Annotated in this window: 48 protein-coding genes, 1 tRNA gene, 1 other RNA gene and 1 riboswitch (2 of these 51 only partly in view); of the genes, 40 read left to right on the top strand and 10 right to left on the bottom strand. The window is 73.4% G+C overall.

The window, feature by feature from the left end; genetic code table 11:
• From ACIBCA_RS28770 to ACIBCA_RS28755, 4 genes are all read left to right on the top strand, one after another.
• On the top strand, positions 1-1,743 hold the end of the coding sequence (locus tag ACIBCA_RS28770) for an NAD-glutamate dehydrogenase (protein ID WP_396285915.1). 3,204 nt of this gene lie to the left of the window's left edge; only the last 1,743 of its 4,947 coding nucleotides appear in the window; the start codon falls outside the window, past its left edge; its stop codon occupies positions 1,741-1,743.
• 102 nt (positions 1,744-1,845) lie between these two features.
• Complete coding sequence (locus tag ACIBCA_RS28765) at positions 1,846-2,670, top strand: hypothetical protein (RefSeq protein ID WP_396285914.1); 825 nt, start codon at positions 1,846-1,848, stop codon at positions 2,668-2,670.
• Positions 2,671-2,892: 222 nt separating this feature from the next.
• Positions 2,893-3,198: a hypothetical protein gene (locus ACIBCA_RS28760; protein ID WP_396285913.1), complete on the top strand. Its 306-nt coding sequence runs from the start codon at positions 2,893-2,895 to the stop codon at positions 3,196-3,198.
• Complete coding sequence (locus ACIBCA_RS28755; protein ID WP_396285912.1) at positions 3,195-3,497, top strand: hypothetical protein; 303 nt, start codon at positions 3,195-3,197, stop codon at positions 3,495-3,497. Before ACIBCA_RS28760 ends, ACIBCA_RS28755 begins: the two co-directional genes overlap by 4 nt.
• A gap of 376 nt (positions 3,498-3,873) precedes the next feature.
• Here the strand turns inward: ACIBCA_RS28755 and ACIBCA_RS28750 are convergent, their stop codons facing one another.
• Positions 3,874-6,720 (bottom strand): FtsK/SpoIIIE domain-containing protein, encoded by a 2,847-nt coding sequence (locus ACIBCA_RS28750; RefSeq protein ID WP_396285911.1) that lies wholly within the window; start codon positions 6,718-6,720, stop codon positions 3,874-3,876.
• 405 nt (positions 6,721-7,125) lie between these two features.
• On the opposite strand from ACIBCA_RS28750, the gene ACIBCA_RS28745 reads away from it, so the two are divergent.
• The 3 genes from ACIBCA_RS28745 to prfB all read left to right on the top strand — a co-directional run bounded on the left by ACIBCA_RS28745 (position 7,126) and on the right by prfB (position 11,651).
• Positions 7,126-9,018: a serine/threonine-protein kinase gene (locus ACIBCA_RS28745; protein ID WP_396285910.1), complete on the top strand. Its 1,893-nt coding sequence runs from the start codon at positions 7,126-7,128 to the stop codon at positions 9,016-9,018.
• A gap of 203 nt (positions 9,019-9,221) precedes the next feature.
• Positions 9,222-10,490 carry a serine/threonine-protein kinase gene (locus ACIBCA_RS28740; RefSeq protein ID WP_396285909.1) on the top strand — a complete coding sequence of 423 codons (1,269 nt, stop codon included), beginning with the start codon at positions 9,222-9,224 and terminating at the stop codon, positions 10,488-10,490.
• A 45-nt stretch (positions 10,491-10,535) separates the two neighbouring features.
• Positions 10,536-11,651: a peptide chain release factor 2 gene (gene prfB / locus ACIBCA_RS28735; RefSeq protein WP_396285908.1), complete on the top strand. Its 1,116-nt coding sequence runs from the start codon at positions 10,536-10,538 to the stop codon at positions 11,649-11,651.
• Between the two features lie 159 nt (positions 11,652-11,810).
• Here prfB and ACIBCA_RS28730 read toward each other — a convergent pair whose 3' ends face one another.
• Entirely contained in the window at positions 11,811-12,005 is a 195-nt protein-coding gene (locus tag ACIBCA_RS28730) for a hypothetical protein (RefSeq protein WP_031070214.1), read from the bottom strand.
• A gap of 350 nt (positions 12,006-12,355) precedes the next feature.
• Here ACIBCA_RS28730 and ftsE point away from each other — a divergent pair, with 350 nt between their 5' ends.
• The 8 genes from ftsE (at position 12,356) to ACIBCA_RS28690 (ending at position 21,433) form a co-directional block, all read left to right on the top strand.
• On the top strand, positions 12,356-13,045 hold the full coding sequence (gene ftsE, locus ACIBCA_RS28725; RefSeq protein WP_045695770.1) for a cell division ATP-binding protein FtsE: 690 nt from the start codon (positions 12,356-12,358) through the stop codon (positions 13,043-13,045).
• A gap of 78 nt (positions 13,046-13,123) precedes the next feature.
• On the top strand, positions 13,124-14,035 hold the full coding sequence (gene ftsX / locus ACIBCA_RS28720; protein ID WP_396285907.1) for a permease-like cell division protein FtsX: 912 nt from the start codon (positions 13,124-13,126) through the stop codon (positions 14,033-14,035).
• Between the two features lie 112 nt (positions 14,036-14,147).
• Positions 14,148-15,284: a S41 family peptidase gene (locus ACIBCA_RS28715; protein WP_396285906.1), complete on the top strand. Its 1,137-nt coding sequence runs from the start codon at positions 14,148-14,150 to the stop codon at positions 15,282-15,284.
• Positions 15,285-15,328: 44 nt separating this feature from the next.
• The gene (smpB, locus tag ACIBCA_RS28710) at positions 15,329-15,805 is read left to right on the top strand and encodes an SsrA-binding protein SmpB (protein ID WP_031070220.1); all 477 of its coding nucleotides are present in this window, start codon (positions 15,329-15,331) and stop codon (positions 15,803-15,805) included.
• A 116-nt stretch (positions 15,806-15,921) separates the two neighbouring features.
• Positions 15,922-16,303: a transfer-messenger RNA gene (gene ssrA / locus ACIBCA_RS28705) on the top strand.
• 153 nt (positions 16,304-16,456) lie between these two features.
• A complete protein-coding gene (locus tag ACIBCA_RS28700) occupies positions 16,457-18,760 on the top strand; it encodes a HelD family protein (RefSeq protein ID WP_396285905.1) in 2,304 nt (767 codons plus the stop codon).
• Positions 18,761-19,165: 405 nt separating this feature from the next.
• Positions 19,166-20,638, top strand: coding sequence for an NAD-dependent malic enzyme (locus tag ACIBCA_RS28695; protein ID WP_396285904.1), 1,473 nt, complete (start codon positions 19,166-19,168; stop codon positions 20,636-20,638).
• Between the two features lie 513 nt (positions 20,639-21,151).
• A complete protein-coding gene (locus ACIBCA_RS28690) occupies positions 21,152-21,433 on the top strand; it encodes an HU family DNA-binding protein (RefSeq protein WP_030308200.1) in 282 nt (93 codons plus the stop codon).
• 69 nt (positions 21,434-21,502) lie between these two features.
• Here the strand turns inward: ACIBCA_RS28690 and murA are convergent, their stop codons facing one another.
• On the bottom strand, positions 21,503-22,843 hold the full coding sequence (murA, locus tag ACIBCA_RS28685) for a UDP-N-acetylglucosamine 1-carboxyvinyltransferase (protein WP_396285903.1): 1,341 nt from the start codon (positions 22,841-22,843) through the stop codon (positions 21,503-21,505).
• 308 nt (positions 22,844-23,151) lie between these two features.
• Between murA and ACIBCA_RS28680 the strand changes: the two genes are divergently transcribed.
• The 6 genes from ACIBCA_RS28680 (at position 23,152) to ACIBCA_RS28655 (ending at position 30,441) form a co-directional block, all read left to right on the top strand.
• On the top strand, positions 23,152-23,736 hold the full coding sequence (locus ACIBCA_RS28680) for a YqgE/AlgH family protein (RefSeq protein WP_107057153.1): 585 nt from the start codon (positions 23,152-23,154) through the stop codon (positions 23,734-23,736).
• 85 nt (positions 23,737-23,821) lie between these two features.
• Positions 23,822-24,103 (top strand): DUF3039 domain-containing protein, encoded by a 282-nt coding sequence (locus tag ACIBCA_RS28675; protein ID WP_396285902.1) that lies wholly within the window; start codon positions 23,822-23,824, stop codon positions 24,101-24,103.
• A gap of 105 nt (positions 24,104-24,208) precedes the next feature.
• Positions 24,209-25,819, top strand: a complete 1,611-nt coding sequence (locus tag ACIBCA_RS28670; RefSeq protein ID WP_396285901.1) for a beta-N-acetylhexosaminidase — start codon at positions 24,209-24,211, stop codon at positions 25,817-25,819.
• A gap of 310 nt (positions 25,820-26,129) precedes the next feature.
• Complete coding sequence (locus ACIBCA_RS28665; RefSeq protein ID WP_396285945.1) at positions 26,130-26,996, top strand: FAD binding domain-containing protein; 867 nt, start codon at positions 26,130-26,132, stop codon at positions 26,994-26,996.
• A complete protein-coding gene (locus ACIBCA_RS28660) occupies positions 26,993-28,114 on the top strand; it encodes a (2Fe-2S)-binding protein (RefSeq protein ID WP_396285900.1) in 1,122 nt (373 codons plus the stop codon). Before ACIBCA_RS28665 ends, ACIBCA_RS28660 begins: the two co-directional genes overlap by 4 nt.
• Complete coding sequence (locus tag ACIBCA_RS28655; RefSeq protein WP_396285899.1) at positions 28,111-30,441, top strand: xanthine dehydrogenase family protein molybdopterin-binding subunit; 2,331 nt, start codon at positions 28,111-28,113, stop codon at positions 30,439-30,441. Before ACIBCA_RS28660 ends, ACIBCA_RS28655 begins: the two co-directional genes overlap by 4 nt.
• Positions 30,442-30,541: 100 nt before the next feature.
• On the opposite strand, the gene ACIBCA_RS28650 is transcribed toward ACIBCA_RS28655, so the two are convergent.
• Positions 30,542-30,613 (bottom strand) — tRNA-Cys (locus ACIBCA_RS28650).
• A gap of 96 nt (positions 30,614-30,709) precedes the next feature.
• Positions 30,710-30,775: riboswitch (guanidine-III (ykkC-III) riboswitch) on the top strand.
• Between the two features lie 42 nt (positions 30,776-30,817).
• Here ACIBCA_RS28650 and ACIBCA_RS28645 point away from each other — a divergent pair.
• The gene (locus ACIBCA_RS28645) at positions 30,818-31,132 is read left to right on the top strand and encodes a DMT family transporter (protein ID WP_396285898.1); all 315 of its coding nucleotides are present in this window, start codon (positions 30,818-30,820) and stop codon (positions 31,130-31,132) included.
• A 101-nt stretch (positions 31,133-31,233) separates the two neighbouring features.
• Positions 31,234-32,691, top strand: a complete 1,458-nt coding sequence (locus ACIBCA_RS28640; protein ID WP_396285897.1) for an MFS transporter — start codon at positions 31,234-31,236, stop codon at positions 32,689-32,691.
• Here ACIBCA_RS28640 and ACIBCA_RS28635 read toward each other — a convergent pair.
• The gene (locus tag ACIBCA_RS28635) at positions 32,688-33,983 is read right to left on the bottom strand and encodes a hypothetical protein (RefSeq protein ID WP_396285896.1); all 1,296 of its coding nucleotides are present in this window, start codon (positions 33,981-33,983) and stop codon (positions 32,688-32,690) included. The genes ACIBCA_RS28640 and ACIBCA_RS28635 overlap by 4 nt on opposite strands.
• Before the next feature lie 433 nt (positions 33,984-34,416).
• Here ACIBCA_RS28635 and ACIBCA_RS28630 point away from each other — a divergent pair, with 433 nt between their 5' ends.
• The 3 genes from ACIBCA_RS28630 to ACIBCA_RS28620 are packed head-to-tail and all read left to right on the top strand — an operon-like array spanning position 34,417 to position 38,926.
• The gene (locus tag ACIBCA_RS28630; protein WP_396285895.1) at positions 34,417-35,058 is read left to right on the top strand and encodes a class F sortase; all 642 of its coding nucleotides are present in this window, start codon (positions 34,417-34,419) and stop codon (positions 35,056-35,058) included.
• Positions 35,055-36,380 (top strand): alpha/beta hydrolase, encoded by a 1,326-nt coding sequence (locus ACIBCA_RS28625; RefSeq protein ID WP_396285894.1) that lies wholly within the window; start codon positions 35,055-35,057, stop codon positions 36,378-36,380. Before ACIBCA_RS28630 ends, ACIBCA_RS28625 begins: the two co-directional genes overlap by 4 nt.
• Entirely contained in the window at positions 36,377-38,926 is a 2,550-nt protein-coding gene (locus tag ACIBCA_RS28620; protein WP_396285893.1) for a rhomboid family intramembrane serine protease, read from the top strand. The genes ACIBCA_RS28625 and ACIBCA_RS28620 overlap by 4 nt, the downstream gene beginning before the upstream one ends.
• Positions 38,927-39,082: 156 nt before the next feature.
• Here the strand turns inward: ACIBCA_RS28620 and ACIBCA_RS28615 are convergent, their stop codons facing one another.
• Positions 39,083-39,514 carry an SsgA family sporulation/cell division regulator gene (locus ACIBCA_RS28615; RefSeq protein ID WP_396285892.1) on the bottom strand — a complete coding sequence of 144 codons (432 nt, stop codon included), beginning with the start codon at positions 39,512-39,514 and terminating at the stop codon, positions 39,083-39,085.
• Between the two features lie 306 nt (positions 39,515-39,820).
• Here ACIBCA_RS28615 and ACIBCA_RS28610 point away from each other — a divergent pair, with 306 nt between their 5' ends.
• From ACIBCA_RS28610 to ACIBCA_RS28590, 5 genes are all read left to right on the top strand, one after another.
• A complete protein-coding gene (locus ACIBCA_RS28610) occupies positions 39,821-41,656 on the top strand; it encodes a DEAD/DEAH box helicase (RefSeq protein ID WP_396285944.1) in 1,836 nt (611 codons plus the stop codon).
• Between the two features lie 232 nt (positions 41,657-41,888).
• Positions 41,889-42,164 (top strand): TM2 domain-containing protein, encoded by a 276-nt coding sequence (locus ACIBCA_RS28605; RefSeq protein WP_031070254.1) that lies wholly within the window; start codon positions 41,889-41,891, stop codon positions 42,162-42,164.
• Between the two features lie 2 nt (positions 42,165-42,166).
• Positions 42,167-42,607, top strand: coding sequence for a DUF2752 domain-containing protein (locus ACIBCA_RS28600; RefSeq protein ID WP_396285891.1), 441 nt, complete (start codon positions 42,167-42,169; stop codon positions 42,605-42,607).
• 339 nt (positions 42,608-42,946) lie between these two features.
• Entirely contained in the window at positions 42,947-43,597 is a 651-nt protein-coding gene (locus ACIBCA_RS28595; RefSeq protein ID WP_031070258.1) for an IclR family transcriptional regulator, read from the top strand.
• Between the two features lie 38 nt (positions 43,598-43,635).
• On the top strand, positions 43,636-44,442 hold the full coding sequence (locus ACIBCA_RS28590) for a S16 family serine protease (protein WP_396285890.1): 807 nt from the start codon (positions 43,636-43,638) through the stop codon (positions 44,440-44,442).
• A gap of 132 nt (positions 44,443-44,574) precedes the next feature.
• On the opposite strand, the gene ACIBCA_RS28585 is transcribed toward ACIBCA_RS28590, so the two are convergent.
• On the bottom strand, positions 44,575-45,132 hold the full coding sequence (locus tag ACIBCA_RS28585) for an Lrp/AsnC family transcriptional regulator (RefSeq protein WP_396285889.1): 558 nt from the start codon (positions 45,130-45,132) through the stop codon (positions 44,575-44,577).
• Between the two features lie 202 nt (positions 45,133-45,334).
• On the opposite strand from ACIBCA_RS28585, the gene ACIBCA_RS28580 reads away from it, so the two are divergent.
• Positions 45,335-45,934, top strand: a complete 600-nt coding sequence (locus ACIBCA_RS28580; RefSeq protein ID WP_396285888.1) for a VOC family protein — start codon at positions 45,335-45,337, stop codon at positions 45,932-45,934.
• A gap of 18 nt (positions 45,935-45,952) precedes the next feature.
• Here ACIBCA_RS28580 and ACIBCA_RS28575 read toward each other — a convergent pair whose 3' ends face one another.
• The gene (locus tag ACIBCA_RS28575; RefSeq protein WP_396285887.1) at positions 45,953-46,489 is read right to left on the bottom strand and encodes a hypothetical protein; all 537 of its coding nucleotides are present in this window, start codon (positions 46,487-46,489) and stop codon (positions 45,953-45,955) included.
• A 161-nt stretch (positions 46,490-46,650) separates the two neighbouring features.
• Between ACIBCA_RS28575 and ACIBCA_RS28570 the strand changes: the two genes are divergently transcribed.
• The 3 genes from ACIBCA_RS28570 (at position 46,651) to ACIBCA_RS28560 (ending at position 50,676) form a co-directional block, all read left to right on the top strand.
• Positions 46,651-47,355 carry a response regulator transcription factor gene (locus ACIBCA_RS28570; RefSeq protein ID WP_396285886.1) on the top strand — a complete coding sequence of 235 codons (705 nt, stop codon included), beginning with the start codon at positions 46,651-46,653 and terminating at the stop codon, positions 47,353-47,355.
• Complete coding sequence (locus tag ACIBCA_RS28565) at positions 47,352-48,947, top strand: sensor histidine kinase (protein ID WP_396285885.1); 1,596 nt, start codon at positions 47,352-47,354, stop codon at positions 48,945-48,947. Before ACIBCA_RS28570 ends, ACIBCA_RS28565 begins: the two co-directional genes overlap by 4 nt.
• A 325-nt stretch (positions 48,948-49,272) precedes the next feature.
• On the top strand, positions 49,273-50,676 hold the full coding sequence (locus tag ACIBCA_RS28560; RefSeq protein ID WP_396285884.1) for a glycosyltransferase 87 family protein: 1,404 nt from the start codon (positions 49,273-49,275) through the stop codon (positions 50,674-50,676).
• 171 nt (positions 50,677-50,847) lie between these two features.
• Here the strand turns inward: ACIBCA_RS28560 and ACIBCA_RS28555 are convergent, their stop codons facing one another.
• Positions 50,848-51,264, bottom strand: a complete 417-nt coding sequence (locus tag ACIBCA_RS28555) for an SsgA family sporulation/cell division regulator (RefSeq protein ID WP_396285883.1) — start codon at positions 51,262-51,264, stop codon at positions 50,848-50,850.
• Positions 51,265-51,681: 417 nt separating this feature from the next.
• Between ACIBCA_RS28555 and ACIBCA_RS28550 the strand changes: the two genes are divergently transcribed.
• Positions 51,682-53,040 carry an RDD family protein gene (locus ACIBCA_RS28550; protein WP_396285882.1) on the top strand — a complete coding sequence of 453 codons (1,359 nt, stop codon included), beginning with the start codon at positions 51,682-51,684 and terminating at the stop codon, positions 53,038-53,040.
• An 80-nt stretch (positions 53,041-53,120) separates the two neighbouring features.
• The gene (locus ACIBCA_RS28545; RefSeq protein WP_396285881.1) at positions 53,121-53,786 is read left to right on the top strand and encodes an RDD family protein; all 666 of its coding nucleotides are present in this window, start codon (positions 53,121-53,123) and stop codon (positions 53,784-53,786) included.
• 27 nt (positions 53,787-53,813) lie between these two features.
• Here ACIBCA_RS28545 and ACIBCA_RS28540 read toward each other — a convergent pair whose 3' ends face one another.
• On the bottom strand, positions 53,814-54,035 hold the full coding sequence (locus tag ACIBCA_RS28540; protein WP_396285880.1) for a hypothetical protein: 222 nt from the start codon (positions 54,033-54,035) through the stop codon (positions 53,814-53,816).
• Positions 54,036-54,235: 200 nt separating this feature from the next.
• On the opposite strand from ACIBCA_RS28540, the gene ACIBCA_RS28535 reads away from it, so the two are divergent.
• The 3 genes from ACIBCA_RS28535 to ACIBCA_RS28525 form a co-directional block, all read left to right on the top strand.
• Entirely contained in the window at positions 54,236-54,937 is a 702-nt protein-coding gene (locus ACIBCA_RS28535) for an endonuclease V (RefSeq protein WP_396285879.1), read from the top strand.
• Between the two features lie 76 nt (positions 54,938-55,013).
• Complete coding sequence (locus ACIBCA_RS28530; protein WP_396285878.1) at positions 55,014-55,457, top strand: hypothetical protein; 444 nt, start codon at positions 55,014-55,016, stop codon at positions 55,455-55,457.
• Positions 55,458-55,480: 23 nt separating this feature from the next.
• Positions 55,481-56,245, top strand: partial view of a WXG100 family type VII secretion target gene (locus ACIBCA_RS28525; RefSeq protein WP_396285877.1) — the 5' portion only. The gene runs 543 nt beyond the window's last position; 765 of the gene's 1,308 nt are visible here — the first part of the coding sequence; the start codon lies at positions 55,481-55,483; the stop codon falls past the right edge of the window.

Genomic DNA, 56,245 nt, shown 5'->3' with positions numbered 1-56,245 from the left:
GACTACGACAAGTCGCTGATCTCGGCCGGCGGCGGGGTCTTCCCCCGCTCGGCGAAGTCGATCCAGGTCAGCGCGCAGGTCCGGGCCGTGCTGGGTGTCCAGGAGGCCCGCCTCACCCCGGCCGAGCTGATGAAGGCCATCCTCCAGTCGCCCGTCGACCTGTTCTGGAACGGCGGCATCGGCACCTACGTCAAGGCGTCGACCGAGACCAACGCCGAGGTCGGCGACAAGGCCAACGACGCCATCCGCGTCAACGGCGAGCAGGTCCGCGCCCGCGTCGTCGGCGAGGGCGGCAACCTCGGCTGCACCCAGCTGGGCCGCATCGAGTACGCGGCCGTGGGCGGCCCCGAGGGCAGCGGCGGCTGGATCAACACCGACGCCATCGACAACTCGGCCGGTGTGGACACCTCGGACCACGAGGTCAACATCAAGATCCTGCTCAACCAGGTCGTCGCCGAGGGCGACATGACGGTCAAGCAGCGCAACGCCCTGCTCGCCGAGATGACCGACGAGGTCGGCCACCTGGTGCTGCGCAACAACTACGCGCAGAACGTCGTCCTGGCCAACGCCGTCGCCCAGGCGCACAGCATGGTCAACGTCCACGCCCGGATGATCAACCGCTTCGAGGCGGCCGGCCGCCTCGACCGCGGCCTGGAGTTCCTGCCCGCCGAGCGCCAGATCCGTGAGCGCCAGCAGGGTGGCCGCGGGCTCTCGCAGCCCGAGATGTCCGTCCTGCTCGCCTACACCAAGATCATCCTGGCCGACGAGCTGCTCGCCACCGACCTGCCCGACGACCCGTACTTCCGCACCGCGCTGCACGAGTACTTCCCCAGCGCCCTGCGGACCAGGTTCGCCGACGCGATCGACAACCACGCGCTGCGCCGCGAGATCATCACCACGCTGATCGTCAACGACACGATCAACCGCGGTGGCTGCACCTTCGCCTTCCGCCTGAAGGAGGAGACCGGCGCCACGTACGAGGAGATCGCCCGGACGCACACCGCGGCGCGGGCCGTCTTCGGCCTGGAGGAGATCTGGGCGCAGATCGAGGGCCTGGACAACAAGGTCCCGGCGCGCGTCCAGACCAAGATGCGGCTGCACTCGCGGCGCCTCGTCGAGCGCGCCACCCGGTGGATGCTCAACAACCGCCGCCAGCCGCTCGACATCGCCGGCACCATCGAGTTCTTCCACGACCGGGTCAACCAGGTCTGGGGCTCGCTGCCCAAGCCGCTGCGCGGCGAGGACCTGGCCTGGTACGAGAAGGTGTACGGCGACCTCGCCGGCGCCGGGGTGCCGGAGGAGCTGGCCGTCCGGATCGCGGGCCTGTCCTCCACCTTCCCGACGCTGGACATCACCGAGGTCGCGGACCGCTCGGGCAAGGACGTCGCCGACGTCGCCGAGCTGTACTACGACCTGGGCGACCGCCTGCAGATCTCGCACCTGCTCGACCGCATCATCGACCTGCCCCGCACCGACCGCTGGTCGTCGATGGCCCGGGCCGCGATCCGCGAGGACCTCTTCGCGGCGCACGCGGCGCTGACCGCCGACATCCTGGCCTGCGGCCCCGAGGGCGCCACCCCGGAGGAGCGCTACAGCGCCTGGGCGGAGCTCAACGGCACCCTGCTGAACCGCGCGAAGAGCACCCTCGACGACATAAGGGGTTCGGACAACTACGAGCTGTCCAGCCTGTCGGTCGCGATGCGCGTCATCCGCACGCTGCTGCGCACGGGTTCGATGCGCTGACGCCTGGCAGTGCCCGCAGTGGGGCCCGCACCTGGGAAACCGGGTGCGGGCCTCTCTCGTGCCTTGGATAGGATGATCGAATTCAACCAGGGGGGTTTGGACATGAGGAAGAACCGAGGATCGGTTCGCGTCGTCGGTGCGAGCATGATGGTGGCGCTGGTCGTCGCCGGGGCGGGGGCCTGCTCGTCCGACAAGAAGAAGGACGACGCGGCTCCGGCAGCGGCCTCGGCGGCGGCCACCAGCAAGGGCCCGGAGGCGTTCAGCGCCGCGGGCTACCGGGGCCTGAAGCCGGGCATCACCAAGGACGCGGCCCTGGCCGGGGGCACCCTGGAGACCGCGCCGGTCTCCCTGCTCGACGGCTGCACCGACTTCTCCTACAAGGGCGGTCCCGCGCCGGACAAGGTGCGGATGGACGCCGAGGCGGCCACCGAGGCCAAGTTCAAGGACCTCAACGGCAAGGCCGACGCGGCCGCCGCCAAGCAGCCGGGCGCGGTGCCCACCCTGCCGCCCAACGCCTCCGCCGCCGACTCCGCGAACATCGCCGCCCAGGCGGCCGGCTCCGCCCAGAACTCCGCCGCCGACGCCAAGCTGATGGCCGACGCCGCCCAGTCCAGCGTCGACATGCTGACCGCCCGCGAGACCAGGAACAAGGCGTTCGCCACCAGCGGCCGCGTCTCCTTCGCCACCTCCGGCCTGCGCGAACTCGTCGCCCCCGCCGACGCCAGGACCGCCGAGGGCATCGGCGTCGGCTCCACCGCCGACGCCGTCCAGGCCGCCTACGGCTCCAAGGGCCTGGTGAAGGACAAGTACGGCAGCTTCACCCTCCCCGTCGAGGGCCAGCCGGGCTGGACCTACGAGTTCACCGTCACCGACGCCAAGGTCACCGGCCTCACCCTGGCCAACCGCACCCTCAAGTGCACCGCCTGACCCCCAACTAGCCAGAAGGAGGGCCCGCGTCCGACCGGACGCGGGCCCGTTCCGTTTGCGCCCTTCGGGCGGGGCGGGCGGCGCTATCGTTGGCGTGAGTGACCTACGAAGGAGTTCGGATGGCCGCCGCGCCCGACACCGTCGAGGCTGGCGAGTCGGCAGATCGCTCTCGCGGAGTCGATCTACAGCCGCGTCAGTGATCTCCGTAGCGAGCCGCGCTGGATGTGGTACTTCACCGAGCACAAGCTGCACGGCGAGACCGGACACGCCCTCTACCTGCTCGCGACGGTCAAGGGGAGGCCTGTCTCCGACCTGGTGTCCCGCCTCCGCCGAGCCGCGGACTCCCAGACCTCCAACCGTGCCCGCTCGAAGGCGATCGATACCGCCCAACTGGCAACAGTGCTCTACCGCCAGGGCGCGCGGGAAGAAGCCGAGCACTATGCCCACACAGCTACCGACCTTTCCACTGTGGTCCGCTCCGCGCGACTGGACGCCGCGCTGGCCGAGATGAGGAGAGCCCAGACATGACGATCGAAGACGTGATCAAGGAAGCCGCAGCTCGGGGTGTTATCGGGCTTCCGGAGCCTTCCCGGCTCACCCATGTTCGGGTATGGCCGGGGGCGTCGCAGTGGGTCGGGGAGGTTGGCGAACCGCCCCACAACGAGACCGTGGGTGATGGCATGTTCGACACCAAGGACGAGGCTCAGGAAGCCGCGTTGAAGGCCGTTGCTGATGGCAGGGCCTTGCTGGTCGCCCTACTTCCGGATGATCTCGCAGCGACGGCCGCAGAGTGGTCAGTGCCCACCGTGACTTCATGGGACGCCTGACGGCTGCAAGGCGATCGGTCTGAGAAGCGCTCAGACCGGTCGATTCGGATCATATCGCTTATTGCTTCGGCGGCCCCGGCCGGTTTGGCCGGGGCCGCCGTTAGTTTGTGGTTTTGGGAAGGGGCGGGCGGGTGGGGGACCTGCGTGTGTGGGCGGGCCCTCGTCTCTGACGCGGGCCCGCCCGGTTCTCGTCAGGTTCCTGCTCGGCCGCATGTGCTTCCGCCCCGCCGCGATTGTTATCGCGGCGGGGCGGAACAAGTACAAAAGCCCACCTCGGCTGACCCGGCCTTCCTAGGTCTGCGACGGGGCGACAGAGGGGAAGGGGCGCTCGTGTCCCGGACACGAGCCCACTCCAACCTCAAGGCTCCGCAGGGCCTCAGCGGGAGGCGGCGCGTTGGAGGGCGCTGGCGAGGAGGGCGAGGTCGGTGGGGCCGTTGCCGAGTTCGCGGACGGGGCGGCGGGCGGGTGGGGCGCCGAGCTGGAGGGGGTCTATGGCGACGACGGTGGGGCGCAGGGTGGCGGTGCGGGGGATGCGGCCGCTGATTCTGGCGGTCTGGAAGGCGGTGACGCCGCCGTCGGGGAGGCGCAGGTAGCCGCGGCCGGGGGTGTCCTCGGGGAGGGCGGCCGCGTCGCCGAGGTGGATGAGGAGGTCGGAGTCGGCCGGGTCCTCGGTGCGCAGGGCGATGCGCAGCAGGGCGGCCTCGTCGACCTCGGTGCCGGCGCTGTCCTCGGGGCGGCCGGTGGTGACGGCGAGGTGGATGCCGAGCGGGCCGCCGCGGCGGGCGACGGAGGCGAGGGCGCGGGCGAGGGGGCGGCCGGCCGGGGAGGTGGGGGAGAGCAGGGCGTCGTAGTCGTCGACGACGACGACCAGGCGCGCGGGGGAGGGGCCGGCCGGGGCGGTGGGCACGGGCGCCGGGGGCTCGGGGGAGCGCGGCGGGATGATCCGGGGGGCCGGGCCGGCGGCGCCGCCGACCACGGCCGGCACCGGGACCTGGGCGCGGTCGGCGTCCAGGCTCTGCCCGTCCAGGCCCTGCTTGTCGAGGATCTGCGCCGCGTGCCAGGAGGCGAAGTCCAGCCCGTCGAACAGCCGCTCCCGCAGCGTGAGTTCGTCCTCCAGGGCCTCCGCCGCGAGCAGCGCGGCGCGTGGGTCGGCGGCGGCGTTGACCAGCTCGGTGACGTGCGGCAGCTCGGTGCAGCCGTCGAGGCCGTCCTGGCCGTCGGTGCCCGGGGCCCGGCCCTCGATGATGCTGACGGCCAGCCGTTCGGGCCGTTCGGAGACGGCGAGGGAGGCGATCAGGGTGCGCAGCAGCTCGGTCTTGCCGGAGCCGCGGGCGCCGCCGACGAGCAGGTGCGGGCCGCCGGGGTCGGGGGAGGGGAGGGAGAGTTCGGGGTCGGCGAGGTCGAGGGTGCAGAGCTCGTCCCGGGTGGTGCCGAGCAGGGCGGTGGCCGCGCCGATGCCGCCGGTGTGGGCTTCCCAGCGCGCGGAGAGCTTGGCCGGGGTGACGGTGTCGAGCTGGAGCAGGTCGAGCAGGCGCAGCGCGTCCGGCAGGGGCCCCCGGGAGGCGGGGGCGGCTTCGCGCAGCGGGGCGAGGACGCGGGCGAGGCGCTCGGCCCAGGCGTCGGAGACGGCGTCGATGGAGACCTCGTGGAGGGTCTCGCGGCCGCGCGCGACCGGGCGGTCGAGCGAGAGGTGGGTGCCGACCTCGCCGGTGATCAGGGCGGTGGCGCCGAGGCCCCGGGGGAGCAGTTCGGGCTGTTCGGCGAGGCAGATCGGGAAGATGCCGACGGCGGGGCCCTGGCGCAGCAGCAGGTCGAGGGCCTGCCGGGAGGCCTCGGTGGCGGGGCGGCCGTCGACCACGACGACGGTGGCGGGGTGGCCGCCGAGGCCGATGGGGCCGCTGAGCCGGGAGGTGAGCTCGGTGAGGCGGGCGGTGGCCTGGTCCTCGTCGAGGCCGAGCAGCAGCCGGCAGTCCTGGCCGTCGGCGGGGCGCAGGTGGGGCAGCCACAGGGCCCAGGCCCAGGTGTCGGCGCGGTCCTCGGGGGTGCGGGAGCGGTCGGCGTCGACGACGACGAGGCTGAGCCCGGTGGGCGGGTGCAGGGCGGCGAGCTGGGCGACGACGGCGCGGGTGAGGGCGTCGAGGCGCTCGCGGGGGCCGCTGAGGCCGAGGCTGCCGGCGGTCTGGAGGTCGAGGGTGACGGGCACCGAGGGCAGCACGGTGCCCGGGGTGGTGCCGGGGCCGCCGGGGCGGTCGGCGGTGCCCAGGCGCAGGGTGAGGGCGTCGGGGTGGCCGGGGCCGCGCTCCCAGAGCCGGGGGCCGGGGCCGACGGCGTTGAGCAGCAGGGTGGCGAGGTCGGGGAAGCGCTCGCGCTGGGCGGCGGTCTGGCGCAGCCGTACGGCGGCGTGGTGGCGTTCGGCGTTCTCCTGGCCGGGCGGTTCGGCGGCGCGGCCCGGCAGCAGGGAGAACAGGCCCCGGCCACGGCCGGAGGCGGGCTCGGGCGTGGCGGGCGGCTCGACGGCGGCCGGGGCCGGACGGGCGGGTCCGGGGGCGGCGAGCTGGAGGTGGCCGTGGCCGTCCGGCAGGGCGGCGCGGGCGGGCGGGGCCTCGGCGGGTTCGGGGGCGGCGAGCAGCAGGGTGGATTCGCCGATCCGCAGCAGGCCCCCGGGCTCCAGGGCGACGGCCTCCTCGGGCGGCCCGGGCGGGACGAGCCGGCCGTCGAGGGTGGTGCCGTTGGTGGAGCCGAGGTCGCGGACGGTGACCCGGCCGTCGTCGGCGAGGTGGAGGGCGAGGTGCAGCCGGGAGACGTCCGGGTCGTCGAGGGGGACGTCGGCCTCGCCGGAGCGGCCGATGCGGATCTCCCGGCCGTGCAGCCGGTGGACGCCGCCGGCGTCGGGCCCGCCGACGACGCGCAGTTCGGCCGCGGCGAGGGCGTCGTCGGGGTCGTCGGCGGTCGGGTCGGGCTCGTTGAGGCTGAGGACGGCGCCGTCGAGCAGCGGGGGGTGGCCGAGGAGGGTGTGCTCGTCCACGCGGTGCGCCCCGGCGTACAGGTGCACGTGGGTGGCGGCCCGGGGCCCGCGCACGCCCACGGCGCCGGCGAGCGCCCCCGCGAGGGCGCCGAGGGCGGTGCCGACGGGGGCGGTGACCAGCACGTCGACGTAGGGGATGGCGGAGCCGGCGGCGGCCGGGCCGCTGCGCGGTCGGAGGACGGTCAGCCGGATCTGCATCTCGCCCGCGGGTCCCTTCTGCTGGTGTGGAGCCTGGTACCGCTGCCGGGTGTCGTCGCGGCCGCGCCGGGCGGTTGCGGGGACCCGTTGGGCCACACGAGTGGCGAGTGTCCATCCTGCCATCCGTCACGGACGGTCCGCGCACGGTACCGGATTTGACGATCTTGCGATCATCGCCATGTTGGAGGCGACGGTGGGTCAGGTCAACCGGTGCCCGGGGAGCTCTCCGCGACCGCCTCGGGGCCTCCCCTAGGGGTTCTCCCCCAACCCTGTTCCCAAGCTCTGCCGGGCGCCTCAAAAACCCGTACGGGCACCGTTAGAGTGGCCGCAGACACGGGCCCGGCAGGCTCACCGCACCGGCGGAGGAGCGCCCCGCGCGGGCGGCACGGCGAGGAGTACGACAAGGTGCGGCCAGTCGGCAGCAAGTATCTGCTCGATGAGACCCTCGGACGGGGTGCCACGGGCACCGTCTGGCGCGGCCTGGTGCGCGCCGACGTCCAGGTGCCGGGCAGCGAGCCCGGGCAGCGGGTGGCGATCAAGGTGCTGCGCGAGGAGCTGGCGGCCGACCCGGACGTGGTGATGCGCTTCCTGCGGGAGCGCTCGCTGCTGCTGCGCCTGACCCACCCCAACATCGTCCGCGTCCGCGACCTCGTCGTCGAGGGCGAGCTGCTCGCCCTGGTGATGGACCTGGTCGATGGCCCCGACCTGGCCCGCTACCTGCGCGCCAACGGCCCGTTCAGCCCGATCGCGGGCTCCCTGCTGATGGCCCAGGTCGCGGACGCGCTGGCGGCCAGCCACGCGGACGGGATCGTCCACCGCGACCTCAAGCCGGCCAACGTACTGCTCGCCACCGCCGTGGTGGACGGCACCGAGCAGATGCACCCGCTGCTGACGGACTTCGGCATCGCCCGCCTCGCCGACTCCCCGGGCATCACCCGCACCCACGAGTTCGTCGGCACCCCCGCCTACGTCGCCCCGGAATCCGCCGAGGGCCGCCCGCAGACCTCCGCGGTGGACGTGTACGGCGCCGGGATCATGCTGTACGAGCTGGTCACCGGCCGCCAGCCGTTCCAGGGCGACGGCGCGCTCGCCGTCCTCCAGGCGCACCTGGCGCAGCAGCCGCAGCGGCCCAGCACCATGCCGGAACCGCTGTGGACGGTGATCGAGCGCTGCCTGCGCAAGGACCCGTCGCAGCGGCCGAGCGCCACCGCGCTGGCCCGCGCCCTGCGGGTGGTCGCGGCCGGGGTCGGCGTGCACGCCTCCCCGGCGGCGGTGGACGAGGCGCTCGCCGTGGGCGCCCTGCTGCTGCCGGACCCGCGGCCGACCGCCGTCCCCGGCAGCATGCCCGCCGTGCCGGCCGCGCCGTTCGGCGAGGACCGCACCCAGGTGCTGCCCGGCGGCTCCGCCCCGCAGTACGACCCGGCCGCGGCCACGCAGATGATGGGCACCCAGCCGCCGCCCGCGCCCCCGTACGGCTCCCAGGACCGTACGCAGGTGATGCCGCCCGCCGCCGTCCCGCCGCCCCCGCCCGGCGCTCCCGCGGTGCCCGGCGCGCCGCAGGAGGAGACGCCGCACCCGTGGCAGACGCAGCTGCGCGCGGCCCGCGACCGCAACCAGCAGACCCAGGTCGGCTACTTCGGGCCGGAGGACTTCGAGGACCCGCAGGTCGCCCCGGCGCCCTATCAGGCCATGCAGGGGGGCCAGCCCCAGCAGGGCGGCCACCCCGGACACCAGGGGTACCCGGGCCAGCAGCAGCCCCAGCCCCCCGGCGGCCACCGCCCCGACCCGCGCCGCCAGGGCCCGCCGCCGCCCCCCGGCTACTCCCAGCGCCCGCCCGTCGCCCCGCCGCCCTACCAAGCCGGGCAGGCGGCCCAGGCACAGGCCCAGGCGCAGACCCAGCAGGGCGCCCGCCCCCAGCCGCCCGGCGGCTACCGGCAGGCCCCCGGCGGCTACGGCCAGCCGCAGGGCGGCTACCCGCCCGCGCCCGCCCCGGCCCCCCGCCGCACCGAGCCCCCGGCCCCGCAGCATCGCGAGCCCCCGCAGCGCCGCGAGGAGCCGGAGCCCCCGCGCCGGGAGAGCGCCCCGCCGCGCGAGCGCCGTCCGCGCAGCCGCAACCGGATGTACATCCCGGGCCTCGGTTGCCTGAAGGGCTGCCTGCTGATCCTGGTGGTGCTGGTCGTGGCCGGGTTCGCGCTGTGGCACTTCACGGCGCTGCCGCAGTACTGGGACGACGTGGTGGGCTGGTTCGACACCGCCAAGGGCTGGATCGACGACGTCTTCGGCAGCTCGAAGAACTGACCTCGAGCGGGCGAGTGCCCGCCCGGACGGCAGGATTGACGCTTTGTCGACAATTCACGAGATTTCCCGCCCGAGACTGCCGTCCGGGCCCCCTCAGGCGCCCCGCAGGGGGCCCTCGGGCGCGTAGGTTGGTCGCTGTTGTCCCGCCCCACCGAGCGCGCCGGCCCGCCGGAGCGCTCCCGCGCCGCCCACGGAGCAGCACATTGGCACGCAAGATCGGCAGCCGGTACACCGTCCACCAGGTCATCGGCCGGGGCTCGGCCGGGACGGTCTGGCTCGGTGAGGGGCCGGACGGCCCGGTGGCGGTCAAGCTGCTGCGCGAGGACCTCGCCGCCGACCAGGTGCTGGTCGGGCGGTTCGTCCAGGAGCGCGCCGCGCTGACCAGCCTCGACCACCCCCGGGTGGTCGGCGTGCGCGACATGGTCGTGGACGGCGACGACCTCGCCCTGGTCATGGAGCTCGTCCAGGGCACCGACCTGCGCTCGCGCCTGGAGCGCGACGGCGCCCTGCCCCCGCAGATCGCCGCCTCCGTCATCGCCGACGTCGCGGACGGCCTCGCGGCCGCGCACGCCGCCGGGATCGTCCACCGCGACGTCAAGCCGGAGAACGTCCTGCTGGACCTCGCCACCGCCCCCGGCCCCGGCGGCGCCCCGCGCGCCAAGCTCACCGACTTCGGCGTGGCCCGGCTGGTCGACGCCCCGCGCCGCACCCGCGCCACCCGCATCATCGGCACCCCCGACTACCTCGCCCCCGAGATCATCGAGGGCCTGGAGCCGCGCGCCGCCGTCGACATCTACGCCCTCGCCACCGTGCTGTACGAGCTGCTGGCCGGCTCCACCCCCTTCGGCGGCGGCCACACCGGCGCGGTACTGCGCCGGCACGTCACCGAGCAGGTGCCGCCGATCCCGGGCCTGCCGGACGGGCTGTGGCGCATCATCTCCGAGTGCCTGGCCAAGGCCCCCGCCTCCCGGCTGCGGGCCGCCGAGCTGGCCTCCAGGCTGCGCGAGCAGCTGCCCTCCCTGGCCGGGCTGCCCGTCCTCGCCGTGCCCTCCCAGGTCCGCGCCCCGGCCGAGGAGCAGCTGACCCCCGGCGAGGCGGTCTACGCCGAGGTGGACGCCGCCCCCGGCGCCCACAAGCGCCGCCGCGGCCCCGCCGTCCCGCTGGTGCCCGGGATCGCCCCGGACTCCACCCGGGACACCCACACCAGCCTGCGCCGCCCCTCCGCCGAGGAGCTGGCCGCGTACGCCGCCGAGTCCCGGGCCCAGCGCACCGCCCCCGGCCACCGCCGGGACCGCCAGGCGCTGCTGCGCCGGCGCCGCCTGCTGGCCGTCCTGCTGGCCACCGTCCTGCTGCTGGCGGGCGCCGCCGCGGCCTGGACGGCCTTCGCCGCCACCGGCCCCGCCACGGCCCCGGGCCAGGGCCGCCCGGCCGTCCACGCGACCGCCCCGAGTGCTCCCCCGCCCCATCCGTAACGGGGGTGTCGTCATGACCACCCCCGGAACCATTACCCTGGGGGCGTGGCAGCCGTCGATCCTTCCGAAGAGCTCAAGAACCTCGATACGACCATGGGGTCGATCGAGGCCGTCCTCGACCTGGACAAGATCCGGGCCGACATCGCGGTCCTGGAGGAGGAGGCAGCCGCCCCCAGCCTGTGGGACGACGTCGCGAACGCGCAGAAGGTGACCAGCCGGCTCTCCTTCCTCCAGGGCGAACTGCGCCGCGTCGAGGGCCTGCGCGGCCGCATCGACGACCTGGTCGTCATGTTCGAGCTCGCCGAGGACGAGAACGACGCGGACACCCGCGCCGAGGCCGAGACCGAGCTCGTCTCCGTCCAGAAGGCGGTCGAGGAGCTGGAGGTCCGCACCCTCCTGTCCGGCGAGTACGACTCCCGCGAGGCGCTGATCAACATCCGCGCCGAGGCCGGTGGCGTGGACGCCGCCGACTTCGCCGAGCAGCTGATGCGCATGTACCTGCGCTGGGCCGAGCGGCACGGGTACCCGACCGAGGTGTACGACACCTCGTACGCCGAAGAGGCCGGCATCAAGTCCGCGACCTTCACGGTCAAGGCGCCGTACGCCTACGGCACCCTCTCCGTCGAGCAGGGCACCCACCGCCTGGTGCGCATCTCGCCCTTCGACAACCAGGGCCGCCGCCAGACCTCCTTCGCCGGCGTCGAGGTGCTCCCCGTCGTCGAGCAGTCCGACCACGTCGACATCGACGAGGGCGAGCTGCGCGTGGACGTCTACCGCGCCTCCGGCCCCGGCGGCCAGGGCGTCAACACCACCGACTCGGCGGTGCGCATCACGCACCTCCCGACCGGCATCGTGGTCTCCTGCCAGAACGAGCGCTCGCAGATCCAGAACAAGGCGTCCGCGATGAACGTCCTCCAGGCCAAGCTGCTCGAGCGGCGCCGCCAGGAGGAGAAGGCGGCGATGGACGCGCTCAAGGACAGCGGCAGCTCCTGGGGCAACCAGATGCGCTCGTACGTCCTGCACCCGTACCAGATGGTGAAGGACGTCCGCACCGCGTTCGAGGCCGGCAACCCGCAGGCCGTCCTGGACGGCGACATCGACGGGTTCATCGAGGCCGGAATCCGTTGGCGGAAGCAGAGGGAAACGGCCGCGCAGGCGTGAGGATTCCGGCCTCGATGAAAATCGAGCACAGCATCGAGGCCGGGATCCGCTGGCGCAAGCAGCGCGGGACCGCCGCGCAGTAAGCGGCCTCACCGGGTTCTACGTGAAAGGGGCCCCGACCGGTTCGACCGGTCGGGGCCCCTTCTCGTGCTTCGGGTCTCAGGCCAGCGCCTGCCGCGCGATCAGCGCCACCGCGAACAGGGCGGCCACCAGGGCCAGCAGCATCGCGGGGGAGAGTGCGGCGAGCGGCCCCTGCTGCTCCTGCAGCCGGGCCCGGTTGGCGCGGCACACGGGGCAACGGCCTTCGCTCACGCGGCCGTTGCAGTTGGCGCACACCAGATGGTCGCAGGTCATGCGATCTCCTCCTCGCTGCTACAGCCAACGCACCGGACGGGGCTTTGGTTCCTCGGATTGCCCTGTGCGGGGGAGCGGCCGCAGGACGGCCGCCCCCTCCACTCTGCCAGGTTCTGACCGTTCCGGCGCCCGGGCTGTGAGATGCCTCGCAATTTTCGGGGCATAACCGGGCATTCTCCCCCAGAATTCGAACGTTGTCCTCCGCCGCCCCTGCGGGCCGGCCGCCGCTTCGCGTATGGTCCCAAGCCGGGAGCGGCCCCCTGCGCTCCCGTCGCCCGCCCCCGGACCGGGCCTCCGGGGTGGACGGACCGAGGATTGGCGCCGCCTAGGATGGCCTCCGTGATGCAGCCGTGATCAGATTCGACAACGTCTCCAAGACCTATCCCAAGCAGAACCGTCCCGCCCTGGACAACGTCTCGCTGGAGATCGAGAAGGGTGAGTTCGTCTTCCTGGTCGGCTCGTCCGGCTCCGGCAAGTCCACGTTCCTGCGCCTGTGCCTGCGCGAGGAGCGCCCGTCCACGGGCGCGGTGCACGTGATGGGCAAGGACCTCGGCAAGCTGTCCAACTGGAAGGTGCCGCACATGCGCCGCCAGCTGGGCACCGTCTTCCAGGACTTCCGCCTGCTGCCGAACAAGACGGTCGCGCAGAACGTCGCCTTCGCGCTGGAGGTGATCGGCAAGCCCAAGAGCGCCATCAACAAGGTGGTGCCCGAGGTGCTGGAGCTGGTCGGACTCGGCGGCAAGGAGGACCGCATGCCCGGCGAGCTCTCCGGTGGTGAGCAGCAGCGCGTGGCCATCGCCCGTGCCTTCGTGAACCGCCCGATGCTGCTGATCGCGGACGAGCCCACCGGCAACCTCGACCCGCAGAACTCGGTCGGCATCATGAAGCTGCTCGACCGCATCAACCGCACCGGGACCACGGTCCTGATGGCCACCCACGACCAGGCGATCGTCGACCAGATGCGCAAGCGCGTCATCGAGCTCGACAAGGGGCTGCTCGTCCGCGACCAGGCCCGCGGCGTCTACGGGTACCAGCACTGACCGATCGGCGCTGACCCGTAGGGCCGCCGGCCCGAACCGCCAGACCCAGAGCAGTACCGACCCTGGAGTTGTTTCCGCATGCGTGCCCAGTTCGTCCTGTCGGAGATCGGTGTGGGTCTCCGACGCAATCTGACCATGACCATCGCGGTCGTGGTCAGCGTCGCGCTCTCCCTCGCCCTCGCCGGCTCGTCCCTCCTGGTCCGCGACCAGGTGAACTCCATGAAGGGGTACTGGTACGACAAGGTCGAGGTGAGCATCTACTTCTGCACCAAGGCGGACGCCCGGAACTCGCCCCAGTGCGACAAGGGTGCGGCCACCGACCAGCAGGTCCAGGACATCAAGGGCCAGCTGGACAAGATGGACTCGGTGGTCCAGTCCTCCACGTACGAGAGCTCCGTCGAGGCGTACAAGCACTGGAAGGAGATGAACCCGGACAACCCGCTCATCACCGTCCTGGGCCCCGACGCCATGCCGCAGTCCTGGCGGGTCAAGCTCAACGACCCGACCAAGTACGACGTCATCCAGAGCGCCTTCGCCGGCAAACCCGGCGTGAAGTCGGTCGAGGACCAGCGCAAGATCCTGGAGAACCTCTTCGGCCTGCTCAACGGCCTCCAGACGGCGGCCTTCGTGATCATGGTGCTGATGCTCTTCGTCGCCCTGCTGCTGATCGTCAACACCGTCCGGGTGTCGGCGTTCAGCAGGCGGCGCGAAACCGGCATCATGCGCCTGGTCGGCGCCTCGAACTTCTACGTGCAGATGCCGTTCATCGCGGAGGCCGCGTTCGCCGCGCTGCTCGGCGCGGTGATGGCCTCCGGACTGCTGGTCGGCGGGCACTTCTTCGTCCAGAACTGGCTGGCCGACCGCGTCCAGTTCATCCACTTCATCGGCCTCGGTTCGGTGCTGGCGGTGATTCCGCTGCTGATCGTGGTGGGTATGGGCATGGCCGGCGTCGCGGCCTTCTTCACCCTGCGCAAGTACCTCAAGGTCTGACGCGGGCGGGCTTCGCGGCCCCGGACGGCACTGCGCCGTCCGGGGCCGCCGCCGTTCCCCCGTCCGGTGTTCCGGCCCGGCGCGCGCGATGCGGTGTCTACACTCCGATGCCATGCTGCAAACTCCGCGCAGGGCACGGCAGGTGGCCACCCTCAGCCTGGTCTTCGGCGCCGTGCTGCTGGCCGGGGCCGCCACCGGCGCCTGGGGCGACGCGAACCAGCCGCCGCCGCGCCCGTCCGCCGACACGGCCCGGCCGGCCGCCGGGCCCGGCTCCGACCCGGCCGGCAGCGCGCTGTCCGAGCAGCAGGCCGAGCACCTGCTCGCGGCGGGAGGCGACCGCTGGGGGGCCTACTACAGCGCCCAGGAGTACGCCGAGTTCAGCCAGGGCCTCGACGGCCGGTACCTGGGCGTGGGCCTGTCCGTCGGCCGCGGCGAGGACGGCGTCACCGCCGTCTCCCAGGTCGCCCCGGCCGGGCCCGCGGCGCAGTCCGGCATCGCCCCCGGCGACCGGCTGCTGAGGATCGACCAGGACCAGGCCGACCGGCTGCCCGTCACCGAGGTGGTGGCCCGGCTGCGCGGCCAGGGCGCGGACCACCGGGCCGGCTCCGAGGTCCTCCTCGCCGTCCAGCGCGGCGGCGGCGAGGTGCGCGAACTGCGGCTGCGGCGCGCGCTGCTGGACAGCCAGCAGGTCGTAGCCGAGCGGCTGGACAAGGGCGAGCTGCGGATCACCGTGCGCGCCTTCACCACCGGCGTGGCCGACCAGGTCCGCGCCGCGCTGCGCGCCCCGCACGCCGGGGTGGTGCTCGATCTGCGCGGCAACTCCGGCGGGTTGCTGGACGAGGCCGCCGGCACCGCCGGGATCTTCCTGGACGGCGGCTCGGTCGGCTCCTACCAGGAGCGCGGCGAACGGCGGGAGTTGACCGCCCCGGCCGGCGGCGACCAGCGCACCCCGCTGGTGGTGCTGGTGGACGGCGGCACGATGAGCGCCGCCGAACTGCTCGCCGGAGCCCTCCAGGACCGCAGCCGCGCCGTGGTCGTCGGCTCCCGCACCTTCGGCAAGGGCACCGTCCAGCAGCCCAGCAGGCTCGCGGACGGCGCGGTGCTGGAGATGACCGTCGGCCGCTACCACACCCCGGCCGGCCGCTCCCTGGACGGCACCGGCCTGACCCCCGACGTCCAGGCCGCGGGCGGCGAGGACGCCGGGGCCCTGGCCCTGCGCGTGCTCGCGGGGCTGGGCACCCGGGCCTAAAGCAGCTGCCCGTTCCGCCGTCGAAGTGCGAGAATGACCGCGCTATGGCAAAGGAAACGGGACACAAGCTGATCGCGCAGAACAAGAAGGCGCGGCACGAGTACACGATCCTCGACACCTACGAGTGCGGCCTCGTACTCACCGGCACCGAGGTGAAGTCGCTGCGCGAGGGGCGGGCCAACCTGGTCGACGGCTACGCGTACATCCAGAACCACGAGGCGTGGATCGACAACGTCTTCATCCCCGAGTACACCCAGGGGACGTGGACCAACCACGCGGCCCGCCGCAAGCGCAAGCTGCTGCTGCACAGGATGGAGATCCACAAGATCGAGACCAAGGTCCGCGACGCGGGCCACACCCTCATCCCGCTGTCGCTGTACTTCAAGGACGGCCGGGTCAAGCTCGAACTCGCGCTCGCGGTCGGCAAGAAGCTGTACGACAAGCGCCAGACCCTGCGCGAGAAGCAGGACGTCCGCGAGACGGCACGCGCCGTGGCCGCGGCCCGGCGGCGCCAGGCGTAGTACGCGCCGGGGATGGTGCGTGGGGGTTAATCCGCTGGACCCTCGCCCGTCGCCTCGCGTACTATGGCGCAAGCAACACGGACGGTCAACGTCCGAGCTGTTTCTCAACAAAACATGGGGATGATCGGTTTCGACAGGGGATGTTGAAACAGGGGAAGCGAGCCGAGGAACGCGGCAATGATCTCGTTAACCACGTGTCGCAAAAAAATAATCGCCAACTCTAAGCGCGATTCCCAGCAGTTCGCTCTCGCTGCCTAATAAGCACCGATAGCGCTTGGGTGTCAGACCGGGGAGTTCCCGACCCGGACCCTGGCATAATCTAGGGAACTCAACCGTCCGCCCGGGCTGCGAGGGCGGATGGGAAATCAAACAGCAGCTGGGCCTGTTGGCGGCTTGTCCGTGTGACTGCCAGGGCCGAGAAAATCACAGCGGACTGCGCTCGGAGAAGCCCTGAATTAACTCCACTGGACCCGGGTTCGATTCCCGGCATCTCCACCACCCCATGTTCACACCGAAGGCCGTCCACCGCTCACGCGGGGGGCGGCCTTCGGATTTTCCGCGGCCCGGGTGAGGCGTCCGGGCCTGCTCGGGCGTAGGATCATCCGTCCGCTCGTTTTCCGGAGCCGGATTCCGTCGCTACCACCGAGGGCCATGCAGAGCAACACGGGCGCCACCCACGCCGCCGACCACGAGACCGTCAGAGAGCGCGAGATCGCGGGCGAGCAGCGACACCTCGACACCGTCTACCACCGGCTGGAGGAGAAGCTCGCCGAGGCCGAGTACATCCTCGAGGACGCCGCCAAGCGCGTCCACGTCGGTACCCCGGGCGCCCTCGCCGAGCGCGACGCCCAGGTCTACCGGGCCGGTGCGCACCTCCAGCGCCTCAACAACGAGTTCGAGGACTTCCTCTTCGGCCGGATCGACCTCCAGCGGGCGGACGCCCCGGAGGAACACGGCATCCCCTCGAACACCCCGCTCGACCCGGCCGACCCGGCCGTCGCCGAGACCCTCCACATCGGCCGCCTCGGCGTGCTCGACGCCGAGTACGGCCCGCTGGTGATCGACTGGCGCGCCCCCGCCGCCGCCCCCTTCTACCGCGCCACCCCGGTCGAGCCCGGCCGGGTGATCCGCCGCCGGGTGATCCGCTCCAAGGGCCGCAGGGTGGTCGGCGTCGAGGACGACCTGCTGCGCCCCGACCTCACTCCCACCCTGGGCGGCGAGGAGCTGGCCGTGGTCGGCGACGGCGCGCTGATGGCCTCGCTCGGCCGCGCCCGCAGCCACTCCATGCGCGACATCGTCTCCTCCATCCAGAAGGAGCAGGACGAGGTCATCCGCGCCGCCGCGGCCGGCGCCACCCTCGTCACCGGCGGCCCCGGCACCGGCAAGACCGCCGTCGCCCTGCACCGTGCCGCCTACCTTCTCTACCAGGACCGCCGCCGCTACGCCGGGGGCATCCTGGTGGTCTCGCCCACCGCGCTGCTCGTCTCCTACACCGAGGGCGTGCTGCCCTCCCTCGGCGAGGAGGGCCAGGTCGCCGTGCGCGCGGTCGGCTCCCTGGTCGACGGCATCGAGGCCGGCACCTACGACACCCCGGAGGCCGCCCGGGTCAAGGGCTCCGCCCGGATGACGCAGCTGCTGCGCCGCGCCGCGCGGGCGGCCCTGGAGCTCGGCGCCCCGCAGGAGCTCAAGGTGGTCGCCCGCGGCGAGGTGCTCAAGCTGGACGCCTCCCGCCTCAAGTCCGTCCGCGGCAACGTGATCGGCGCCGGCGGCACCCCGCTCAACCTGCTGCGCCCCCGCGCCCGCCGGCTGCTGCTGGACGCGCTCTGGCACGAGGCGGTCAAGGACCTGCCCAGGCCCACCGACCACTACGCCCGCGAGCAGCGCCAGGAGGAGAAGGAGTCCTTCGACGAGTACGTCTCGGACGAGGCGCCCTTCCTGGACTTCCTGGACGCCTGGTGGCCGGCCGTGACCCCGCGCCGGGTGCTCGGCACGCTCAAGCACCACCGCCACATCAACCGGATCGCCCGTCGCGCCGTCTCCCCGGAGGAGGCGCGGCTGCTGGCCGGCTCCTGGCGGCACCTGACCCCGGCCGGCGAGGGCGCGCTGTCCGTGCACGACGTGGCGCTGGTGGACGAGCTCAGCGTGCTGCTCGGCGAGCCGGCCCGCCCGAAGGTGCGCGAGGTGGACGCGGTCGACATGCTGTCCGGTCTGGAGGAGGTCACCACCTTCGCCGACCGCAGCTCGCGCCAGCGTGAGCGCGTGCCCGTCGAGCGCACCGAGTACGCGCACGTCATCGTGGACGAGGCCCAGGACCTCACCCCGATGCAGTGGCGGATGATCGGCCGCCGGGCCCGGATGGCCACCTGGACGATCGTCGGGGACCCTGCGCAGTCCTCCTGGCCGTTCCCGCAGGAGGCCCAGGGCGCGATGGACGAGGTGCTCTCGGGCAAGCCGCGCCGCCGCTTCACCCTGACCGTCAACTACCGCAACCCGGCCGAGATCGCCGAGGTCGCTGCCAAGGTGCTGGCCCTGGCCGCGCCCGGCACGCCGTCCCCGAGCGCGGTGCGCCACGTGGGCGTCGAGCCGCGCTTCGCGGCCGTCACCGAGCCGGGGCCGGAGGCGTTCGGCCGGGCGGCCCGGGCCGAGCTGGAGCGGCTGCTGTCCGAGGTGGACGGCACGGTCGCGGTCGTGGTGCCGATGGACCGCCGGGCCGAGGCGGCCGGCTGGGCCGAGGGCCTGGGCGAGCGCGTGGTGGCCCTGGGCAGCCTGGAGGCCAAGGGCCTGGAGTACGACGCGACGGTGGTCGCCGACCCGACCGGCATCGCCGGCGAGTCCGAGGCGGGCCTGCGGGTGCTCTACGTGGCGCTGACCCGCGCGACCCAGCGGCTGACCGTGCTCTCGGGCCCGGACGACCTGCCGGACGCCGCCGGGGTGCCCGCCCTGCTGCACGGCTGACGGACCTGCACGGCTGACGGACACCGGGACCGACGGAAGAAGGCCCCTCACCGGATCGGTGAGGGGCCTTCAGACGTTTGAACACCGACCCGCCATGCTCGCCTCGCGGCAAGTGGTCCCTCGAAGGGACGAAGGTTGGGCCCGGGGGCTTGGATCGAGCCGGTGCCTGTCCAATGTAACGCATCGGCCCGCAGAGGCAAGGAGTCGGCGGACGCGAGGCGCGGTCGAGCCGCACTGAGGCGGGTGCGCGCCCAATGCCGTCCAGGGGTTGTGGGGACCGCACACTCAATGAACGTTATTTCTGGCAACCCCTTGGTTGGTGCGACGATCGAGGTCTAGCATTTCGCAGGCGATGCCTTCAACAAAATGTTGAACCTGCGGGACGGACGGAAGAAGGAAGCGTCGATGGCGACGGTGCCCAGTGTCTCGAACTCGATCACGGTACGGCTGGAGGTCCCGGCCCGGGGCAACGCCGTCAGTGCGATCACCACGGCCGTGGAGTCCTCCGGCGGTTCGGTGACCGGTCTCGACGTCACCGCGTCCGGCCTGGAGGCCCTGCGCATCGACGTCACGGTGGCGGCCTCCTCCGTCGCGCACGGCGAGGAGATCGTCGAGAAGCTGCGCGCCATCGACGGCGTGGCCATCGGCAAGGTCTCGGACCGCACCTTCCTGATGCACCTCGGCGGCAAGATCGAGATGTCCTCCAAGCTGCCGATCCGCAACCGTGACGACCTCAGCATGATCTACACCCCGGGTGTCGCCCGGGTCTGCATGGCGATCGCCGAGAACCCCGAGGACGCCCGCCGCCTGACCATCAAGCGCAACAGCGTCGCCGTGGTCACCGACGGCTCGGCCGTGCTGGGCCTGGGCAACATCGGCCCGGCCGCCGCGCTGCCCGTCATGGAGGGCAAGGCCGCCCTGTTCAAGCGCTTCGCCGGCATCGACGCCTGGCCGATCTGCCTGGACACCCAGGACACCGACGAGATCGTGGCCATCGTCAAGGCGATCGCCCCGGGCTTCGCCGGCATCAACCTGGAGGACATCTCCGCGCCGCGCTGCTTCGAGATCGAGGCCCGGCTGCGCGAGGCCCTGGACATCCCGGTCTTCCACGACGACCAGCACGGCACCGCGATCGTGGTGCTCGCCGCCCTCACCAACGCCCTCAAGGTCGTCGGCAAGGAGATCGGCGACATCCGGGTGGTGATGTCGGGCGCCGGGGCCGCCGGCACCGCGATCCTCAAGCTGCTGCTGGCCGCCGGCGTGGAGCACGCCACCGTGGCGGACGTGCGCGGGGTGGTCCACGAGGGTCGCGAGGACCTCAACGACAGCCTGCGCTGGATCGCCGAGCACACCAACCGCTCGGGCCGCACCGGCAGCCTCAAGGAGGCCGTGGCGGGCGCGGACGTCTTCATCGGCGTCTCGGCCCCGAACGTGCTGGACGGCGACGACCTGGCCACCATGGCCGACGACGCCGTCGTCTTCGCCCTGGCCAACCCCGACCCCGAGGTCGACCCGGCCATCGCCCGCCAGACGGCCGCCGTGGTCGCCACGGGCCGCAGCGACTTCCCGAACCAGATCAACAACGTACTGGTCTTCCCGGGTGTCTTCCGGGGCCTGCTCGACGCCCAGAGCCGCACGGTCAACACCGAGATGATGATCGCCGCCGCCCGGGCGCTGGCCACCACGGTCGCCGACGACGAGCTGAACGCGAACTACATCATCCCCAGCGTCTTCCACAAGGACGTCGCCAAGACCGTCGCCTCCGCGGTGCGCGAGGCGGCCCTGGCCGGGGCCCAGGAGGCGCCCGCCCCCTCGCGCCCGACCCCGGGCATCGTCGGCACCCTGGACACCTCCGCCTTCCCGACCGTCAAGCTCTGACGGCCGGCCCCGAGGACGTGTCGTCAATCGGTCAAATGTCCGATTGACGGCCATACCCGCCCGAGCCCGCCCCGAACCCTTGCGACACAAGGGCGAGGGGCGTGTTTGGGCTTGTCAGTCCTAGGGCGTACGGTAGCCCTGCACGGGGCAGGCGTGTCCGACAATTACGGAACGTCCCCCTGGATTCCCGGCGAGTCGTCCCGACCGCCGCCCGCGCCCGGTTCGCCGGAGCCGACGGAGCGTCACAACTCCAACGGGTGGGTGATGTTCGGGTGGCCCGGCCGGGGCCCGATTGGCTTTCTCGGGGCCGGTCGGGGCAGGATTCGTACCCGGCAGGCGGGCGTTGCCTTCGATCGACGGCACCGGCGCGCGGCAACGGGCACGAGCCCGGCCTGCGACCACGCAATGCCTGCATGAGCACAGTGTGCGGACCTGCGGCCCATCCGGGTGCCCCCCGGTGGGAGCACCGATGGGCCCCCGCACACCGCAAGCGAACAGACCACAGGAGTACACATGAACCGCAGTGAGCTGGTGGCCGCGCTGTCCGAGCGCGCCGAGGTGACCCGCAAGGACGCCGACGCCGTTCTGGCCGCCTTCGCCGAGATCGTCGGCGAGGTCGTCGCCAAGGGCGACGAGAAGGTCACCATCCCCGGTTTCCTGACCTTCGAGCGCACCCACCGCGCTGCCCGCACCGCCCGCAACCCGCAGACCGGCGAGCCCATTCAGATCCCCGAGGGCTACAGCGCCAAGGTCAGCGCCGGCTCCAAGCTGAAGGAAGCCGCCAAGGGCGCCTGAACCGCACCTTGAACGCCCGAGAGGCCGGGCTCCCCGCGGGGAGCCCGGCCTCTCGGGCGTGCGTAGGGCCTACGCGTCGATCAGCTGCTCGCTGGGCAGCTCGACGTGCGCGCCCAGGTCGCGCAGCTTCTCCATGAAGTTCTCGTAGCCGCGGTTGATCAGGTCGATGCCGTGCACGGTCGAGGTGCCCTCGGCCGCCAGCGCCGCGATCAGGTACGAGAAGCCGCCGCGCAGGTCCGGGATGACCAGCTCGGCGCCGATCAGCTTGGACGGGCCGGAGACGACCGCGGAGTGCAGGAAGTTGCGCGCGCCGAAGCGGCACGGGACGGCGCCCAGGCACTCGCGGTACAGCTGGATGTGCGCGCCCATCTGGTTGAGCGCGCCGGTGAAGCCCAGCCGCGACTCGTACACCGTCTCGTGGACGATGGACAGACCCGTGGCCTGGGTCAGGGCGACCACCAGCGGCTGCTGCCAGTCGGTCTGGAAGCCCGGGTGCACGTCCGTCTCCAGGGCGATCGCCTTGAGCTCGCCGCCCGGGTGCCAGAAGCGGATGCCCTCGTCGTCCACCTCGAAGGCGCCACCGACCTTCCGGAAGGTGTTGAGGAAGGTCATCATCTCCAGCTGGCGGGCGCCGCGGACGTAGATGTCGCCCTTGGTGGCCAGCGCCGCGCAGGCCCAGGAGGCCGCCTCCAGGCGGTCCGGGATCGCGCGGTGGTTGTAGCCGTTCAGCTCGTCCACACCGGTGATCAGGATGGTGCGGTCGGTGCCCAGGGTGATGATCGCGCCCATCTTCTGCAGCACGCAGATCAGGTCGACGATCTCCGGCTCGATGGCGGCGTTGCGCAGCTCGGTGACGCCCTCGGCGAGGACGGCCGTGAGCAGCACCTGCTCGGTCGCGCCGACCGAGGGGTAGGGCAGCTCGATCCTGGTGCCGCGCAGGCGCTGCGGGGCGACCAGGTAGGTGCCCTGGGGGTGCTTCTCGATGCTGGCGCCGAACTGGCGCAGCACCTCGAAGTGGAAGTCGACCGGGCGGCCGCCGATGTCGCAGCCGCCCAGGCCCGGGATGAAGGCGTGGCCGAGGCGGTGCAGCAGCGGGCCGCAGAACAGGATCGGGATCCGCGAGGAGCCGGCGTGCGCGTCGATGTCGGCGACGTTCGCACTCTCCACGTGCGACGGGTCGAGGATCAGCTCGCCGTCCTCGTCGCCGGTGCGCACGGTGACACCGTGCAGCTGGAGCAGGCCGCGGACCACCTTGACGTCGCGGATGTCCGGGACGTTGCGCAGTCTGCTGGGGCCCTGCCCGAGGAGGGCGGCGACCATGGCCTTGGGGACCAGGTTCTTCGCACCGCGGACGCGGATCTCGCCTTCGAGCGGGTTTCCGCCGTGGACCAGCAGGACGTCGTCGGTCATCGTTCTCGCAATCCGGGGTGCCAGAGGGAGTGGGACGGGCTCCGGTGCGGAGCCGCCGGTGGACCGGTGTTACGGCGTACGGGCGCGTTCGGGCCCCCGGCGAATCCGAGTCGGCACCGTAGAAGGGCGTCCACCATCCGTAGATGGTAGTAGGCGTGCCGATGGTTCCCGCGAGCCTCTCCCGTGATGGTGCTCTCTCCCCGGGTCCTCCCGCCCGCCGGTACGGCCGTACGGGTGTTCGTCCGGCGTGGCGGGGTTTCGCCCGTCGAGCTGTCCGAGGGGCGCCGGTTTGCGGGATCATGTGAGGCATGACCGCGGCCCACTCGCACGCAGGCCGGTCCCACACCGGCCGTCTGCTCGTCGCGACGCCCCTGCTCACCGACCCGAACTTCGCGCGCTCGGTGGTACTGCTCCTGGACCACGACGCCGAGGGGGCGCTCGGGGTGGTCCTCAACCGGCCGACGCCGGTGGAGGTGGGCAGCGTGCTGGACGGCTGGGGGCGGCTCGTCGGCCGGCCCGCGGTGGTGTTCCAGGGCGGGCCGGTGGCGCTGGACTCGGCGCTGGGCCTGGCCGTGGCGCCGGGGGACCCGGGCACCGGCGAGCCGCTCGGCTGGCGCCGGGTGCACGGGGCGATCGGCCTGGTCGACCTGGAGGCGCCGCCCGAGGTGCTGGCCGGGGAGCTGGGGGGCCTGCGGATCTTCGCCGGGTACGCGGGCTGGTCGCCGGGGCAGCTGGAGGGCGAGCTGGAGACCGGCGCCTGGTACCTGGTGGACTGCGAGCCGGGGGACATCTCCAGCCCTGAGCCGGAGCGGCTGTGGCGTGCGGTGCTGCGCCGCCAGCGCGGCCCGCTGGCCCTGCTGGCGACGTACCCGGACGATCCGACGCTGAACTGAGGACGGCCCTCGGGGGGCCCGTCTCGGGCGGGCCCGCCGCGCGACACTGGCCCGGTTTCCGGGGGCGCCCATAGACTTGGCACCCATGAGCACTCTTGAGCCCGAGCGCGGCCTCGGCACCGGCACCCTGGTCGAGCCCGTCCCGCAGGTGTCCCACGGGGACGGCGACCACGAGCGCTTCGCGCACTACGTCCAGAAGGACAAGATCATGGAGAGCGCGCTCTCCGGATCTCCGGTGGTCGCGCTCTGCGGCAAGGTGTGGGTGCCCGGGCGCGACCCGAAGAAGTACCCGGTCTGCCCGATGTGCAAGGAGATCTACGACGGCATCGGCAAGCCGCAGGACGGTGGCGGGGACGACAAGAAGTAGTCCTCCGCCGCTTCGCGGGGCTGTTTTGCACGGCGCGGTTTTGCATGGTGCCGCGTTCCCGGCAGTGGTCTATGCCAGTCGACCGGGCCGGGGCAGGATGTCGGAATGGACCTCATTCCCGCACCCTCGAGCGCCGTCCGCCGCCCGGGCGAGGACTTCCCCCTCGACGCCGCCACCACGCTGACCGCGCCGCCCGCCCTGGCCGACGCCGAGCGCTGGCTGCGCGGCGCGCTGGGTGCCGCCACCGGGCTGCCGCTCGGCCCCGGCCGGGCGGGCGAGGGGATCGAGCTGGTCCTGGACGGGGCGCTGGCCGCCGAGGCGTACCGGCTCACGGTGCGCCCCGGCCACGCCCTGATCGCCGCGGGCGGCCCGGCCGGCGCCCTGTGGGGTGCACAGACCCTGCGGCGGCTGCTCGGCCCGGACGCCTACCGCCGCTCCGCGCTGCGCCGGCAGGGGTGGGTGCTGCCCGGCGTGGACGTCGAGGACGCGCCGCGGTTCGGCTGGCGCGGGGTGCTGCTGGACGTGGCCCGGCACTTCCTGCCCAAGTCCGACGTGCTGCGCTTCGTCGACCTGATCGCCGCGCACAAGCTGAACGTGCTGCACCTGCACCTGACCGACGACCAGGGCTGGCGGGTGGAGATCAAGCGCTACCCGAGGCTGACCGAGCGCGGCGCCTGGCGGGAGCGCTCGATGGTCGGCTACCGGGCCGGGCAGCGCCGGGACGACCGCCCGCACGGCGGCTACTACACCCAGGACGACCTGCGCGAGATGGTCGCCTACGCGGCCGAGCGCGGGATCACCGTCGTCCCCGAGATCGACCTGCCCGGCCACACCCAGGCCGCCGTGGCCGCCTACCCCGAGCTGGGCAACACCGACGTGGTGGACACCTCCGGGCTGGGCGTCTGGACGGACTGGGGGGTCAGCCCGAACGTCCTCAACGCCTCCGAGGAGACCCTGCGCTTCTTCGAGGGCGTGCTCGAGGAGGTGCTGGAGCTCTTCCCGTCCGAGTTCGTCCACCTCGGCGGCGACGAGTGCCCCAAGGAGCAGTGGAAGGACAGCGCCGCCGCCCAGGCGCGCATCCGCGAGCTGGGCCTGGCCAACGAGGACGAGCTGCAGAGCCACCTCATCCGCCACTTCGACCGCTGGCTGGCCGCGCGCGGGCGCCGGCTGATCGGCTGGGACGAGATCCTGGAGGGCGGATTGGCCCCCGGCGCCGCCGTCTCCTCCTGGCGGGGGTTCGGCGGGGGGATCGCGGCGGCGGAGGCGGGGCACGACGTGGTGATGTGCCCCGAGCAGTACGTCTACTTCGACCACCGGCAGGCGGACGGGCTGGAGGAGCCGATCCCGGTGGGTTTCGTGCGCACCCTGGAGGACGTCTACCGCTTCGAGCCGGTGCCGCCGCAGCTGGACGCGGCCGCCGCCCGGCACGTGATCGGGACGCAGGCCAACCTGTGGAGCGAGTTCATGCACAGCGCCCGGGACATCGACTACCGGGCCTTCCCCCGGCTCGCGGCCTTCGCCGAGGTGGCCTGGTCCGACCTGCCGCGCGAGGGCGCCGCCCGCGACTGGGCGGGCTTCGAGCAGCGGCTGGGGGAGCACCTGCGGGTGCTGGACGCGCTCGGGGTGGAGTACCGCCCGGTGGACGGCCCGCACCCCTGGCAGCGGTGGCCCGGGGTGGTCGGCCGGCCGATCGACGGACCGCCGCCGGTTCGATGACGGACCGGCCCGGAGGCGCCTTCGGGAACTAATGAGCGATCATCTGACGTCAAGAACAGATGAACATCTGCCCTGGCCCGACCCGGGTCGGGGCAGATACCGCCCGGTATCCGTCCCAATCGGGCAGCCTCGTTCACAGGCCCCGAAATGATCATCGAGCATTGTGTGCCAGAGTTGCCCAACCCGGCCCGATCGCCCGTACCCTACGGGCCAGGCCGGGCTGCCGACGCGGACAGCAGGGCGGGGGCCGTGGCGGCAGGCGATCGATGAGCAAGTGGAGCACGGTGGGACCCAGGTGAACCGGACGATCATGCTGCCGGCCTCGCTCGACGAGGCCGTCGACGCGCTGGCCACCGCCCCGGGCGCGGTGCCGGTGGCCGGCGCCACCGACCTGATGGAGGCCGTCAACGCCGGACGGCTGCGCCCCGCCTCCCTCCTCGGCCTCGGCCGCATCACCGAACTGCGCGGCTGGCGCTACGAGGACGGCGGCACCGCCGTCCTCGGCGCCGGACTCACCCACGCCCGGATGGACCGCCCCGACTTCGCCGCGCTCATCCCCGCGCTCGCCGACGCCGCCCGCACCGCCGGCCCGCCCCAGGTGCGCAACGTCGGCACCCTCGGCGGCAACATCGTCACCGCCGCCCCGGCCGGCGACACCCTGCCGGTGCTCACCGCCCTGGAGGCGAGCGTCACCCTCGCCCGCGCCGGCGGCACCCGCGAGGTGCCCGTCAGCCACCTGCTCACCGGACTCGACCCGGTGCGCCCCGGCGAACTGCTCACCTGGGTGCGCGTGCCCCTGCTGCACGCCCCGCAGGTCTTCCTCAAGGCCACCGGCCGCAGCGGCCCCGCCCGCGCCGGTGCCTCCGTCGCCCTCGTCCTCGACCCCGCCCGCCGCGCCGTGCGCTGCGCCGTCGGAGCCGTCGCCCCGGTGCCGCTGCGCCCGCTGGAGGCCGAAGCCTGGGTGGCCGGCTGCATCGACTGGGACGGCAGCCGGGAGATCGACCCGGCCGCCACCGGCGCCTTCGGCGAGTACGTGGCCGCCGCCTGCGTCCCCGCCGACTACGGGGCCGAGGGCGCCTGGGAGGCCGTCACCGAGGGGCCGACCGCGGCGGCCGTCCGGCTGCGGCGTACCGTGGCGGTGCTGGCCCGCCGGGCACTGGGAAGGGCGCTGAAGTGACAACGGACCCCATCGAGATCCTCGACGCCGACCCGCTCGGCCTCGGCGCCCCGCAGGTCAGCCGCGAACTGCGCCCCTGCGCCTCGTACACCCTGCGGGTCAACGGCTTCGAACGGCCCGTCACCGACGCCTGGATCGGCGAGAGCCTGCTCTACGTGCTGCGCGAGCGACTCGGCCTGGCTGGCGCCAAGGACGGCTGCGAGCAGGGCGAGTGCGGCGCCTGCTCGGTGCAGGTGGACGGCCAGCTGGTCGCCGGCTGCCTGGTGCCCGCCGCGCTGGCCGCCGACTGCGAGATCAACACCGTCGAGGGCCTCTCCGCCGCCGGCGGCGCCAGTGACGTCCAGCAGGCCCTGGCCGCCTCCGGCGCCGTCCAGTGCGGCTACTGCGCCCCCGGCATGGCGATGGCCGTGCACGACCTGCTCCAGCGCAACCACCGGCCCACCGAGGTCGAGGCCCGCCAGGCCCTGTGCGGCAACCTCTGCCGCTGCACCGGCTACCGGGGCGTCCTGGCCGCCGTCCAGACCGTCGCCGACGCCCGCGCCCTGGAGACCGAGGCGGTGGAGGCGGCCACCCTCGTCGAGGAGTCCCCGGCACCCGCCGCCGCTCCCGCTCACGTCCCGGCCGCCGCCGCGGAGGAGCCGGCCGCCGAGGCTTCCGTCCCCGCCGAGCCCGCACCCGAGCCCGAGCCCGCCGCCGAGGCGCCCGTCTACACCGACGCGGACGCCTGGATCGAGGCCGCGCCGTACACCGCCCCCGCCGACGGCTACGACACCGGCGTGTACGACACCTCCGCCCTGACGGCCCACCAGGGCGGCATCCCCGCCCAGGCCGCCGACGACCAGGTCTACCGGTCGGCCCAGGGCTACCCCGAGCAGCCGTACCGGCCCACCCCCGCCCACGGCACCTTCGTGCCCGCCGGCTACCCGGAGGGTTACCAGCAGGCCGGCGGCCACGACTCCGGCCACGACTCCGGCTACGACCCCGGGTACGACGCCCCGGTCTACGAGCCCACCCCCGCGCACGGCACCCCGCTGCCCGGCTACGACCCGACGGCCGTGCCCCCGCACGCCACCCCCGCCCACGGCATCCGGCTCCCCGAGGACGACCACGCATCATGACGTCGCCTACCGACATCGGCGCAGCACTCCAGCAGGACGGCGGCGCGGGCGGCGCCGCACCGGAGGCTTCGGGCCTGGGCAGCTCCCCGCTGCGCACCGACGCCCTGCCCAAGGCGCTCGGCATCTACCCGTACGCGGCCGACCTCTGGGCCGAGGGCCTGCTCTGGGGCGCCGTGCTGCGCTCCCCGCACCCGCACGCGCGCATCCGGGGCATCGACACCTCGGCCGCGCTCGCCCTGCCCGGCGTGCACGCCGTCGTCACCGGCGCGGACCTGCCGCCCGGCCCCGACGGCAGCCCCGACGGCGCGCCGTCCGGCCCGATCGTCGCCGACCGGCCGGTGCTGGCCGTCGGCGTGGTGCGCCACCACGGCGAGCCCGTCGCGGCCGTCGCCGCGGACCACCCGGACACCGCCCGGCTGGCGGTCGGTCTGATCGCGGTCGACTACGAGCCGCTGGAGGCCGTCACCGACCCCGAGCAGGCGTTCACCGCCCCGCCGCTGCACCCGGACGGCAACCTCTTCCGCCACCTGCCGCTGCGCACCGGGGACCCGGAGGCCGCCGGGGAGGTCGTCGTCGAGGGCCTGTACCAGGTGGGCCGTCAGGACCCGGCCCCGCTCGGCGCCGAGGCCGGGCTCGCCGTGCCGCGCCCGGACGGCGGCGTGGAACTGCACCTGTCCTCCACCGACCCGCACGGCGACCGCGACCGCACCGCCACCTGCCTCGGCCTGGAGCCGGACCGCGTCCGGCTGGTCGCCACCGGCGTGCCCGGCGCCACCACCGACCGCGAGGATCTCTCCTTCCAGGTCACCCTGGCGCTGCTGGCCCTGCGCACCGGCCGCCCGGTGAAGATGACCCTCACCCGCGAGGAGTCCTTCCACACCCACACCTCGCGCCACCCCGCGCTGCTGCGCTACCGCCACCACGCCGACGCCGAGGGCGTCCTGGTGAAGGTCGAGGCGCAGATCCTGCTGGACGGCGGCGCCTACGCGGACGTCTCCGCCGAGGCACTGGCCGCCGCGACGGCCTTCTCCGTCGGGCCGTACAACTGCCCCAACGTCTTCGTGGACGCCTGGGCGGTGCGCACCAACAACCCTCCGGCCGGGCGGATGCGCGGCGAGGGCGCGCTGCAGGCGTGCTTCGCGTACGAGTCGCAGCTGGACCAGCTGGCCGCCCGGGTGGGCGTGGACCCGGTGGAGATCCGCCGGCGCAACGCGATGGCCACCGGCGACCCGCTGCCCACCGGACAGGCCGTCACCTGCCCGGCGCCGGTGCGGGCACTGCTGGACGCGGTGGCCGCCGAGCCGCTGCCGGCCCTGCCGGTGGACGACCCGGACGCCGAGTGGCTGCTGCCGGGCGGGCCCGGCGGCGCCGGGGACCCGTCGGCGGTGCGGCGCGGGATCGGCTACGCCGTCGGCATGGTGCACATGCTGGGCGCCGAGGGCGAGGACGAGGTGTCCACCGCCACCGTGCGGGTCAGCGGGGACCACGCCACCGTGATCTGCGCGGCCGTGGACGCCGGTCAGGGCTTCGCCACGCTGGCCCGGCAGATCGTGCAGACCGTGCTGGGCGTCAGCGAGGTCTACCTCGCCCCGGCCGACAGCGACCAGTCCGTCGCCGGGCCCTCCGCCCGGGGCCGGCACACCTGGGTCTCCGGCGGCGCGGTCGAGCGGGCCGCGCTGATGGTGCGCCACCAGCTGCTCCAGCCGATCGCGGCCAACTTCGGGATGTCCGCCGAACTGCTCCAGATCGCCGACGGCAAGATCACCTCCTACGACGGGGTGCTCGGCATGCCGGTCGCCGAGGCACTGGAGGGCAAGGAGCTGTGGGCCACCGCGCAGTGCCGCCCGCACCCGACCGAGCCGCTGGACGATGACGGGCACGGCGACGCCTTCGTCTCCATCTCCTTCTGCGCGATGCGCGCGGTGGTGGACGTGGACATCGAGCTGGGCGCCGTCCGGGTGGTCGAGATGACCGTCGCCCAGGACGTCGGCCGGGCGCTGAACCCGCGCCAGATCGAGGACCGCATCGAGGCGGGCGTGGCCCAGGGCGTGGGCCTGGCCCTGCTGGAGGACCTGCGCACCGAGGGCGGTGTGCTGCTCAACCCCTCGCTGACCGGTTACCGGCTGCCCACCTCGCTGGACACCCCGGACGTGCGGATCGCCGCGCTGCTGGAGGAGCGGGACGTGGTGGCCACCTTCGGCGCCAAGGCCGTCAGCGCCGTCCCCGCCGTGGTCGCCCCGGCGGCCGTGGCCGCCGCCGTCCGCGCCGCCACCGGGCTGCCGGTCGGCCGGCTGCCGATCCGGCCGGAGGACGCCGTCTCGGCCTGAGGGGCGGGCGGGCCGGAGCGTACGGGAAGAACGGGAAGAACGGGAAACGCGGAATTGCCGGGCGGCGCCTTTTCGGGCCGACCGGCAATTCCGTTCCTCGAGGCCATGGCGGGAATCGAACCCGCGTGCACCGCTTTGCAGACGGTTCCCTAAACCACTCGGGCACACGGCCAGTGAATTCAGAATGGCGGAATCCCGGAAGAGGGTCAACGCCGCACTGTAAATTCTGTATGGCGATGTGCACGGCGGCGTGTGCTACGGTCGGAAACCGGTGGCTGTTTTCCCGCCACCCCGGACGAGCGCGTCGTACCCGGTGACGACAAGACGGCGCAGTTCAGCGGCGACCCGGCCGCTGTGAACTGCGGAGGTGGCCGTCATGGCCTGGCTCGTTCTGATCGTCTCCGGTCTTCTGGAGACCGTGTGGGCGGTGGCCCTGGAATCGTCCAAGGGCTTCTCCCGTCTCGTCCCCAGCGTCGTCTTCGGCGTCGCCCTGCTGTTCAGCATGGGCGGGCTGGCGTACGCGATGCGCACCATCCCGATCGGCACCGGGTACGCGGTGTGGGTCGGCATCGGCGCGGTCGGCACCGCGCTGTACGGCATGGCCGTGCTGGGGGACGCGGTGACGGCGGCCCGGATCGGCTGCCTGCTGCTGATCGTCTCCGGCGTGGTGGGCCTCAAGGTGCTGCACTGACCCGACGGCGGTACCGGCGGTCGGTCCTACGTCCCGGGGCCGAGGAGGTCCGCGACTTCCGTCAGGGGTCAACGACGCAGACGGCACTTACGATGTTACGTATGACCACAGCCTCCCCCACCTCGGTCGACGCCGCCTCCCCGCCCACCGGAACCGACTCCGACTCCGACTCCGACTCCGGGGGAGGGGTGCTCGGCGGGCGCTACCGGGCGCTGACCCTGGGGATCGTCTCGGTGGTCCTGGTGATCGCCTTCGAGGCGACCGCCGTCAACACCGCCATGCCGGTCGCCGCCCGGCAGCTGGACGGCCTCGAGCTGTACGCCTTCGCCTTCTCCGGCTACTTCACCACCACGCTGTTCGCCCTGGTCGTCTCCGGCCAGTGGTGCGACCGGCGCGGGCCGCTGCAGCCGCTGTTCGCGGGCATCGCGGTGTTCGGGGCGGGCCTGGTGGTGGCCGGGACGGCGCCCGGCATGTGGGTGTTCGTGGCCGGGCGGGCGATCCAGGGGCTGGGCGGCGGGCTGGTGATCGTCGCCCTGTACGTGGTCGTCGGCCGGGCCTACCCGGAGCGGCTGCGGCCGGCCGTCTTCGCCGCCTTCTCCTCGGCCTGGGTGCTGCCCTCGATCGTCGGGCCGCTGGTCGCCGGGGCCGTCACCCAGCACCTGGGCTGGCGCTGGGTGTTCCTGGCCGTTCCGGCGCTGATCCTGCTGCCGCTGGCCGTCATGGGCCCGGCACTCGCCCGCTCCGAGCGTGAGCACCCGGTGCCGCGGGGCGCGGACTTCGACCGGCGGCGCACCCTGCTGGCGGCGATGGCCGCGGTGGGCGCCGGTCTGCTCCAGTACGCCGGCCAGCGGCTCGACCCGGTCGGCCTGATACCCGGCGCGGCCGGGGTGGCGCTGCTGGCCCCGGCCGTCCTGGGGTTGCTGCCGAAGGGCACCCTGCGCTCCGGGCGGGGGCTGCCGACGGTGATCCTGCTGCGCGGGGTGGCCGCCGGGGCGTTCTTCGCGGCCGAGGCGTTCATCCCGCTGATGATGGTCACCCAGCGCGGCCTGTCGCCGACGCTGGCCGGGCTCACCCTGACCAGCGGCGGGCTCTCCTGGGCGCTGGGCTCCTGGCTCCAGGGGCGCCCCGGGGCCGAGCGCCACCGGGCGGTGATGATCCGCGGCGGCTTCGTGCTGAGCACGGTGGCGATCGCGGGCGCCGCGCTGGTGCTCGTCCCGGCGGTGCCGGCCTGGGTGGCGGCGCTGGCCTGGGGCGTGGGCGGCATCGGGATGGGGCTGACGGTCTCCTCCGTCAGCGTGCTGATGATGAGGCTGTCCGCGCCGGAGGACGCCGGGGCGAACTCGGCCGCGCTGCAGATGAGCGACGCGCTGGGCAACGTGCTGCTGACGGGCCTGGCCGGGGTGATGTTCGCGGCGCTCGGCGGCGGCTCGATGGCCGTGGCCCACGGGAGCGCCGAAGGCACCGGCTCGGCCGGCGCCTTCGCGGTGATCCTGCTGACGATGGCCGGGGTCGCGTTCGTCGGGGCGCTCCTCGCCGGCCGGATCCGCACCCGGGCCTAGCCTGCCGAGGCCGAGGCGGCGGCGGTCGCCGGGGTGCCGAGGAAGGACTCCCAGCCGCCCGCCGGGGACTGCCCCGGGGCCAGGGTCTGCAGTTTGCGCAGCACCGCCGGGTCCTGGGCGTCCAGCCAGTCCACCAGCTGGCGGAAGGAGACCAGCCGGACCTCGGGCTTGCCCGCGATCTGCTTGAGGGCCTCCTCGACGGCGTTCATGTAGATGCCGCCGTTCCACTCCTCGAAGTGGTTGCCGATCACGTACGGCGCCCGGTTGCTGTTGTAGGTGCGCTCGAAGCCCATCAGGTAGGAGTCCCGGGCCTGGGTCTGGAAGCCCGGGCGGAGCGCCGGGTCGGCCTTGGTGTTGGGGCCGCACTGGTTGTACATGATGTTGTAGTCCATCGACAGCACCTGGAAGGTGTGCCCGGGGAAGGGGATGGACTGCAGCGGGAGGTCCCACAGGGCGCCGCCCTGGATCTTCTGCGGCCAGACCTGGGTGCCGTTGCCGCTGCTGTCGTAGCGCCAGCCGCGCTTGACGGCGGTGGGCAGCAGGTTGCGCTGGCCCTCCAGGCAGGGGGTGCGGCTGCCGATCAGCTCCTTGGAGTAGTCGAAGGGCAGCGGGGGCAGGTCGGTGAAGCCGGTGTTGGTGCGCCAGTTGGTCACGAAGTCCATGGCCTGCTGGATCTCGCTGTCCCACTCCTCGGGGGACCACCTGCCGACGCCCGTGGAGCCGCAGAAGTGGCCGTTGAAGTGGGTGCCGATCTCGTGGCCCTCCAGCCAGGCCGCGTGGACGTTCTGCAGGGTGTCGCGGATGTGCTGGTCGCTCAGGTAGCCGATGTCGGAGGCGCCGGCCTTGTGCTGCGGCGGCCGGTAGAGGTCCTTCTTGGACTCGGGCAGCAGGTAGAGGCCGCTGAGGAAGAACGTCATCCGGGCGTCGTGGTCCTGCGCCAGCTTGCGGAAGCGGGCGAACAGGCCGTTGTCGAGCTCGCCGGCGCCGTCCCAGGAGAAGACCACGAACTGCGGCGGCCGCTGGCCGGGCTGCAGCCTCTCGGGGACGGGCTGGTGCGGCTGGGTGCCGGTGTCGGAGGTGGAGCCGTCGCCGATCAGCACGACCTTCGGCTGGGGCGCCGGCGCCGGGGTGGCGGTCTGCTCGGTGGAGGAGGGGTTCGGACCGGGGGCGTTGCTCGCCGTCCCGGCCGCGTGCTCCCCGCCGCCGCCTCCCTTGCCCCCGCAACCGGCCGCCAGGGTGGCGGCCGTCGCCGCGCCGGCGGCCAGCAGGGTGCGGCGCGAGAGAGCGTCCATGGTCACTCCGTTCATGAGGCGTTCGGCATGCGTGCAGGCGTGCGAAAGTCCGGTCGGACAAGTGGGGTGATAGAACCCGTGACCGGGTCAGCATGGCACGCGGGTGGTGGCGCCCGTCGCGGCTCGGCGAGTGGTCGTGAGCGATCGCTCGATTGACGCAACCGAACGCGCGGAGCATTCGTCGAAGCACGTACCGGGCCGGTCGCCGCGCCGGGAGAAGCCGGGCCGGGAGGTCGCTCTCCGTGGTCGTCCGGGCGCGCGGAGCTGTCGTCGGGGCGCGAGCCCTGCCGATCGGCGGGTGTCGATGTGACCGTCGTGCCGACGTGGCTTACGGTTCGATCCGATTGAATGGGTTCTCAGGAAATTCCCAGGAATCCGGGTTTCCGGTTCCGACGGGGTCGACAGGTCGACAGTCCGACAGAGGGGAGCGCCCATGGGCGTCCAGAGCAGGAGTCCCTGGCCGGGCGCCCTGGCCGCGGGCACGGCCCTGGTGTTCGGCGCCTGGATGCTGAACGGCGGCGGCGCCCTCACCCTGCCGCCCGCCCCGGGCGCGGGTCAGGCGCAGTCCGGCATCGCCCCGGTCTCGATCGTCCCGCCGCTGGGCCCGTCCGCCCCGACCCGCGTCCGCATCCCGTCCGTACGGCTGGATGCCCCGGTCACCGCGCTGGGCCTCGACGCGGACGGCCACCTCCAGGCCCCGCCGGCCGCGGACCGCAACCTCGCGGGCTGGTACCGGGGCGGCGCCAGCCCCGGCCAGCGGGGCACCGCGATCCTGGCCGGGCACGTCGACAACACGTCGGGTCCGGCCGTCTTCTACCACCTGGGCGCGCTCCACCGGGGAGACCGGATCGAGATCGCCCGGGCCGACGGCGCCACCGCCGTGTACCAGCTGTACGCCATCGAAGTGCACGACCGAAAGGACTTCCCGGACGAGCGGGTCTACCGCCAGGCCGCCGACGCACAGCTGCGGGTCATCACCTGCGGCGGCGCGTACAGCGCGGAGCACGGCTACGAGGGCAACGTCGTCGCCTACGGCTTCCTGGCCGACACCAAGCCGCCGGGCAAAGCCGCATGACCACGCTGACGCTCGCCTCCCGCTGGAACCCGCTCGACTGGCCGCTCACCCACGGCCCGATCCCGCAGGCCGTCCAGGCCGCCGGCTGGGCGGCGCTCATCCTGCTCGCGCTGCGCCGCGACCGCTCCTGGTGGCGCTTCGGCCTGCCCGCCGCGCTGGTCACCGCCGCCGGGCTCAGCCTGCTGCTCGGCTACCTGGTGGACGACTGGTGGCACCCCTTCCCCGAGGGCACGCCCCGGTACGTCACCTGGTGGGTCGCCACCGCCCTGCTGGGCCTGTGCCTGGTCGCCTACCGGATGCGCCGCAGCACCTGGCCGCGCCGGGCGCTCGGCCTGGGCCTCGGCTCGGTGGTGCTGCTGATGGCCGCCTCCGAGGTCAACATCGGCTTCGACATGTACCCGAACGGCCGCATCATGCTCGCGCCCTGGCTCGACAGGACCGCGATGCTGTCCACCACCAAGGCCGCCGAGACCGCGACCGCCCCGCCGGACAAGGTGCTGGAGGAGGTGTGGACGCCCCCGCCCGGCCTGCCCGCCAAGGGCACCGTCTCCCAGGCGCGCATACCCGGCCCCAAGTCCGGGTTCCAGGGCCGCAACGCGTACGTCTACCTGCCGCCCGCCTACCAGGCCAGCCCGCGCCCGCTGCTGCCCGTCCTGGTGCTGATCACCGGCCAGCCCGGCGCGCCGGACGAGTGGGTGCACCAGGGCCAGATCGACGAGCTGATGGACGCCTTCGCCGCCAAGCACGGGGGCCTCGCCCCGATCGTGGTGATGCCGGACCAGCTCGGCGCCACCTGGAACAACTCGCTCTGCATGGACTCGAAGATCGCCAAGATGCAGACCTACCTCGCCGAGGACGTGCCCGACTGGGCCCAGAAGCACCTGCAGACCGCCACCGGCCGCAAGTCCTGGGCGATCGGCGGCGCCTCCATGGGGGGAACCTGCGCGCTGCAGCTGGGCGTCAACGCCCCCGAGGTGTACGGCACCGTGCTGGACATCTCCGGGCAGGAGGAACCGACGCTCGGCACCCGCGCCGAGACCGTCAAGGCCGCCTTCGGCGGTGACGCGGCGAAGTTCGACGCCGTCGACCCGCTCCAGGTGATGGCCCGCCGCCAGTTCCCCGACACCGCGATCGCCGTCGTCGTGGGCGACGGTGACGGGATCTTCCGGCCGCAGCAGGAGAAGGTCTACAAGGCCGTTCAGGGGGCAGGGATGAAGGCCACGTTCGCGACGGCGCCGGGCGGCCACGGCTGGATGGTCTTCCGTCCGGCCGTCGCCGACCAGCTGCCCTGGCTGGCCCGGCAGACGGGACTGATCCGGTGAGCGGGACCGCGACGGCGCTCGCCGTCGAACAGCGCGCCCCCCGGACGGAACGGGCGCCCGACCCGGCCCCCGTCACCGGGACGCCCGGCTCGCGCGGCCAGCGGCTGCGCCGTGCCCCGCGGGCCCTCGGCGCCCGGCTGCGCGCCGCGCCGCTCACGATGGCCCTGCTGGTCGGGCTGTGGACGATCGGCGCCGCCACCGGCAGCCTCGCCCACGGCCCGTCCGCCCGGGTGCTCGCCCAGACCGGCGTCGGCCTGCCCACCCTCGCCGAGGGGCGCTGGTGGACGCCGCTGACCTCGCTGCTGTGGTGCTCCGGCCTCGGCAGCTACGTGTTCACCAGCCTGCTGCTGCTCCTGGTCGGCCCGGCCGCCGAGCAGCGGCTCGGACGGCTGCGCACCCTGGCGGTGCTGGTCGGCGGGCAGGTCGCCGGCACCCTCGCCGGGACGGGGCTGATCAAGGCCGGCTCGCTGGCCGGTGAGCAGTGGACCGTCTCCGTCGCCGACCAGACCTCGATCGGCCCCGGCGTGGGCCTGTTCGCCCTGGCCGGGGTGCTCGGCTACCGGCTCACCGTGCTGTGGCGGCGCCGGCTGCACCTGATGGTGCTGCTCGTGCCCCTGGTCATGACGCTGTACGTGGGCCACCTGCAGAGCGTCCAGCGGTGCGCCGCGGCCCTGGCCGGGCTGGGCGTGGGCGCGCTGATCGGCCGCGGGCGCCCGTACCTGCGCAGCCACCGCTCCTCGCACACCGAGACCAGGGTGCTGGTCGCGCTCTGCCTGGTCGCCGCCGCGTTCGGGCCGCTGATCGCCTCGCTGTACGACAACGCCAGCGGGCCGTTCAACACCTTCTCCGAGCTGTACTTCTCCCACCGGCTCAGCCCGGAGGAGGTCGCCGACTTCTGCGCCGTGTCGGCGCACGACTGCGCCCGCGCCCACGCCGTCGAGCGGATCTTCGACACCCCGGGCCGGCTGATGGCCGCGCTGTTCCCGGCGCTGCTGCTGGTGCTCGCCGAGGGGCTGCGCCGGGGGCTGCGGTTCGCCTGGCGGATCACCGTCGCCACCGAGCTGCTCTGGGTGGCGCTGCTGGGCTGGCTGTACCTGGACGCCGGGCCGGTGGACCTGGACCTGATGCAGTACTTCGTCGAGGCGATGCTGCTGCCGCTGCTGACCACCGCGCTGCTGCTGGCCACCCGCCAGCGCTTCCCGCTGCGGCTGCCCGGCCGGGCGGTGCGCCGGATCGGCCTGCTGGTCGGCGGCGCGGCGCTGGTCACGGCCGCCGCGTACGTGGGCCTCGGGCGGCTGGCGGCCGACCAGTTCGAGCCGGGGGCCGGGGTGCGGGGGCTGGTCAACGGGCTGCCCGCGCAGTTCCTGCCGCCCGCGTACAACGACCTGCTGCCGGACTACCCGGTGGCCGTCGGCCCGGTGGCGCTGTTCCTGGAGACGTACTGCGGGCTGGTGTTCTGGGTGGTCGCGCTGGGCGCGCTGCTCACCGCCTTCCGGCGGCCGGTGCCGCACACCGACGCGGACGCGGCCGCCCGGGCCAGGGCGCTGCTCACCGAGCACGGCGGCGGCACGCTGTCCTTCATCACCACCTGGGACGGCAACCACTACTGGTTCGAGGAGCAGGGCCGCTCGGCCGTCGCCTACCGGCTGCTGGGCACCGTGGCGCTGACCACCGGGGATCCGTTCGGGGCCCCGGAGGACCGGGCCGCCGCCGTGGCGGGCTTCGCCCGGTACTGCGACGCGCGGGGCTGGACGCCGTGCTTCTACAGCGTCTCCCCGCAGACCAGGTCGGCCACCGGGCAGCTGGGCTGGCGCTCGCTGCAGGTCGCCGAGGACACCGTCGTGCCCCTGCCCGAGCTGGCCTTCACCGGCAAGAAGTGGCAGGACATCCGCACCGCGCTCAACAAGGCGGGCAAGCAGGGCATCACCGCCGAGTGGTGGTCGTACCACGAGGCGCCGCTGGCCCTGAAGGACCAGATCCGGGCGATCTCCGAGGAGTGGGTCTCCGAGAAGGGCCTGCCGGAGATGGGCTTCACCCTCGGGGGCCTGGAGGAGCTGGACGACCCGGACGTGCGGGTGCTGGTCGCGGTGGACGCGCAGCGGACGGTGCACGGGCTGACCAGCTGGATGCCGGTCTACGAGGACGGCGTGCCGGTCGGCTGGACGCTGGACTTCATGCGCCGGCGCTCGGAGGGCTTCCGCGGGGTCAGCGAGTTCCTGATCGCCTCGGCCGCGCTCGGCTTCAAGGAGGAGGGCGCCCGCTTCCTGTCGCTCTCCGGCGCGCCGCTGGCGCGCTCCGGGCAGGACGAGGAGCCCAGCGGGCTGGAGCGGATGCTGGACTGGATGGGCGGGGTGCTGGAGCCGGTGTACGGCTTCCGGTCGCTGCTGGCGTTCAAGGCGAAGTTCCAGCCGGAGTACCGGCCCATGTACATGTGCTACTCCGACCCGGCGGCGCTGCCCGCGATCACCAGGGCGATCGGCAAGGCGTACCTGCCGCACCTGACGGCCGCGCAGGGCGTGCGGCTGATGCGGCGGCTGTCGGGCTGAGGGGGCTGAAGGGGCTGAGGGGACTGAGGGGCTGAGCGCTCTCCCATCCCCTCGGGCATCCTCCCGGGCATCCTCCCGGGCCCCGGACCCGGGCGGACGACGAGGCGGTGGGACGGCCGGGAGCGCGTGCGGGCGCTCCCGGACGCCGGACCGCCGTCAGCCGAGCAGTTCGGCGAGCGCGCGGTCGGCGTCCAGGTGCAGGTGCTCCTCGCCCTCGGGGACGAGCAGGCGGCTGCGCCACAGGAAGCGCCGCAGGTCGGTGGTGTCGAACTGGATCAGCGCCGTGCCCTCCGGGGCCCGCAGCTCGACCAGGGTGCGGCGGCCGACCGCCGGGCGGACGTGGACGTCGCCGGCGCCGGAGGGCAGCTCCAGGCCGGAGGCGAGCAGCTGGCGGGCGAAGACCCAGACGATGTCCTCGGCCCCGGGGCCGCCGGTGGCGTCGCCGTCCAGGGAGAACTCGGCGGGGAAGGCCATCCGGACGGCCAGCGGGTCCTCCGGGAGGTAGGTCAGCAGGACGTGGAGCCGGGCGGAGCGCTGCGGGGAGAGGATCAGGCGGGCCTGGGCGGTCTCTTCGACGGAGTTGTGCACGGGTGGATCCCTTCGTTCTGCCGCGGGGCCGTGAGGGCAGAGGGGTGGGGCGGCCCCGCACTGGTGAGAGCACCGTGGAGGGATGCGATTACCCGGTTCACGGGGTGATTCACTGTGATCCGCGTCACACAGATTTCCGGCCGCCCCGGCCCGGCGCGGGCCACCGCCTGGAGGCCCGTTCGACGGCGGCCCGGTAGGCTGGGCGGGTTGTCCGACCGCCGACCGACCGCGGGGCGGGGCCTCGAAAACGCCTCTGACCTGCGATGATCCCCCTCGGAGCCCGTGTCTACCGCCGCCGCCTCCTCGATGCCGCTGTTCTCCGACGCGCCTGACTCGCAGGCGCCCGTCCGGCCGGTGGGCCATGCCGCCCCCGCCTCCTCGCACCACCTGTCGCCGGCCTTCCCCGGCCGCGCCCCCTGGGGCACCGCGGGCAAGCTGCGGGCCTGGCAGCAGGGCGCGCTGGACAGGTACATCGAGACCCAGCCGCGCGACTTCCTCGCGGTCGCGACCCCCGGCGCAGGCAAGACCACCTTCGCGCTCACCCTGGCCTCGTACCTGCTGCACAACCACCTCGTGCAGCAGATCACCGTCGTCGCCCCGACCGAGCACCTCAAGAAGCAGTGGGCCGAGGCCGCCGCCCGGATAGGGATCAAGCTGGACCCGGCGTACTCCTCCGGGCCGCTCTCCCGGGAGTACCACGGCATCGTGGTCACCTACGCGGGCGTCGGGGTCAACCCGATGCTGCACCGCAACCGGACCGAGGCCCGCAAGACCCTCGTGATCATGGACGAGATCCACCACGCCGGTGACTCCAAGTCCTGGGGCGAAGCCTGCTTCGAGGCCTTCGAGCCCGCCACCCGCCGCCTCGCGCTGACCGGGACGCCGTTCCGCTCGGACACCAACCCGATCCCGTTCGTCGCGTACGACGCGGGCAGCGACGGCATCCGCAAGTCCGTCGCCGACTACACCTACGGCTACGGGCACGCGCTCGCCGACCACGTCGTCCGCCCGGTGATCTTCCTCAGCTACAGCGGCAACATGCGCTGGCGCACCAAGGCCGGTGACGAGCTGGAGGCCCGGCTCGGCGAGCCGATGACCAAGGACCTCATCGCCCAGGCGTGGCGCACCGCGCTCTCCCCGCAGGGCGAGTGGATCCCCGCCGTGCTCCAGGCCGCCGACCGGCGCCTCACCGAGGTCCGCAAGGCCATCCCCGACGCGGGGGGCCTGGTGATCGCCACCGACCAGAACGTGGCCCGCGCCTACGCCAAGATGCTGCGCGAGATCAGCGGCGAGAAGGTCACCATCGTCCTCTCCGACGAGGCCGAGGCGTCGAAGCGGATCTCCGAGTTCTCGGAGGGCACCTCGCGCTGGATGGTCGCCGTCCGCATGGTGTCCGAGGGCGTCGACGTGCCCCGGCTGGCCGTCGGCGTGTACGCCACCTCGATCTCCACCCCGCTGTTCTTCGCCCAGGCCGTGGGCCGCTTCGTGCGCGCCCGCAAGCGCGGCGAGACCGCCTCGGTGTTCCTGCCGACCATCCCGATGCTGCTCGGCTTCGCCAACGAGATGGAGGTCCAGCGCGACCACGTGCTGGACCGGCCCAAGAAGGAGGGCGACGGCCTCTTCGACGAGGAGGACCGGCTGCTCGCCGAGGCCGAGAAGGCCAACGACGGGCCCGACGGCGCCGGCGGCGAGGAGTTCTCGTACGAGGCGCTAGGCTCCGACGCCGTCTTCGACCGCGTGCTGTACAACGCCATGGAATTCGGCATGCAGGCCCATCCGGGAAGCGAGGAGGAGGAGGACTACCTCGGCATCCCGGGCCTGCTCGAACCCGACCAGGTGCAGATGCTGCTGCAGAAGCGTCAGCACCGGCAGATCCAGCGCAGCAGGACCAAGCCCGCCGAGGAGGCCGACCTCCTGGAGATGCCGGCCGAGCAGCGGCCGGTCGTCACCCACCAAGAGATGCGCGAGCTGCGCAAGGAGCTGAACGCGCTGGTGGCCGCCTGGCACCACCGCACCAGCCAGCCGCACGGCACCATCCACAACGAGCTGCGCCGCGAGTGCGGCGGGCCGCTCACCGCGCAGGCGACGGCGAACCAGTTGAAGGCGCGGATCGCCCGCATTCGGGAATGGGCCGCGAAGTAACGGTCCGCCAGGGCGATTTCGGGGGGCGGGGCGGGTGCGGACGGGCTGAGGACGGGTCGGGGACGGACCGGTGGGGGCAATTCGGAAAACCGTAGTGCGATATGACATTCCGGTATACGTGAGGGACTCATGAAGACAACCGGTGTGATGAGTCGCTAATGTTTCGCGTGCCTCACCACCCGGCAGCGGCCGTCCGCCGCGCCGGATCTGTCACTCAAGGAGCGCAGCGAACGTGTCGTACCCCCCTCAGCCCGGCCAGCCGTACCCGGGTCAGCCGTACTACCCGGGCCAGCCCGAGTACTCGGACAAGTCGAAGATCGTTGCGGGCATCCTGCAGCTGTTCCTCGGCGGGTTCGGCATCGGCCGTTTCTACACCGGCCACATCGGCATGGGTGTCGCCCAGCTCCTGACCTGCGGCGGCTTCGGCATCTGGGCCCTGATCGACGGCATCATGTTCCTGGTCAGCAACGACCGCACGGACGCCCAGGGTCGTCTGCTGCGCGGCTGACCTTGCGCGACACCCCCAGCACGGCGCGCCGCCCCGGTTCCGGCCGGGGCGGCTTCGCCGTGCCCGCGCGCCTGCGGACCGCGGGCCTCCCGCTCGCCGCTCTCCTCGGCGGACTGGCCGGGTCGGCGTACCTGTGGACGCGCGACCCCCACCTGCCCGGGCAGGCGCTGCCGTTCTGCCCCTTCCGGCGGGTCACGGGCCTGCAGTGCCCCGGCTGCGGCGGCACCCGGATGACGTACGACCTCCTGCACGGCGACCTCGCGGCGGCCTTCCACGACAACGCGCTGCTGCTGCTCTCGCTCCCGCTGGTCGCCCTGATGTACCTGACCTGGCTGCGCGAGGGGCTCGCCGGGCGCAGCTGGAGCCCGCCGCTCGGGCGGCGCGGCACGGCGGCGGTGCTCGGCACGGCCGTGGCGTGGGCCCTCGTGCGCAACCTCTGGTGAGCGACTCCCTCTGACCCGATGTGTCCGGTTTTCGGATCGGGTCCGAACCCGTGTGCCGATCGGCCGGGTGGTCTGAGGCGGTTCGTCCGGATTTCCCGACGGCGTTGGTGACGATCACGCCCGAATTTTGGACAACCACTTCCGTCCCGACATTTCCTTCACTACCTTTCCCCCACGCTCTTCCGCCGGGCGACCCCCGCGGGACGGGCACCGCAGGGCCGCACGGGCGTCAAGGACGACACCGTACGGCCCGAGCGCGGCCACCCCGCCTGCGCGCGACACCGACCTCTGGACCGGAGCCGCCCGCATTGCGAGCGCCGCGGGAAAGGAACGCCCGTCGTGACTGCCGAGACCTCCCAGACCCTGGACCGTGGTGTCAGGGTCCTCAAACTCCTCGCCGACTCCGAGCGCGGACTGACCGTCACCGAGCTCGCCGCCCGGCTGGCCGTCAACCGCACCGTGGTCTACCGGCTGCTCGCCACCCTCGAACAGCACGGCCTCGTCCGCCGGGACATCGGCGGACGCGCCCGCGTCGGCCTCGGCGTGCTGCGCCTCGCCCACCGGGTCCACCCGCTGCTGCGCGAGGCCGCGCTGCCCGCCCTGCGCAGCCTCGCGGAGGACCTCGGCGCCACCGCCCACCTCACCCTGGTGGACGGCAACGAGGCGCTGGCCGTCGCCGTCGTCGAGCCCAGCTGGACGGACTTCCACGTCGCCTACCGCACCGGGCTGCGCCATCCGCTCACCGAGAGCGCCGCCGGCCGGGCGATCCTGGAGGCCCGGGGCTTCCCCAGCCAGCGGCGGCCCGAACAGGGCTTCGTCATCACCCGCGCGGAGGAGCAGTCCGGCGCGAGCGGCGCGGCCGCCGCCCTCGTCGGGCTCAGCGGCATCGAGGGCAGCGTCGGCGTGGTGATGCTCAGCGGCATGGTCCCCGAACGGGTCGGCCCCCGGGTGGTGGAGGCGGCCACCGAGGTCGCGGACGCCCTGAGGTAGGGCCCGCTGAGTCTCCCGGGTGTGTTTGGATTCCCTTTGTGTCCGAGACCAAGCCACTCAAGGCCCTGACCTCCCCGCGCACCCGCACCCTCGCGCTGTGCGGGGTGCTGGTGACCGCGCTGTTCGGTGTCGCCGCCTTCGTCCCGCTGCCCTACACGCTCACCTGGCCGGGGCTGACCGCGGACACCCTGGGCAGCTACCAGGACCGGCCGGTGATCACCATCACCGGGGCGCCGGTGCGCGCCACCGAGGGCGAGCTGCGGATGGTCACCATCTCGGCCACCAACCCGGGGGAGAAGACGACCTTCTGGCGCGCGCTCCAGGCGTGGTTCGACCCCAAGGAGGCGGTGCGTCCGACCGAGACCGTCTACCCGCAGGGCGACCCGGCCAAGGCCGAGGAGGTGACGGCCCAGCAGATGGCGGACTCGCAGGACAGCGCCACCGCGGCCGCGCTCGACTACCTCCACCTGTCCCCGGCGCAGGTGAAGGTCAAGGTCGACCTCGGGGACGTCGGCGGCCCGAGCGCCGGGCAGATGCTGGCACTGGGCATCGTCGACAAGCTCGCCGGGGACGGCAAGGGCGGCGACCTCACCGGCGGGCTCAAGGTCGCGGGCACCGGCACCATCGAGAAGGACGGCAAGGTCGGCGCGGTGGGCGGCGTCCCGCTCAAGACGCAGGCGGCCGCCCGGGACGGGGCCACGGTGTTCCTGCTGCCCAAGGACGAGTGCACGGACGCCAAGGTCAACACGCCCAGGACGCTGCGGCTGGTGCCGGTGGGCACGCTCGGCGAGTCGATCGCCGCGCTGCAGGCGCTGAGGAGCGGCGGGAACGTGCCCAGCTGCTGACGGTTCCGGGGCTCAGTCGCTCCGGGTCACCCCGGGTCACCCCGGGTCACCTTGGGTCTCGGAATCCGAAGGCCGCCGAGGCGAGGTCGTCGCCGAGCCTGCCGCGCAGCCGGGTCCGTCCGGGGGACCGTCCTACTCGGCGGCTGCCTGGTCCACGAGCGGCAGGATGCGGTACGGCACCGGGTTCTCCAGCGCGATCGCCGTGGCGGAACGGACGATCCCGTCGAAGCCCACCACCCGGTCGATCACCCGCTGGAGGTCGGCGTTGGAGCGGGCCACGATCCGCACCATCATGTCCCCGGCCCCGGTGATGGTGTGCAGCTCCAGCACCTCCGGCACCCGCGCCAGGTGCGCCCGGACGTCCGCGCCCTGACCCTGGGAGATCTCCAGGGTGGCGAAGGCCGTCACCGGGTACCCGAGCGCCGCCGGGTCGACCTCCGGGCCGAACCCGCCGATGACGCCCTTGGCCTGCAGCCGGTCCAGCCGCGCCTGCACGGTGCCCCGGGCGACCTGGAGGCGGCGCGAGCACTCCAGCACGCCGATGCGGGGCTCCTCGGTCAGCAGCCGGATCAGCCGGCCGTCCAAGGCGTCGATCGCGTCGTTGGTGCCGCCGCCCTGGACGGGTGAAGGCGCCTGCGGGGCGGGGGAGTTGGCCGGGCCGGGCGGGCTCGGGGCGTTGGCGGGGGGCATCGTGGCTCCGTCCTGGGGGCGCTTCGCGATGGGCATTCTGTACAGCGGTGCGGCCGATTGTCCCGTCCGGGCGCGCAGCTTGACCAGGATGAAACGGAACAGTTGCGTGCCGGTCGACCCGGCGCCACCCTCCAGCCACGACCCCGTGCAGGCCCCTGATCCGGCCGCCGGGGCGGTTCGTACGTCGACCGGGAGGGCCGTCATGACCGACACCGCCGCCGAACCCCTGCGCCTGGCCGTCCCGGGAGCCGCCTTCGGGGATGCCGTTCTCGGGAGCTCGGCCTTCGGGGCCGCCGCTTTCGGGGACGCCGCTTTCGGGGACGGTGAGGTGTTCCCGGCGGGCCGCGCCGACGCGGTGGTGTTCGTGGTCGGCGACGCGGAGCGGGCCGCCCGTCGCTACCGCGCCGCGCTCGGGCTGCGCTGCGTCGCCTACGCCGGGCCCGAGACCGGCGAGCCCGAGACGGTCTCGTACGTGCTGGCCGCGCCGGGCACCCGGATCGTCCTCACCTCCCTGGTGCAGGTGATCGGCCCGCGCGGGCGGGAGCTGGCCGGATTCCTGGCCCGGCACGGGGACGGCGTGCTGGACCTCGCGGTGGGCGTGCCGGACGTCCACTACGCCTACGACTACGCGGTGGACCGGGGCGCGCTCTCCCTCGCCGAGCCGTACGAGGCGCGGGACGCCTTCGGCACGGTGGTGCTGGCCACCATCGGGGTGCCGGGCGGGACCAGGCACACGCTCGTCGACCGGGCCGGGTACGCGGGGCCGTACCTGCCGGGGTACGTGCCCTTCGAGGGGTGGTGAGGGCCGGCCTGCGGGCCGTCAGCGGACCGCGGTCTCCACGATCGGGGCGTGGCCGTTCCAGGCGACGAACACCGAGTTGGCCTGCTCGTCCTTGACGAAGTCCACCCGCAGCCACATGTCGCCGTTCCACACCTTCATCTGCCAGCCCGGGTCCGGGACGGCGGAGACCAGCGAGGCCTTGTCCGGGCGCAGGTCCAGCGCGACCCGGCCCCCGGGGACGGGCACGCTCTGCACAGTGGACGTCGCGGTGGGCGCGGGCGTCGTCGGCCGACGGGTGGGCGGCGCGGTGGCCTGAGCCGGGGCGCGGGTCGCCGCGGCGGTGGCCGGGGCCGACGCCGGGGTCTCGGTCTGCGCGGGCGTCGGGGTGGGGGCCGGTGTCGCGGTGGGCACGGCGGACTGCGGGGCGCCGGCGAGCTTCGGGGAGGGCAGCGGCAGGGCGGTGGGCCGCTCGAACGCCGCGCCGTTCAGCACCGCGTGCACCCCGAGCCAGGACAGCAGCACCGCCGCTCCGGTGGCCGCCACCCAGGCGCCGAGTTGTACCAGTCCGTTCCGCATCGTTCGCACATCCTGCCGCATCCGCGGGCCGGTACCGACCGGCAGCTTCGAATTGAGCCAGCCCCGTTGTGACCCTGGAGAGTTGAACCTTGGCCGGTCCTGGCCCGAGCTACGACCCGAGGTACAGACCACTGCCCGCCGATGGCGTACCGTGCAGGGCCATGGCAACAGTGCTCGTGGTCGAGGACGACCCCTTCGTACGCTCCGCCCTCATCCGCCACCTCACCGACACCGGCCACGCCGTCCGCAGCGTGGGCACCGCGCTGGAGGCGCTGCGGGAGGTGGCCCAGGTCGGCTGCGACCTGGTGATCCTCGACCTGGGCCTGCCGGATCTCGACGGCAGCGAGGCACTCAAGATGATCCGGGGGCTGACCAACGTGCCGGTGATCATCTGTACCGCGCGCGACGACGAGGCCGAGATCGTCCGGCTGCTCAACGACGGCGCCGACGACTACCTGGTGAAACCTTTCTCCGGAGAGCATCTGAGTGCCCGGATGACCGCCGTGCTGCGCCGCCTGGGCGGCGGCGCGGCCCCCGCCACCCAGGTGCTGCGGGTGGGCGGCCTCGCCATCGACCTCCAGCGCCGCGAGGCCGTCCTGGACGGCACCGCGCTGGACCTGACCCGCCGTGAGTTCGACCTGCTCGCCTTCCTCGCGCGCCGGCCCGGGGTGGTCGTGCCGCGCAAGGAGATCCTCGCCGAGGTGTGGCAGCAGACGTACGGCGGCGACCAGACCATCGACGTCCACCTGTCCTGGCTGCGCCGCAAACTCGGCGAGACCGCCTCCAGCCCCCGCTACCTGCACACCGTCCGGGGCGTCGGGGTCCGGCTGGAAGCCGCCGGGGGGCTCGCGGAGCACCGGACATGAGGAGGTTCGGACACTCGCTGCGCTGGGCCCTCGTCAAGGCCGCGGTCGCCGGGACGACCATGGTGGCGCTGGCCTTCCTGATCCCGCTCGGCCTGATGGTCCAGCAGACCGCTCGCGACCGTGCCTTCACCGCCGCCGAGCGGCAGGCCGCCGCGCTCGGGCCCGCGCTGGCCATCACCACCGACCAGGACGCCATCAACCGGGCGCTGGCCAGCACGGACGCGGGCGGGCAGGGGCGGATGGCGGTGCACCTGCCGGCGCCGACCGGGGCGGCGGTGCTGCCGGGGATGGCCGGGGCGGCGGGGACGGCCGGGATGCCGGGGGCGCCCGCGGGGGGCGGCTCCGGGGCCGGGGCGTCGGGGACCGGGGGGTCGGGGACCGGGGGGTCGGGGACCGGGGCGTCGGGGGCGGCGCCCGGGGGCGTCCCGCTGGGGCCCGCCGTCGGCGGCGGGCCCGGGGGCCCGACCATCGGGACGGTCCGCGCGGCCTCCGAGGCCGTCGGCACCGCCCGCTCGCAGGGCCGAGCCTTCACCGTCGCCGTGCCCGGCGGCTACGCGCTGCTCCAGCCCGTCGCCGTCGACACCGGCCGTACGGCGGTCGTCGAGGTCTTCGTGGCCGAGAGCGACCTCACCCGGGGCGTCGCCACCGCCTGGCTGGTGCTCAGCGGGGTCGCGCTCGGGCTCGTCGCCATCTCGGTGCTGGTCGCCGACCGGATGGGCTCCCGGATCGTCGCCTCCGCCCGCCGGCTCGCCACCGCCGCACGGTCACTGGGCACCGGCAACCTCACCGTGCGCGTCCCGCTGGAGGGCAAGCAGGCCGCCGACAGCCCCGAGGAACTGCGCGAGGCCGCCCAGGCGTTCAACGCCATGGCCGACCGGGTCGTCCAACTCCTCGCCGCCGAGCGCGAACTGGCCGCCGACCTGTCGCACCGGCTGCGCACCCCGCTCACCGTGCTGCGCCTCAACGCCGCCTCGCTCGGGGACGGGGACGCCGCCGACGCCACCCGGCACGCCGTCGCCCAGCTGGAGCGCGAGGTCGACCAGATCATCCGCGCCGCCCGCCGTGACCCCGAGGACGCCCAGCCCGCCGTCCCCGTCGGCTGCGACGCCGCCGAGGTGATCCGCGAGCGGGTCGGTTTCTGGTCCGCCCTCGCCGAGGACGAGGGCCGCCCCTGGCAGCTGGCCGGCGCCGAGCAGCCCGCGCCCGTACCCGTCCAGCGCGGCGACCTGGCCGCCGTCGTGGACGCGCTGCTCGGCAACGTCTTCCGGCACACGGCCGTCGGCACCGCCTTCTCGGTGGACGTGCTGGTCGCCGGCTCCTCCGTGATCGTGCTGGTCGGCGACGCCGGACCGGGCTTCGCCGACCCGGCCACCGCCCTCAGACGCGGCGAGGGCGACGGCGGGGAGGGTTCCACCGGGCTCGGCCTGGACATCGTCCGCAAGCTCGCCGAGTCCACCGGCGGGGACCTCGCGCTCGGGCGCTCCGCGGTGCTCGGCGGCGCCGAGGTGCGGCTGCGGATGCGTACGCGGCCGTCCGAGGGCGAGGCCCGGGCCGGGCGGCGGCGCAGCCGGGGGGCGCTCTTCCAGCGGTGAGGGGTGGCCGTTCCTGGAGAGCGGCTGTTCTTGAGAGGGGCCGTTCCTTAAGAGGGGCCTAAGGGAGTTCTACCCCTGGCTCAGGCCCCTGCCCTCGCCGCCCGGCGGTGGCTAGCGTCGGTCGGGCCGGTCGGATTCCCTCGGTGCCCTGCGCAGGCCGAGCCCGTCCGGCCCCCGGTGCGGCCCCGGCCGTCCGTGCTCCGTCCGCAGCCGAGCACGGGCGACCGGGGCCCGCTCGTCACTGTCCGTAGTCGATCGACCCAGGGCCTGTCCCGTCGGCATCCGGTATCGTCGCTGGTTGGCCGAGCGGTGGACGGAGACAGCGGTGACAGCGGTGCAAGACGAGCGCAGAGCGGTACGGACCGTCCCCGAACCCTCACCCGCCTCACTGTCCGACCGGCTCCGTTTCGCGCTCGGCGCCCCGGCGCGCGCGCTGCGCGAGGCCCCGCGCCGTCCGCTGATGGTCGCCTCGGCCTTGGCGCTGCTGTCCCTGGTCGCGTACGCGGTGGTCCGCCACTTCGTGCACACCTCGATGGTCGACATGATCGTCTACCGGGCGGAGGGCGCCGCCGTCGCCAACGGCACCGACCTGTACGCACTGCGCGTCACCGAGTGGAACCTGCCCGCGACCTACCCCCCGTTCGCGGCCATGATGTTCGTCCCCACCACCTGGCTCCCGGTGCCGATCCTGCGCGTGGTGATCACTCTGGGCAACATCGCGCTGCTCGCCGTGCTCGCCCACCTGTCCTTCAAGCTCGTCGGCTGGCCGCGCCGCGAACTGCGGGCGATCGGCGTGGTCCTGGTCACCGGCTTCGGCGTCTGGCTGGAGCCCGTCTTCACCACGCTCCGCTACGGCCAGATCAACCTCGCCCTCGCCTGCCTGATCCTCTGGGACCTCACCCGCCCCGACGGCCGCCGCAGCAAGGGCGTGGCGATCGGCATCGCCGCCGGCCTCAAGCTCACCCCCGGGCTGTTCGCCGTCTACCTGCTGGTCACGGGCCGCGTCCGGGCCGCCTTCACCGCCGGGCTGACCTTCCTCGGCACCTTCCTGATCGGCGCGCTCTTCCTGCCCGACGCCACCTGGGGCTTCTGGACCAAGTACCTGTACGACTCCTCCCGGGTCGGCAAGACCGAGATCGTCGACAACCAGTCGCTGCGCGGCGCCTTCGCCCGCCTGCTGCACACCACCGAGCCCGGCCTCGCCGCCACCCTCGGGGCCGCTCTGGTCGCGCTGGCCGGCCTCGCCGTCGCCGCCTGGGCCTACCGCAGCGGCCGCTGGCTGCCCCGCTCCGAGGCGTGGGGCGTCTGCTGCGCGGCCGTCACCGCCGTGCTGATCTCCCCGATCAGCTGGACCCACCACTGGATCTGGTGCGTGCCGGTGCTCGTCCTGCTCGCCTCCGAGGCGTCCGTCGAGCGGGCGCGCCCCGACGGCGTGCGCCGGGTGCGCTGGCGGGCCGTGTTCTGGGCCACGCTGCTGGCGTTCCTGTCCTTCGCCATGTGGCTGGCGAAGCCGCTCGGGCCCGCCGTCCTCCACATGTCAGCGCTGCGCCAGCTGCCGACCTCGGTGTATCCGTGGGTCGGGCTCTGCTTCCTGCTCGCCGCCGCCGTCCGGATAAGGGCCCGGCGCCGCTCCGCCGGGGCCCCGCTCGTCCGGCTGCCCGGACAGCGGCGCGACGGCGCCGGCCCGGACGCCGCCCGCGGTCGTCAGCAGGCCCCCGCGGCCCGCTGAGCCGGCGGGGGCGCCGTTCGGCTTCCTCTTCGGCTTCGTCTTCGGCTTTGTCTTCTTCGGCTTCGTCGTCTCGCTGCTGTTGCTGCTGCTCTGGTCGTCCTTCGGGGCGGCTTGGGGTTGGGCGTGGGCGTGGTGCGTGAGCACGTGCCAGTGCACGCTGCGGCGCACGGCCTAGGCGAGCAGCTCGGCGAGCGAGCCGTCCATGTCGAGGGTGGCCATCTCACTGCCCGGCGGGACGAGCCGGTGCGCCTTCTCCAGCCAGGCCGCGACGGCCGGCAGCGGCGCCTCCAGCAGCGCGTCCCCGGCCGGGGAGCTGAGCGCCATGCAGAGCACGCTGCGCCGGCCCGAGCGGGTCGGCCAGATCCGCACGTCCCCCTGGCCGCACGGGCGGAAGGTGCCCTCGACCAGCAGCTCGCGGGCGAACACCCAGGTCACCGGGTTGCCGCTGTCCAGGTGGAAGGTGATGTAGACCGCGTACGGGTCGTGGCTGCCGTACGACAGCCGGGCCGGGACGGGGACGCTGTGCTCCGGGGAGAGCACGAGGTTCAGCTCCAGCTCGTGCTCGACGACGCTGACGGGACGCTCCATGACCGTCTTCCTCTCTCTGCTGCGCTGCCTTGGGACCTTTGGCCTTGTGACCTTTGAGAGGGCCGTGCGCGCCGGCTCTTACACGCGTTTCCCGAATTTCTTCGGGAAGTTCCGTGAGGGGTGGTGAACGGGAGGGCGTGCGGCGCGCGGGATGGGGCCGCGCGCCGGGCGTGACCCGGCCGCCCATACCCCGGGCGGGCTCCGGGTGTCCGGGGATTCGCCGATTTCCCCTCGCCGCTGCGGTGAGGTACTACCCTTTGTGACTGCCCGGCGACTGTCCGCCCATCGGCAAGGCCCCCGCACGCGCGCCGAGAGGCGTGCGCCGGGCGCGCGGCTTCGCGCAGGTTTTCCGCTTTCCGCGCAGGTTTTTCGGTTCCCAGGCTTCCGAGCGTCCAGGCCCCAGGAGAGAAGACCCCCATGACGGACCGCCCCATCGCCGACGCCGGCGACCCGGCCGTCGCACCCGAGCCGGGCTACTACCCGGACCCGTCCATCCCCGGCTTCGTCCGGTACTGGGGCGGCTCGGCCTGGGTGCCCGGCACCAGCCGCCTCGCCCCCGCGGAGGGCGAGGTGCTGGAACCGCCCCGCTTCGCCACCCGGCGCCCGCCCGCCCCCGGCGGGCTCGCCACCGGGGGCAGGGTGGTGCCGCCGCCGGTGGTCGGCCCCGGGCGGAACGCGGCGGGGGACACCGGACCGGTCTACCTCGACCAGACGACGGGCGGGGCGTCCTTCGTCCTCGGGCCGCAGGTGACGGGGGAGCCGGTGGTCGCGGGCACCGAGGCGGAGGCCGAACCGGCCGGGGGGCCGGTGTTCCGGGCGGTCGAGGTGGTTGATGCGGTCGGGGCGGTTGATGCGGTTGATGCGGTTGATGCGGTTGATGCGGTTGAGGTGGCTGGGGCGGTCGGGACGGCCGGGGCGGTCGGGGCGGTCGGGGCGGTCGGGCCCGAGGCCTCCGGCTGGCAGGCCGATCCCCGTGCCCAGCACGGGCTGCTGGAGACGGGCGGTGCGCCGCGCTGGGTCTCCTGGGGGGCGCTTCCGGAGGCACCCGAGGTGAAGGAGGGGCGTGCGGAGGAGGTGCGCGCTCCTGTTGCCGTCGAGGTGGCCGCGGCCGTCGCCCCGGCCGCGGCGGTGGTGGTGCGGAAGGCGTCGCCACCGCCGGTTCCGGTGCCCGTTGCCGTGCCCGCTCCCGTACCCGCTCCCGCCCCTGCTCCTGTCGTACGGCGGGAGGCGGCCGTTCCGAGGGCGCGCAAACCCGCCGGGCGCCGCCGGCCCGCCGCCGTACCGGCCGGACTCGGGAGACGGCTGGCCGCGCGGATCGTCGACACCGCGGTGATGCTGGCCGCCGCGGCCGCCGCCGGGGTCCCGCTCGGGCACTCGGTCTCCGACCACCTCCAGCAGAAGTTCGACCAGGCGAAGATGGCCAGCGTCCTCACCCACCGCCAGGTCCAGGTCTGGCTGGTGGACGGCGTCGTACTGGGCAAGGCCGGCGTGCTGGTCGGCGTCCTCCTCTTCGTCGGCCTGCTCTACGAGGTGCTGCCGACCGCCCGTACCGGCCAGACCTTCGGCAAGCGGCTCGCCCGGGTCCGGGTCGTCGACGCCGCGGCCGCCGCCTCCGGCGGGCGTTCCCGGCTGGGCTTCGGCCGCTCGCTGCTGCGATGGGTCGTCCGGCAGTTCGGCCTCGTCCTGCTGCTCGGGCTGATCTGGCCGCTGTTCGACCGTCCGGCCCGGCGCGGCTGGCAGGACCGGGCGGCCCGGACCAGGGTGGTGCGCGGCTGAGGCTGCGCCATTCCCGCCCCGGCAGGCAAAACGGACTGAATATCCCGAAGCGTGCGAATGTGTGATGTTCTACTCGGGGGATGAGCACCCACGACCCCTCAGGCCCCGAGCCGGAGGGGGGCGACAAGCCCTCCTTCGACAAGCAGCCCCCGCAGCCGGGCCCCGGCGCGTACGGCGGCAGCTACGGCGGCGACCCGTACGGGAACCAGCACGGCGAGAATCCGTACGGCCAGAGCCCCTACGGCGAGAATCCGTACGGCCAGAACCCGCACGACCAGCCGTCCGGCCACGGCACGCCCGGCGCCGGCCCCGTCCCCGGGATGCCGCCGCTCGGCACCTGGCCCCGGCGCATCCTCGCCCGCCTGATCGACTACCTGCTCATGCAGGCCATCGGCGCGATCATCGTCGCGCCCTTCGCCGACCTCAGCGAGCGCAACGGTTCCGCGGGCGCCTTCTGGGTCGGCGCCCTCCTCTACCTCGTGTACGAGGCCCTGATGCTCAGCCGGGACGGCCAGACCCTCGGCAAGAAGGCGATGAAGATCCGCGTCGCCATGCTCATCGACGGCACCCCGCCCACCCAGTCCGCCGCCTGGACCCGCGCCGCCGTCTTCATCCTGCCCGCCGTGCTCTGCTGCGCCGCGCTCTGGTGGCTCGTCGACGGCCTGTGGGGCGTCTTCGACAAGCCCTACGGGCAGTGCATCCACGACAAGGCGGCGAAGACCGTGGTGGTCACCACCGAGGTCTGACGGCCCCTCCGCAACGCCCGGTGGTGCTCAGCGCTGCCGGGCGTACTCGCGTCCGGCGGCCGCAGGACGGGAAGGATCGGTCGCACGCGACGACAGCACCGTCACCAGGGTGCCGAGCGCCAGTGCGAACGCCACCAGCACCGCGACCTCCAGGACGCCGGAGGCGCCCGAGACGGCCAGCAGCGCCACCGTGGCGGCGACGACGGTGAACGAGCCGAGGAAGAACTGGGGAACGGACGGACGCGGCATGGCGGGGGGTCCTTCGCACGTCGGGGGAACGGGCGGGAGGTGCGTCTTCGGTCAGTCCAGGCTAAGGCCCGGGCCCCGGGAGCACGGGGGGCGCACGGGCTCATCGCGGGGTCGTCCGGCCCTCCGGCCTCTCGGTACGGTGAGCGGGACCGCGTCCGTCCACACCGTCCACTCCGAATCGAACTTGGGGGAACCGTCCCGTGCCCATCCCCGCCGGCTGGCCCACCACCGAGACCCAGGCGCTCGCCGAACAGGAACGGCTGCGGCCGCTCGTCCGGGCCCACGACGACGCGGAACTCCCCGGGCGGCTCATCGCCGGCGTGGACGTCGCCTACGACGACGAGCACGACCTCGTCGCCGCCGCGGCCGTCCTCCTCGACCGGAACACCCTCGACGTGGTCGAACAGGCCACCGCCGTCGGGCGGATCGCCTTCCCGTACGTCCCCGGACTGCTCGCCTTCCGTGAACTCCCCGCCGTCCTCGACGCGTTGGCCGCACTGAAGCAGACCCCCGACACCGTCGTCTGCGACGGCTACGGCCTCGCCCACCCCCGCCGCCTCGGCCTCGCCAGCCACCTCGGCGTCCACACCGGACTGCGCACCCTCGGCGTCGCCAAGACCCCGTTCACCTTCCACCACACCGACCCCGGCCCCGAACGCGGCGCCTGGAGCCCCCTCACCGACCCCGCCACCGGCGAGGAGGTCGGCCGCGCCGTCCGCACCAGGCCCGGCGTCAAACCCGTCTACGTCTCCGTCGGCCACCGCATCGGCCTCGACACCGCCGTCCGCACCACCCTCGAACTCGCCACCCGCTACCGCCTCCCCGAAACCACCCGCCACGCCGACTCCCTCTGCCGCCGCGCCCTCGCCGACGCCCTGCGAACCCGGACGCCCTCGAACTGACCGTGCGCCAGGCCGGATTGACCGACGGTGTGTTAGACATGACACACGCGAACGGACGCACGGGGGAGGCGCCGCAGTGTCATCGGGAACCGGCTCGACCGGCGGAGCCGGCCAGGGGTACCGCGTCGAGGTCGAACAACTCCGCACCTTCGCGGGCCAGGTGCGGACCATGCTCCGCACCTTCGACAAACACGCCAACGGCACCGCCACCCACGTACACACCGGCCTCGGCAAGGACGCCTTCGGCACCTTCGTGGAAGCCACCGAACTCCAAGGCCGCTACGAGTCCATGCGCAACGCGCTGCGGGACATCCTCAACCAGCTCCAGAAGGCCGTCGACGAGGCCCAGCACAAGGCCGAACTCACCGCCAGCACCTACGAGGACCACGAACACCACGCCGCGAAGAAACTCAAACTCGCCGGCGACGGCTGGTCCGCGGCCACCCCCTCGAAGGCCAGCGAGGACGCGTACCAGGACGGCCTCCACCTGCCCCAGTGGGGCAACAAGAACCCCGACTGACCCGAGCGGAGGCGAACGCCGTCATGGGCTACACCAACTTCAACCAGTTCAGCCACGCCGAACTGCGCAAGATGGCCAAGGCGCTCAACCCCGGCGCGGTCATGGCGGCCGGCGACCCCTGGCACAAGGCGGCCGAAACCCTCAAAGACATCCGCCAACGCCTCGCCAAATACAGCAGCGAAGCCGTCGGCACCTGGGAAGGCCCCACCAGCGAGGCATTCCACAAGCGGATGCTCGACCTGTCGAACCGCCTCAACCTCGCAGCCGCCTACGCCCAGGACGCCGGCAACACGCTGCACAACATGTCCGAGGCCATGGCGAAGGCCAAGCGCGACATGCCCGAGGAGCCGGGCATCTGGGACAAGACGAAGGACACGGCAAGCGACTTCGTCGACTTCGTGACAGGCGACGGCGAGGACGAGCACGTAGGCATCACCGCCCGGAAGAAGGCGGAGGCCGCCCAGGTGATGCAGACACTCGCGATGCACTACCGGATCGCGACCCCGGGCCTGAAGACCCCGCCGCCGTTCACGAATGTCATCGAGGACTCCCGGGACGTAGGGCCGCAGAACGACCCCACCGGCGCGGCGGCAGCGGCCGCAGCAGTCGCAGGGGTTTCGGCGGGAGCGGGAGCGCCTGCCCGGTCCACGAACGGCTTCGAGCCTCGGCGTTCGAAGTCGGCGCCGTCCGTGAAGACGGCGCCGACTGCCACGACCGACTCGGGTATCAAGGGGGGTACCGCGCAGATCCCGTCGAAGCCCTCCACGATGGGTAAGGGACCAGCCGTC

Origin of the sequence: Kitasatospora sp. NPDC051170, assembly GCF_044455705.1 — a bacterium.
Classification (GTDB): Bacteria; Actinomycetota; Actinomycetes; order Streptomycetales; family Streptomycetaceae; genus Kitasatospora.
The sequence above is the reverse complement of the archived record's forward strand: the minus strand, read 5'-3'. Positions and strand labels throughout refer to the sequence as shown.

Excerpts from the sequence above, each read along its gene's own strand:
- ACIBCA_RS28765 (WP_396285914.1), top strand. The coding sequence starts at position 1,846 with ATGAGGAAGAACCGAGGATCGGTTCGCGTCGTCGGTGCGAGCATGATG.
- ACIBCA_RS28760 (WP_396285913.1), top strand. The coding sequence starts at position 2,893 with ATGTGGTACTTCACCGAGCACAAGCTGCACGGCGAGACCGGACACGCC.
- ACIBCA_RS28755 (WP_396285912.1), top strand. The coding sequence starts at position 3,195 with ATGACGATCGAAGACGTGATCAAGGAAGCCGCAGCTCGGGGTGTTATC.
- ACIBCA_RS28750 (WP_396285911.1), bottom strand. The coding sequence starts at position 6,720 with ATGCAGATCCGGCTGACCGTCCTCCGACCGCGCAGCGGCCCGGCCGCC.
- ACIBCA_RS28730 (WP_031070214.1), bottom strand. The coding sequence starts at position 12,005 with ATGACCTGCGACCATCTGGTGTGCGCCAACTGCAACGGCCGCGTGAGC.
- ftsX (WP_396285907.1), top strand. The coding sequence starts at position 13,124 with ATGCGTGCCCAGTTCGTCCTGTCGGAGATCGGTGTGGGTCTCCGACGC.
- ACIBCA_RS28715 (WP_396285906.1), top strand. The coding sequence starts at position 14,148 with ATGCTGCAAACTCCGCGCAGGGCACGGCAGGTGGCCACCCTCAGCCTG.
- smpB (WP_031070220.1), top strand. The coding sequence starts at position 15,329 with ATGGCAAAGGAAACGGGACACAAGCTGATCGCGCAGAACAAGAAGGCG.
- ACIBCA_RS28700 (WP_396285905.1), top strand. The coding sequence starts at position 16,457 with ATGCAGAGCAACACGGGCGCCACCCACGCCGCCGACCACGAGACCGTC.
- ACIBCA_RS28695 (WP_396285904.1), top strand. The coding sequence starts at position 19,166 with ATGGCGACGGTGCCCAGTGTCTCGAACTCGATCACGGTACGGCTGGAG.
- ACIBCA_RS28690 (WP_030308200.1), top strand. The coding sequence starts at position 21,152 with ATGAACCGCAGTGAGCTGGTGGCCGCGCTGTCCGAGCGCGCCGAGGTG.
- murA (WP_396285903.1), bottom strand. The coding sequence starts at position 22,843 with ATGACCGACGACGTCCTGCTGGTCCACGGCGGAAACCCGCTCGAAGGC.
- ACIBCA_RS28680 (WP_107057153.1), top strand. The coding sequence starts at position 23,152 with ATGACCGCGGCCCACTCGCACGCAGGCCGGTCCCACACCGGCCGTCTG.
- ACIBCA_RS28675 (WP_396285902.1), top strand. The coding sequence starts at position 23,822 with ATGAGCACTCTTGAGCCCGAGCGCGGCCTCGGCACCGGCACCCTGGTC.
- ACIBCA_RS28670 (WP_396285901.1), top strand. The coding sequence starts at position 24,209 with ATGGACCTCATTCCCGCACCCTCGAGCGCCGTCCGCCGCCCGGGCGAG.
- ACIBCA_RS28665 (WP_396285945.1), top strand. The coding sequence starts at position 26,130 with ATGCTGCCGGCCTCGCTCGACGAGGCCGTCGACGCGCTGGCCACCGCC.
- ACIBCA_RS28655 (WP_396285899.1), top strand. The coding sequence starts at position 28,111 with ATGACGTCGCCTACCGACATCGGCGCAGCACTCCAGCAGGACGGCGGC.
- ACIBCA_RS28645 (WP_396285898.1), top strand. The coding sequence starts at position 30,818 with ATGGCCTGGCTCGTTCTGATCGTCTCCGGTCTTCTGGAGACCGTGTGG.
- ACIBCA_RS28640 (WP_396285897.1), top strand. The coding sequence starts at position 31,234 with ATGACCACAGCCTCCCCCACCTCGGTCGACGCCGCCTCCCCGCCCACC.
- ACIBCA_RS28635 (WP_396285896.1), bottom strand. The coding sequence starts at position 33,983 with ATGGACGCTCTCTCGCGCCGCACCCTGCTGGCCGCCGGCGCGGCGACG.
- ACIBCA_RS28630 (WP_396285895.1), top strand. The coding sequence starts at position 34,417 with ATGGGCGTCCAGAGCAGGAGTCCCTGGCCGGGCGCCCTGGCCGCGGGC.
- ACIBCA_RS28625 (WP_396285894.1), top strand. The coding sequence starts at position 35,055 with ATGACCACGCTGACGCTCGCCTCCCGCTGGAACCCGCTCGACTGGCCG.
- ACIBCA_RS28610 (WP_396285944.1), top strand. The coding sequence starts at position 39,821 with ATGCCGCTGTTCTCCGACGCGCCTGACTCGCAGGCGCCCGTCCGGCCG.
- ACIBCA_RS28585 (WP_396285889.1), bottom strand. The coding sequence starts at position 45,132 with ATGCCCCCCGCCAACGCCCCGAGCCCGCCCGGCCCGGCCAACTCCCCC.
- ACIBCA_RS28580 (WP_396285888.1), top strand. The coding sequence starts at position 45,335 with ATGACCGACACCGCCGCCGAACCCCTGCGCCTGGCCGTCCCGGGAGCC.
- ACIBCA_RS28575 (WP_396285887.1), bottom strand. The coding sequence starts at position 46,489 with ATGCGGAACGGACTGGTACAACTCGGCGCCTGGGTGGCGGCCACCGGA.
- ACIBCA_RS28570 (WP_396285886.1), top strand. The coding sequence starts at position 46,651 with ATGGCAACAGTGCTCGTGGTCGAGGACGACCCCTTCGTACGCTCCGCC.
- ACIBCA_RS28565 (WP_396285885.1), top strand. The coding sequence starts at position 47,352 with ATGAGGAGGTTCGGACACTCGCTGCGCTGGGCCCTCGTCAAGGCCGCG.
- ACIBCA_RS28555 (WP_396285883.1), bottom strand. The coding sequence starts at position 51,264 with ATGGAGCGTCCCGTCAGCGTCGTCGAGCACGAGCTGGAGCTGAACCTC.
- ACIBCA_RS28550 (WP_396285882.1), top strand. The coding sequence starts at position 51,682 with ATGACGGACCGCCCCATCGCCGACGCCGGCGACCCGGCCGTCGCACCC.
- ACIBCA_RS28545 (WP_396285881.1), top strand. The coding sequence starts at position 53,121 with ATGAGCACCCACGACCCCTCAGGCCCCGAGCCGGAGGGGGGCGACAAG.
- ACIBCA_RS28540 (WP_396285880.1), bottom strand. The coding sequence starts at position 54,035 with ATGCCGCGTCCGTCCGTTCCCCAGTTCTTCCTCGGCTCGTTCACCGTC.